Raw genomic sequence first — 57,357 nt, 5'->3', positions numbered from 1 at the left:
CAGCATGGCAAGTGACAGTTTCAAAGTTCGCATGGTGTCCTCCCTTTTGCGAATTCTAAGGTTTATTCCTTCACTCCACCCAGCAGGATGCCCTTGCTGAAGTACTTCTGGAGGAAGGGGTAGATGAGCAGGATCGGAATGATCGAGCATACGATGATCGCTGCGGTGACAGTCTCTACGGAGTAGGCTGCGGTCAGCAGGGACGTGGCGAATTCCTCGTCATCGGAAAGCTCCGAGATGACCTTGCGCAGGTAAACCTGAAGCGGAATCTTGTCTTCGTCCTGCAAGAGCACCATGGCCCAGAAGAACCCGTTCCAGCGCGACACGATACAGAACAGCGCAACCGTGGCGATCGCCGGCTTCGACAGCGGTATGTAGACCTTCCACAGCACCTGGAATTCATTGGCACCATCCATCCGCGCCGCTTCCTCGAACGACTGAGGGATGCCCTCGAAGAAGTTGCGCAGAAGGATGATGTTGAAGCCGTTGACCGCAAAGCCGATGATGATGCCAAAGTAGCTGTCCAGCAGGCCAAGATCGCGCATGTTCAGGAAGAACGGGATCAGACCGGCGTTGAACCACATGGTAAAGGCCACCACCAGGTTCCAGAACCGCCGCCCATACAGTTGGGGCTTGGACAGGGCATAGGCGCCGGGGATGATGAACAGCAGGCTCATGATCGTGCCGCCGATCGTGTAGATGAACGTGTTCATGTACGACGTCCAGAACAGCGGCTCGCTCAGGACCTGCTTGTAGGCTTCCAGCGTGAACCCGACCGGGGTCAGGATCACATTGCCAGCGCGGGCCTCGAAGCCGGTGCTCATCGACAGCGATGCGATGTAGATGAACGGGTACAGCGTCGAGATCGTGAAGAGCGCGATCAGCACCATATTGACGATGACGAAGAGCTTGTCGCCGCGTGAATAGAGATTCATGTTGGTCATTCTGTGTTCCCCCTCACCACAGCGACGTGCGCGAGTAGCGCTTGGAGATCGTGTTCGCGGTCATCACCAGGACAAAGGCAACCACGGCGTTGAACAGACCGGCGGCGGCGGCAAAGTCGTACTGTCCGCCCTGCAGACCCTGACGATAGATGAACGTGTTCACGACATCGGCAGTCTGATAGGTCGCCGGCTGGTACAGCAGGATGATCATCTCAAAGCTGACTTCGAGGATGTTCCCGATTCGGATGATCAGCATGATGATGATCGTCGGCAGGATCGACGGGATGGTGATCTTCCACATCATCTGCCAGCGGCTTGCGCCATCCACGACCGCCGATTCATAGAGCGTCGGAGAGACACCCGCGATGGCCGCAAGGTAGACGATCGACTGAAAGCCCGCTTCTTGCCAGATCCCCGTCCCGATGAAGATCGGTCGGAACCACTCCGGTTTGGTCAGGAAGTAGATCGGTTCGATCCCCATCCATCCCAGCACCGTGTTCACGATCCCCGCGCTTGGCGAAAAGGACGTGATGACGATACCCGCGATAATCACCGAAGAGATGAAGTGCGGCAGGTAAACGATGGTCTGCGCGGATTTCTTGAACGTCTGGTTCAGGATCTCGTTGAACATCAGCGCCAGCAGGATCGGCATCGGAAAGCCGAAAAGCAGCGAGTAGAAACTAATGATGAGCGTATTCTTGAGCGCCCGCAGGAACTGATCGTTGCCGAACAGGGTCTCGAAGTGTTCGAAACCGATCCAGGGGCTGCCCGCGACGCCGCGGAAAATCGAGTAATCCTTGAACGCGATTTGCAGCCCGTACATGGGTTTGTAAAGGAATACGATCAGCCAGATGATCGTCGGGATCAGCATCGCGTACAGCTGCCATTCCCGCTTCAGGTGGTCGCCCACCCTCTGGATGCGGCTGGGTTGGCGGCGGCGCTGCGCCTCGGAGGCGTCAAAGATCAGTTCTTCGGTCTTTGGGCCGGCGGAAGAGGTGAAATCGGGATCGCTGCTCATTGTTCCAGCACCTGTCCCGGCAGTGCCTGACCGGTTTCGCCATCGAACACCTTCACAAGGTGCGGCTCGATCTTGAAGCCCGAAATCCCATCAAGGATATCCATCTGACCGACAGTATCGGTGCGGATGACAAAGGGCGCGTCTTGCAGCGTTGCGTGGATCAGCGCCTCGGATCCCAGCGTCTCGACCAGATCGACATCCAGCGAAACGCGGGTCGGATCATCCTCGGTCGCCACGGTGACGAACTCGGGGCGAATGCCCAGCGTGACCTCGCGGCCAACCGCGTTCTGAAGCGACGGCAGTTGCTGCAACTGAACGCGCTGGCCGTCAAACTCGGCCACTGGCCCCTGATCGCCCGCAACGATGGTCGCCTTGACCATGTTCATCGGCGGAGAGCCAAGGAACCCCGCGACAAAGGTGTTGGCCGGGTTCAGGAACAGCTCCATCGGAGAGCCGATCTGTTCGATCCGGCCATCGTGCATGACGACGATGCGATCGGCCAACGTCATCGCCTCGACCTGATCGTGGGTCACATAGATGCTGGTGGCGCCAAGGCGTTTGTGCAGACGTTTGATCTCCGCGCGCATCTGGGTGCGCAGCTTGGCGTCTAGGTTCGACAGCGGCTCGTCAAAGAGGAACACCTTGGGGCGACGCACGATAGCGCGGCCCATGGCGACCCGCTGACGCTGACCGCCGGACAAATCCGCCGGACGGCGCTCAAGGTAAGGTGTCAGGCCCAGGATCTGACCGACCTCTTCGACCGAGGATGCGATATTTTCCTTGCTTTCCTTACGGATACGCAGACCAAACGCGATGTTGTCAGCCACGTTCAGGTGGGGATACAGCGCGTAGTTCTGGAACACCATCGCCACGTCGCGATCCTTGGGCGCGACGCGGTTCACGTGCCGCCCATCAATCGTCAGGTCCCCGTCAGAGATTTCCTCCAACCCGGCGATCATGCGCAGGGTTGTGGACTTGCCGCAGCCGGACGGACCGACAAGGACGACAAATTCTTTTTCCTGAACCTCAAGGTCGATACCGTGCACGACCTGCACCGCACCATAAGCCTTGACGATTCCTTCCAAACGCACCCCTGACATGGGCCCTCCCTTTCGATTTTCGCCAGATAATCCGGCGCCTGATGCCTGATCCGACGCCCGGCCCTCCAGCCGGTAGATGCGCCATTTGATTCGCAGCTAATTTCAAACTGGTATACTAGTAAAAAATCTGGAATACTAGTATGAAGATTGAGACTCGGCGACAATCCGGGAGAAACGGGAGGTCAGGATCAGACAGCGACGATGCGTCGGGACGGGGGCCGCCACGCGCCACAAAACGGGCCGCGACAGGGTCAGGAATTGGCCGTCATCGCGCCGGTGTTGGCTGCGAAACCCACCCGAAGTTTCCGAAATGTGCACCCGGCCACGTGTACAGACTGCCGCACAGGGCATGAAACGGAGCCCTGACACACCCCGGAGATTGGCCATTCGGTAAACCGCGTTTATATATTCGCCACGCAGAAGGAACTTCGAGCTATGCCATCAACCCTGGCACAAGACCGCCGCACAACCGTCGATGAGATCTTTGAACACCTCTATGCAGAGATCACGTCCCTGCGCCTGCGGCCGGGCGACAGGATCTCCGAGGCGGAAATTGCCGCGCAGTTTGGCGTATCCCGCCAGCCCGTGCGTGACGCCTTCACCCGGCTCGCCAACCTCGATCTGCTGCTGATCCGTCCGCAGCGCGCGACCGAGGTGAAACGCTTTTCCTCGCGTGAGATCGAAAAGTCGCGTTTTGTCCGCGCCGCAGTCGAGGCGGAGGTTCTGCGCCGGGCATCGCGCAACATCGACAAGGCCGGAATTGCCCGCCTGCACGCCTGTCTTGATCGGCAACGCGCCGCAATCGCCGACAAGAGCTTCAAGAAATTCGGTGCTCTCGACTACGAGTTTCATCAGACCCTGTGCGACATCGCCGGTGTCGACTTTGCGTTCGAGGTGATCTCTGCCGAAAAGGCAAAGGTCGACCGGCTGTGCACCCTTGGACTGGCCAAGGAAGACCGGATGCCGCAACTGCTGGAAGACCACGAAGCGATGGCCGCCGCGATCATCGACGGTGACGAGGACCGCGCCGTTGCCGCCGGAATGCTGCACCTGTCCCGGCTTGACGCCACGATCGAGGCGATTTCGGAGACAAACGCCAACTACTTCGAACCCGAAAACACCTAATACCCGACCGCAACCCGCGGTCGGCCCCCAATCTTTTACCCGGCGACGTGACCCGCCCCGCAATTTCGGGCCGGTGCCGCCTTGCCTCTTGCGGACGGAATTTGCCGCCCGCCGAAAGCACTGTCGATCATGACCCACTCTGCCCTGTCCGGGGACGCTCCCTCCGTTCGCGCCGTTTTCAGTCTGGCCTGGCCCCTGACGCTCAAGGCGATCATGCTGCACGGCATCGTCGTCATAGACGCCTACCTCGTCTCTTCGCTGGGAGAGTCGGCCGTGGCTGTGCTCGGCCTCTCGGCCTCTATCGCAGGCCTGTTGCTGGGCCTGATCGTGGCCTTTTCGAACGCCACCCAGATCCGCATCGCGCAGGCCTATGGCTCCGGGGACAAGGTCTTTCTGAAATCGGCCCTTCTGTCGGGACTGACCATCAACTTCGGCGTGGTGCTGATCGGTCTGGCGCTGCTTGCCCTGTTTTCCGGCATGATCATCGACGGACTGGCCCATGACGACTGGATCGCCGGACAGGCCAAACGCTACCTGTCCATCTTCGCGATCGTCATCATGGCCGAGGCCGTGGGGCATTGCCTGAGCAGCTTTTTCAACGGTTGCGGCGACACAAGGATGCCCGCGCTCAGCTATCTGATGGCGGTCCCGGTCAACATCTTCGCCAGCTACGTGCTGATCCACGGCCTGTTCGGCGCGCCGGAAATGGGGGTGGTAGGTGCCGCCATCGGCAGCGCCATCGCCTCGACGATACAGGTCGGCTTTCTGGTTTTGCGACTGCTTAGCCGTCACAAAGACCTTTTGCGCCTGTTCGGTTGGCGCAACGGCACCTTCGCCGCCTCGGTCCGCCGTCATCTGGTCTTTGCGCTGCCCATCGCGGCGACATTCGGCAGCGCGGTCATCGCGATGAATGTCTGCGGCCTGATCTACGCGACCCTGCCGGTAAATCAGTTTGCGGCCATGACGATCATCACACCCTGGGTACAGGTCGCAGGAACCTTTGGCATGTCATGGGCGCAGTCCATGGGTATCATGGTGGCGCAACTGCTGGGGCGCGAAACGCCCACAGATGTATTGGACGCCTTTCTGGCGGACGCATGGCGCGCCGCCATGATTGCCGCCGCCATTGTCGCCGCCGTTTATACCGCTGTCTGCCTGTCGACCCCCTGGATCTACAGCGAGTTGGACCGCGAAACGCAGATGATCCTGCTCAGTTTTCTGCCGATCCTCGTCCTGTTGCCCTTCCCCAAGGGGTCAAACGCGATCTGCGGCAATACCCTGCGCGCGGGCGGCGACACGGTCTATGTCATGCATATCTTTGTCTGGGCTCAGTGGCTGTTCCGCGTTCCCGCCACGGCGGTGATGGTGCTCTATCTGGACCTGCCGGTGTTCTGGATCTTCTCGCTGCATCTGGTCGAGGAACTGGTGAAATTCCCGCCGTTTCATCTGCGGCTGCGCAAGGGTGAGTGGAAAAAAGGCGCGCTTGCGGACTGATCCCATAGATCCGACAGGCACGCGGCGGTGCGTCATCCGTCCTGTCCCAGCCTTGTATGGGGCCAGACAGAGCGGATGTCCCAGGCAAGGTTTTGCACCGTCTCCACCCGCGCGCCGCCGCCCCGGGTGGCCACGACATATCCCACAAGGCCGAACGGCAGGTCCCCGGTCAGCACCTCGGCCACGATGGCATCGGGCAGGATCGTCTCCCGACCCGACACCGGACTGCGCGGAAAATCGGCCTCGACATACATCCGCGCGATCAACTCGGAACAGAACAATGCGGATGGGTCGGTGGAATCGAAATGCATGTCAAAGGGCGTCCCGATCGTGGCCAGACCCCGCCGCAGCGCCCAGCCCCGGTTCGGCCCGCGCGGGCGCAGCGCCACAACGGCATCGGTGTCCAACACCACGTCCGCCCCGATCAGCCGCACGCCGCCATCGACCGCCTCCAGATAGATATTCCCTTGCCGTATGTGGTCCCGCCACGGGTCCAGCGCCGGCAAATGCCACAGCCCCGCCTGCCGCAACTGCGCCTCGGTGCCGATGTAGATCGCCCCATGCGTGAACTGGCCCGGGATCAACAGGCCTGAAACCCGGTTTTGGGAGTGAAAGAACACCACATCCATCGGGCGCAGCGCGTCCTTTAGCAGGGCTACCGCCTCGGGCTGCCGCGTCAGGCGGCCCGGTCGCAACTGGATCAGGCCGACCCGGCGCAGAGGCTCGACATTGGCGTCCGCCAGCCGGATCAGCCAGTCGGGATAGGTCTCTTCCGTATCGCAACATCCAGCCAGTATTTCCCCGGCCGGGCGCGCCGCCAACGCCCTATCCACCGGCACCTGTGCGGCACAGCCCGCCAGCCCGGCCACAAGGATCAGCGCCGCGCAAAGGCGCCGCGCCTGTCGCATGTCGTGCCGCCCCCGTGTCACGCCACCTTCCCCCTGAACCATTCAGGATGCTTCACCATGCGTGCGTCGTTTGGCAAGGTGGGCGCAGGCGCTCGGCGCATCCTTGCCGGATCGCGGCCCGGATCAGCGCTTGACGATCCGACCCGCAGGGCCGAAGCATCGCAGACCCCAGACAAACGGTGCCCGACCATGACCACGCCAGACCATATCTCGACCCATGATGCCGCCGAAGATCCGCGTAACGCGGACATCCTGATCCACGTCGACGGCGAATTGAAGCACCGCGATCAGGCGCTGGTGTCGGTCTACGATTCCGGCTTTCTGCTGGGGGACGGCATCTGGGAGGGGCTGCGCCTATATGACGGCCACATCCCCTTTCTCGACGACCACCTCGACCGCCTGTATGAGGCCGCGCTCTATATCGACATGGAGATCGGCAAGACGCGGGCCGAGATGACGCAGGCGATCTGGGACCTCTTGGCCGCCAACGGGATGACAACGGACGTGCATATCCGCCTGATGGTCACGCGCGGGCGCAAGAAAAAGCCGTTCCAGCACCCGCATCTCAGCATCTATGGCCCCACCATCGTCATCATTGCCGAACACTCGCGCCCGGATGAGCGCATCCTCGAGCGCGGGGTAAAACTGGTGACGGTACCGCATCATCGCGGTTTGCCGCTGACACAGGATGCCAAGCTGAACTCCCATTCCAAGCTGAACTGCATCATCGCGCTGAACCACGCGGTGCGCGCGGGCGGGGATGAGGCGCTGATGCTGGATCCCTTCGGGTTCGTGAACACGACCAATGCCTGCAACTTCTTCATCGTGAAAAAGGGCGCGGTCTGGACCTCGACCGGGGACTACTGCATGAACGGCATCACCCGGCAGAAGGTCATCGACCTGTGCCGCGCCAACGACATCCCCGTCTTTGAACGCAACTATTCCCTGGTCGATACCTACAGCGCCGACGAGGCCTTCCTGACCGGCACCTTCGGCGCGCAAACCCCGGTGTTCGACATAGACGGGCGCGTAATCGGCGGGGGGCGCCCCGGCCCGGTCTTCCTGCGCCTGCGCCAACTCTACAAGGACATGATCCGCGCAGAGGCCTAACTTTCCACCACGACCCCCGCCTGCTGCCACCAGCTGTGGTTGTCGCGCTGCCGCTGCATGGACTGCGCCGGAAAGGCCCCGATCAGCTGGTCCACCTCTGCGGCCAGCACACGCGCCACCGGCGCGGCCACCTGCGGCAGCAACCCGCGTTCGCCCGCCACGCTGGTGAGATAGGACATGTTGCTGCGCAGCCCGTCATCCTTGGCCTGACCGATGGTCTCCAGGACGTCGGCGACGCGGGCGTAGCGCGGACCGCTGAGCTGCTCCACCGCTTGCCGTTCCACCGCGCGCACTTCTGGCGCGGCTTCGGTGATCGTGTCCTGTCCCGTCTGCTGCACAGCCGTGGCCAGCAACGCCGGGCGGACAGGCCCCAACTCGCCGGCCAGCGCGCGCATCAACCCCGGCCTGTCCAGCAGGACAGAGGTCCCTGCCCGATCAAGCAGAACATTTGCCCGCTCCACCAGGTCCTCCGCCTCGGGTCCGGCCACATTGCGGGATTTGCGCCGCAGGCGCAGCAGCGTTGCGATGGCCCGCAGCGTGATTTCCAGATCCTCCAGATCTTCGCCAATGCCATAGGCGCTGGTCGCATCGCGCGAAGCGCGTGCAAAGTGTCGGCTGCGCTCTTCGATCAGCGCCCGCACCAGCCACAGTTCCGCCGCCTGCCTGCGCGTCCCGGCCCCGGCCGCGCTATCCAGCCCACGAGTGATCACCTCGCGGGCCTCGGCAACCTGCTGCTGCTGCGACAGGGCATCCGCCTCCAGCGCATAAAGCGCGCTGCCGGGCAGGCGCGCGTTGCGCTGCCGCAGAACGTCCAGTGCCCCTTCGGGATCGCCCCGGTTCAGCGCGGTCCGGGCACTGCGCAGGGCAAAGGTCTCCCACTCCGCCTGATCCGCCTCATCCATGGCGTCCTGCGGCAGGTCAAACCCCAGCCGGTTCGCCAACCACGGTCGCCGCGCCAGCGGGATCTCATCGACCGTATCCTGAAGGTGGACGGCGCAATCGGGCGTCCAGCGCGCCTCGACCGCCACCATCGCCTCATCCGCCCAAAGACGGTGATAGATTTCCTCTGCCCGCGCCATCGCGCCCTTCTGCCGCGCGAAATAGTCAATCGCGCCACGGTCGATGGCGCCCACGACCTCCGGCTCCCCCTCACGCAGATCGCCCAGCATGATGGCCCGCACGTCCCCGCGATGGGTCAGCATCGGCTCCCCCCAATCGGCATAGCCCGGTTCGCACAGGTCCACCTCGCGCCCGTAGAGATCGAACAATTCATCGGCGCTGATCCCCGACGGCAACAGCCCCGCGACAGGCGCCAGCACCTCCGCGATCAAGCCCGGTGTGACATGCCGCAGCAACAACCCCCAACGCGCCAGCCGCCGCACCCGCAAATCGCCGATCTGACCCAAAATGCGATTGTAAAGCACCGCCTCCGCCTGTTCCGAGCGGACTTCCAACAGCGCCTCGGTGCGGTGTTGCGGGTCATCCAGATTGGACAGGCCAATCCGCTTGAACAGCAATCCCGCCAGCCGCACGCCAAGGGGCCGCCCCTCGGTCGCCTCGACGACGGCATCCACCAATGCGTCATCCACTGCCGCGCCGCAGGTTTCTTCCAGCACCGCCCCGACCGCCTCTGCATCCAACCCGCCCAGCGCGACCGCGTTCTGAAACAGCTCGAACTGATCCACCCGGCCCGCAGCAATGATCCGCAGCCGTGGCGCCTGCTTGCCCAGATGGTTGAACATGCGCCAGAATTCGCGCACCACGGTTTCGCCATAGCGCTGCGCCTGTTCGAAGGTGTCGACCAACACAAGGAACGGCCCATCTCCCGGGATCGCGCGGATCGCCTCCGCCACGCCGCCGATCATCCCCTCCCAGTTGCCACCGCCGTCGAAAGAGGATTCCAGCACGCTGCGGTCCCCGGCGAACCGGCGGATGTAATCGTCGATCTCGGCCCGCAGACCCTCGACCTCCTTGTGCTGCGCCTGCGCCGCGATCTGCACCACCATCTCGCGCAGCACGGTCAGCGGTTCACGCACGTCCAGCGTGGCGCGGTCAAAGTTCAGATAGGCGATCAGGTCGATGGTTCCGCGTTCCCGCAGGTCCATGGCGAATTTCGCCAGCGTCGTGGATTTCCCGGTCCCGCCGACGCCGTGGAGGTACAGGATATTGTCCACGTCCAGCGGTTCGCGGAAATACGCGTACATCCGACCCAGCAACGCCTCGCGTCCCGCAAAAGGACCGCCGACCAGTTCGCGCAGCGGCTCGACCAGCCGCGCCGCCGCCAGTTCCTGCAGGATCGCATCGCGGTCCGGCAAGTCGGGCAGGATGCCCTCGACCCATAACAGCGCTTCGGCCAACCCGGCCAACCGCTCTGCATCACGGTCGGCGCGCACCCGCGCCACCGCCTCCGGCCCCTCCAGCAACAACGCCAGACCGTGCTGCACCGGCACGTCCGGTCCCGGCGCATTCGGGGCCAGAACTCGCCGCAGGCTCTCTGCGTCGCCCAGGTCACCCAACATACGTCTGCGATCGGCCAGCCGCAGCGTCCGCGCGCCCCCGGCGTTCATCGCCGGTTCGCTGGCATCTATCAGCGCCTCGAACGTGTCGAAATCCGGCGGCACGCGCCCCTGCGCATCGCGCAGGGCAGAGGGATCGAACCGCGCCAGAACCGCCGCAGCCTCCAGCCAGGCGGAGGCCGGAGCAGCCTCAACCGGGGTGGGTGCCTGCGCGCGGATTTCTTCCAGCTGTTCCTTCAGGGTCTCCGCATCGGTCCCGGTTCCGGCGCGGAAATGGCGCAGGTTGGCCGCATGCGCCCACAGGCCGGATGCGCGTTTGCCCACCATCACAGGCTCCTTACCAGCAGGGTCAACTGCTGCGTCACACTGTTCAGGGTCGACATCTCGGGATTGGCAAAATCGCAGTTCTGGGTAATCGCCTCCACCGCCGTTGGCACGTCCGCGTAGCCGCCCATGGACCCGCCCGCGGATTTCACCTTGTTCAGAAAATCCTCGATGTCCGGTCGACCCAGCGGCGGCACATCCACCTCCTGAACGTGAAAGCCGTCCTGCGCCATCTGATCGCCGCTGCCCAGAAGGAACATCGCCAACCGAGGCGTCGTCCCCGATCCGATCAGGCGGACCAGCCTGCGGATCATATCTGCCGTCGCGGGCGGCACGGATTCCCGGTGGCTGTTGTCCAGCACCAGCCAGAAGGCCCGGTCGTTTTCCTCGATATAGGCGGTCGCCTGCCCGATGAACCATGTGGACAGGGCCAGCGCCAGTTGCGCCGATTGCACGTCTGGCCGCCCGTCCTGCCGCAGCAGGTCATTGCGCGTCGGCGGATCGTCGAACCGCGCCAGCAGGGCAATGGATTTCATCACCGTCTCGGGCGACAGGTCACCGCCCAACAGGTCCAAATCCAGATGCAGCGCCTTGATCCCTTCGTGTTCGCGCGCGACATGGGTGATCATCTGGCGGCAATAGCTGGTCCCGACCAGTCGGGCACCGCGCAAGACCACAACCGATGGCCCCTGCTCGTCCGCCATCTGCGCAACGGTTTCGCGCAGTCGGTTTCGGTTCACAAAGGCGAGGTTGGTCATCAACAGGTGGTTGTGCGGATCGCCCTGCTGTCCGATGGGCCAGATCCGGTTCGTCAGATCCGCAAGCCGGTCCAGCGCGACCTGATGGCCGCCGGTCTCCTGCTGGTCAAAGATCGCCTCCAGCAAATCTTCGAGCCAGCCCTGGCTGTAGGCGTTCACGATGACCTCCAGGAATATCTCGGGTCGCGTGCCTGCAGTGCTGACATCCTCGATATTGCGCCCGGCAATCGACACGGCCAGCCGCAGGTTATTGACGCTCTGGTACAGGTCCAGAAGCAGCCTGTGCAGGTCCTTGCGCTCGTCCCGTCCCAGCGGCATCGCTCAGATCACCTCCACCTGGTTCGCCGTCATGTCGGCAAGGATCAGGGAAATCGGAACCGCCTGATTGTACTGCGCCATGCGGTCGAAATTCGGGTCTCCCGCGTGGTGCAGCGCGATCAACTGACCGGTGTGGTCCAGCACCGGACTGCCAGAGGATCCCGGCTTGGTGTTCGCATCATAGCGCAGCCGCCGCCCCTCTCCGGTCAGGGCCGTGATCCGGCCAAAGGAGATCTTCTTGGGCGCGCCTGCGGGGTGCTGGATGAGAACGATATCATTGCCCTGAACGCCGGGTGATGCGGGCATGGGTGTCACTGGTTGCACGCCATCCGGGGCAGCCGTAAGCCGCACAACCGCATAATCGAGATGCGCCGCCGCGGGTGGCCCCGCCGGTCCGCCCACGTCATCCGCCGGATCCGGCGGGCGCGCGTGGATCAGCCAGCTGTCGGCAAACGCGGTCCGCTTGCCGTCCCGGATAATGGCCCCCTCGCCGCGTTCGAACCCGAAGCGCGCCGTCAGGTCGCTGACGGGTTGGCCCTGCATCGGCTCGATGACGTGGAAATTGGTGATCAGCGTCCGTGGCCCGATCAGCAGGCCCGTCCCCTGATGCTCTCGCGACCACTCGACCGAGCAGACGGCGTGCGAAATATCCGTCAACCGGTCGGCAAAGACGCGAACCTCGGCATCCGGCTGCCCCTCCCTCACCGTGCGCTGCAGGGCCGAGGCGAGCTTGTCATCCGCTTCGTCACTATAGGCATGATCGAACAGGCTGACCTTGCGGACTGGCGCGTTCCGCTCCGCCTCGATCTGCTGCGTCAGCGCGCTCAGCCGCGCCCGGATGTCCTCATTCCCTTCCTGATGATCGAACACACCGCCCATCAGGTCATCGACCCAGCCACCCGCATCGGCAGCGACAACCACCTCCATGTATTTCTCGGGCCGGTTGCTGCCCGGGGTCGAGTGATCCTCGATGTTGCGCCCGACCAGCCGCAGGACCAGCGTCAGCGCGGAAATCCCCGGATAGGCGTCCAGCAGGATGCGCCACAACTCATTTCGGGACGGGCGGCTCAGGGCCATCTGTCGGCCCTCCGGTCAGACAGGGCCACCGGTTGGAAAACGGCGGGTCTGGGCATGAATGATAATCCAAAATGCACGCGTCAATTGCATTTCAGTGTCGCCCACACGCGCGTTTCGATCAAGCCCTGCGAAACGCCAACTCAACCTATAGACACAAATACGCGCATCGAATCGCGTTATCAGGTACACTTTTCCGCATATTCATTTTCAGGAGTCATTCGTCATGCCGCCGTCAACATATGACCAGTTCACCTCGCTGCTCGAAGACAGTGACCTACTCGAAGAAATTCAGAACAAGGCCGCGCGCGGCGGCCTGCGCCACCTCGCAACGCGTGGAATCGGCGGGCTGGAGGCGGCGGAACGCCTTGCCGACGCCGCCGGGACACCCCGCCCCGCAGGGCTTGAACGGATGCCGCGCCCGGGCGACATGCCCCGCCCCTCCAGCGCGATGGAAGCCATCGTTCTGCTGGAAGGACGCCCGTCCCTGCTGGTCCAGAATGGCACCTTTGCCACGCCGGACAGCGCGATCTGGGACAGCACCCTGTCGCTGTCGCGCAGCGCCATCGAGGCGGCCATCGCCCGCACGGGCCGCGTCGACCTCTTCAACAACCTCGACTTCGACTGGGTCGGAACTGGATGGATCGTGGCGCCCGGCATCCTGTGCACCAACCGCCATGTCGCGGTGGAATTCGCGCAGGCCTCGGGCGGCGGCTTCACCTTCCGCACCAACCTGTTGAATGAGGTCATGGCGGCGGAGATCGATTTCCGGGTCGAACATGACAGCACCGACGCCTTCAAGGTGAAGGTCGAGGAGATCCTCTACATCGCGCCCGACGGCACCCCCGACATCGCCCTGCTGAAGATCGCCACCGATGCCCCCCTGCCCGAACCGCTGGAACTGGACACCACAGCCCCCCAACGACGGGCAGAGATCGGCACAGTGGGTTTTCCGGCCAACGATCCCCGCAACGGCGCCGACGCGCTGGCCGATATCTTCAAGGGCATCTTCGGCGTGAAACGCTTTGCGCCCGGCAAGGTCAGCCACACGGGCGATGGCGAACACTGGTTCGTGCATGACTGTTCGACGCTGGGCGGCGCGTCCGGCTCTGCCGTCTTCTCGCTCGACACCGGCAAGGTCGTGGGCCTGCACTTCTCTGGACGCTTCCTGTCCGGTAATTTCGCGGTCAAGACCGCGCATGTGGCCGATGCGCTGGCCGGTCTGTCCACCACGGTGCCCGTCGGCGGCCCGGTCGAGGAAGAGGCGATTGCCGATGGCCGCCACCCGCCCGCGCATTTCGACGGACGCGAGGGGTACAGGGAGGATTTCCTTGAACATGAGGTCGCCCTGCCCGGTTTCGGCACATGGGACGGCGACATCACCGACCCGGGAAATGCGCGCAAAACGCTGGATTACCATCACTTTTCGGTCGTGATGAGCAGCTCGCGCAAACTGCCACTGTTCACCGCCGTCAACATCGACGGCCAACAGGCGCGGCGAGCCTTCCGCTCCAACGACAAATGGTTCATCGACGACCGCATCGACGAGGACTTGCAACTGGGGAACGAAATTTATTTCCGCAACGATCTGGATCGCGGCCACATGGTGCGGCGGCTGGATCCGGTCTGGGGCACGGTCGACGACGCGAACATGGCGAACGAAGACACGTTCCATTATGTCAACGCCGCCCCCCAACACAAGAACCTGAACCAGCGGATCTGGCTGCAACTGGAAAACTTCCTGCTCGACAGCGCCAAGGCCAAAGACCTGCGCATGTCGGTCTTTACCGGCCCGGTCTTTCGCGCCGATGACAGGCTGTACCGGGACCTCGTGCGCCTGCCCCGCGAGTACTGGAAGGTGGCGGTGCTGGCAGATGTGGACGGCGGTCAGTTGCTCAGCGCGGGTTATGTGCTCAGCCAAGGCGAGATGATCAAGAACATCACTGAGGTGCCCTTCGTCTTTGGCGAGCACCGCACCTATCAGGTCAGGATCGAGGCCATTGCAGAGGCGACGGGACTGAACCTGTCGGCACTGGCCGCCCATGACGTCATGACCCCCGGTGCAGAGGAAATCACCCCGGCCCGCGTGCGCCGCATCGAAGAGGCCCGCGACATACGCCTCTAAGCCCTCAGACCGGCAGCGGCACCAGATGGTTGTCCCAATGCAGCCCATGCGCCGCTGCCGGTTTGCGCGCCCCTTCGCGCCAGACCTCGCCGGTGCCAGAGGTCAGGACAAAGCCGTCTCCGGCCCATGCCACGCCGCAAACATCGCGATGCGCCCGTTCGCGCTTTAGCGCGCCGGTCATGGCGTCGTAGATTTGCACTTGCCCGCCGACGGGCGAGGTAATGGCCACTTCGCCCGCAGGCGACATGGCCACGCTGCCCGCATAGCCGCGCATCCGTGTCTGCGCCGCATGGCCCGACTTCGCCAAGGTCAGGTCTTTGTCAGGTGATACAAGGCCCAGCAGCGGCGGCGCCTCCACCACATCACCCTGCCATTGCATGGCAAAGCCCACGCGCCCGTCCGCCGCCACCGCCAGATGGCGGATCGAATTGCGGTGCATGTCGGGGGTCAGTTCGGCCCTGTGCTGCACCTCGCCCTCCAGAGAAAGAAAGGTCAGGTTCGGACGCATCGTGGGCAGGTTCAGCTTGCTGCGTCCGCTGTCGGGATGCGTCTCGATCCCGCCATTCGCCACAACCAGCGACCGCCCGTCGGGCATCAGGCGGATCTCGTGCGGCCCCACGCCGCCAGAGGCGAACTCACCCAACCGCCGATAACCGCCTCGCGCGTCCCAGATGCCGATGACGCCCTGTGCCGCCTCGAAATCGTTTTCCGTTGTGAAAAGCAGCGCCCCATCGGCGGAAAAGGCGCCGTGACCGTAGAAATGCCGCCCGCCGGGCGCGTTCAAAAGCGCGGTTTCCTGTCCGCTCACGCAGTCGATCACCAGGGCGAACCGCCCCGGACGCCGGGCAAAGGCCACCGCCTCGGCCAGTTCGGGATGTGCCGCCGCCGCGTGGCCCCGCGCGGGCAAGGGCAGTTCGAACAGGATCTGCCCCGCCCCGTCCAGCCCGCACAGCACATAATCCCCGCCCATGGTCTGCGCGGCGGACAACAGCACCGGACTCCCTGCCTCCGCCCATGTGGGACGCGGGCAGAAACCGGCGGCCAAAAGCCCCGCCATGAAGGCACGTCGATCGGTCATCAGTCGCCGTCCAACGAGTTGAAGCCGGCAGCAATGCCCAGACGCGGCCCCAGATCCTCGGACACGAGGGTGCGAATGTCGCCAATCGCCTGCTGCAGCGCCTCGACCCGGATGCGCCCCATCGGGTCGGCGACCCCGGCAAAGACCGGATCGCCCAGCGTCTCGGCGCGGCTCAGGGCCCGCGCAAAAGCGGCATCAAGGTCTGCATCCTGCTCCGACAACCGTGCACCCAGATCGCGCAGCGCCTCCAGCGACAGGATCACATGCCGCAGGGAACGTTCCGCGCGCCGCGCCTCTGCCCGTGCGGGGCGCGGTTGGTCGAAGGTGCCCATCGGCCTGCCGATACGCGTATCGGCGGTGAATTCCAGCCCCGTGGACAGCGCCGTGAACATCTGGCGCAGAGCCTCATCCCGCGTGCGATAGGTATCGTTCTGCCCGGCCTCGCGCATCAGGTCGGCATAACCGCCCTGCCAGCCGTCGAGGATCGCCGCAGAGGTCCGCGCCATATCGGCCGCCATGACCTTTGTGAGGACACAGCGGTACGCTGCGCTTTCCGGCACCTGCAAGGCGGTCTCAAACAGCAGGAATTCCATCGCGTAGAACCCGCGCGCCGCGATCGAGACCTCGGCAAAACCATCAAGGCTTTCTACCACCGGATCCGCGTCGCGGATCAGGCTGCCCAGCGCCTTGGGCGTCGATCCACGCGGATCCGGCCAATAGGCCAGCGCAAAGGCGCGGTCGCCTTCTTCGGACGGACCGAACCGCAGGTGACTGACGCCGACCCAGGCGTCAAAGGCCGTGCCATAGGCATCGCGCAGGCTGTCGCTGTCCGCTTTGCAATCGGCCTCCGCCGCCCCGGCCAGGGTGGCGGTCTCGGCCGCCAAGGCCTGATAGCGCGGCAGCACATGTCCATCGACGATACCGCCCAGATCCACCTCTGCCACCGTCGGTGTGGCCACCACGGCCAACACCGATGTCGCCGCCGCGGCCAGCGCCGCAATCATCTTCCGCATCTCAAAGGCTCTCCAGAAACCGTATCAGTGCCGCGCGCTCTTCGGGCGGCATGTCGACCACCGCATCGCGGTGCCGCTCTGCTTCTCCACCGTGCCACAGCACCGCCTCCAAAAGCGAGCGCGCGCGCCCGTCATGCAGGAAAAAACTGTGGCCCGACACCTGCCGCGTCAGCCCGATCCCCCAGAGCGGCGGCGTCCGCCATTCGCGCCCCGTCGCCCGCGCCTCGGGACGGCCATCCGCCAGATCCGGGCCCATGTCGTGCAACAGCATGTCCGTGTAGGGCCAGATCAGCTGGAAACTCTGCTCCGGCTGGTCCTGCAGGCGATGCGTCACGAAGGCGGGGTTGTGGCAGTCGGTACAGCCGGTGTCATAGAACACCGCCTTGCCGCGCAGCACCTGCGGGTCCCCCACATCCCGCCGTCCCGGCACGCCAAGGTTGCGGCTGTAAAAGGTCACAAGGTCCAGCCCCTCGGCATCAATCTCGAACACCCGGTCGTCGCCATCGCCATGCGGCGCGGCGCGGCAATCGGCCTGCAGATCCGTGCACTCGCCCGACCCGGCGGTGAACAGCGGGTTGGAAATCCCGATATCCCCGACAAAGGCCGCAGCGCTCTGTTCGCGCACCGTGGGATTGCCCGCCTTGTGACCAAAGCGGCCCAGCATCGGCCTGTCGAACTCCTGCGACCAGACCACGTTCACCCGGCCCGACACGCCGTTGCCATCCGCATCCTCGGGATCGGCCAGTGCAAGGATATCCGCCGCCGGGATCGCCTCCAGCAGGCCCAGCCCGATCATCTGCTGCGCCACACGCGGGCTCAGCATCGCGTCGGGGTGCAAGGGCCCATAACCCAGATCCGCCGCCGTATAGGTCGGCACCCGCAGATGCGCGACCTCGCCGCCGGACAGCGGCACCGCGCGTTCCTCATAGTCGATCTGCAAACGATATTCCGCCGCCAGCCCCGGCAGTGCGAAATCCTGCAACTGCGTGCCATAGGTGGGGTCCGGCAGAGAGGCGATATAGTCCTCGATCTCATTCACACCCGGCCCGCCGGGGATCGAGACCCGCAGGAACATCGACACCGCGTTGTCGTCCCCCGCCTCGGGCGGATGCCCGCGCCCGTCCTTGATGTGACACCGCTGGCAGGACCGCGCGTTGAACAGCGGACCAAGCCCGTCCGAGGCCAGTGTCGAAGACGGCGACGACACCCAGATCTTGCGGAACAGCCCGTTGCCGACCTTGAACGTCAGTTCACCGTCAAAGGTGATATTCCCCGAGGGCAGCGAAAAGGCGTTGGCATCCGGCGCCACCCGCACCGTCGCCGCACCGGCGGACTTCTCCTCGAACCGCTGCGGCGCATCGAACGTGGTCGCCAAGGCGGTCACCGTGCTGATCCGTGCGGCCTCTGCCGCGGTGCGCGGCACGATGTTCAGATGCGGCTCTGACAGCACATCCGCAAACGCGGGCCCCGCAAGGCCCGCGATGAGTGTGCCGATCCACAAGCTGCCTTGCCCGAACGGGCTTCGGTGGCGTGTCATCGTCATGTCCTGAACAAAGGTTACTGAAAGACCGCTTCGGGATCGTCGAGGCTGTCGGACCCTTCAAAGGCTATGGCATCCACGCCCAGAACCGCAACCACCCGCTCGATGGTCTTGGTCTGGTCGATCAGCCCGTTGACGCCCCCCATGACCAGCGCCTCACCGGCGGCATTGCCGCGCTCCAGCATCATGTCATAGGCAAACCCGGCCTCAGCGGCGGTCTTGATGCGGCCCAGCGACATCATCGTATGCGCCAGCTTGCCGGTCATCTCGGCGTCCAGCGCCGCATCGCTCGCAGCGACAAGGTCCGACAGCGACGGACCGCTGACCAACGAGCCGTCGACCCGCACGTATTCGCCCAGATAGACGTTCTGCACGCCCAGACCGTCGTAGTAGTGGCTGTTGTGCGTGTTGTCGGAAAAACAGTCGTGCTCTTCTTCGGGGTCGTTCAGCATCAGGCCAAGGCGCATTCGCTCGCCAGCCTGCTCGCCATAGGACAGCGACCCCATGCCGGTCAGCATGGCCGCGAGGCCCACGTCCTCCTCGGCGGTCAGATCGGCCCGTGCCGCGCCGCCATCCGCCCATTGCGCGGCCATCCACTCCAGATCGGAAACCAGCAGCTCTGTCGCCGCCTGCAGGTATGCGCCGCGACGGTCACAGTTGCCGCCGGTACAGGCGTCGCCCTTGGCGTAATCGGTCCACGGACGCGCGCCCGCCCCCGGCGCATGGCCGTTCAGATCCTGCCCCCACAGCAGGAATTCGATGGCGTGATAGCCGGTGGCGACATTGGCCTCGACCCCGTCCGCCTCTTGCAGCGTTTCCGCCAGCAGGGCGGGCGTGATCGCGCTTGCATCCACGGTTTCCCCGGACAGGGAAAAGGTCGGGTTGGCGATCACGTTCAGCGCGGCAAAGGCGTTTTCGTCCGTCGCACCGCCATAGGCCATGTCTACGTAATCGATCAGCCCTTCGTCCAGCGGCCAGGCGTTCACCTTGCCTTCCCAATCGTCGACGATGGCATTGCCAAACCGGAACACCTCGGTCTGCTGATAGGGCACCCGCGCCGCCAGCCACGCGGCCTTCGCCGCCTGCAGCGCCTCTGCCGAAGGCTCCGCGACAAGGGCGTTCACCGCCTCCTGCAAGGCGCGGGCGGTGGTCAGGCTGTCGCCGTATCCCGCCTCTGCGATATCGGCGTAGGTGTCCAGAATGGCGGCCTTCGACGGGACGTCCTGCGCCATGGCCGACGTGCCAAGCGCCAGGCACAGGGCACTGGTCATCAGGTGGCTGTTGATCTTCACGTTCACTGTCCTCTTGGTCGTGTTCTTAGTGGAGTGTCATTGCAGGCGCGGCATGGCTGTCGCGCCCGGTTTTCAGGGTCATCCGGCGCAGGGCCAGTGCCACCTCTTCGGCCAGCCCCGCCAGAACGCCCGCCATGTCCGGGCGCACCAGGGTCATGGCCATCAGCATGGCATCCTCGCGCGCGCCTTCGCTGGCGTAGCCGATCAGCGTGGCGAAACAGGATTCGTCCGCGCCAAGGCACTTGCAGGTCACCTGATGCCGCATCAGCGGACGGCGGCCGTGCCGGGCGCAGAGTTCGCAGAGCGATTCAAAGGATTCGAGCGCCCGGCGCCCATCCCCTGTGCCCAACGTTCGCGCGAAGTCGTTCCAGACCTGCTGCTTGGTCTCGACGCTGTCGCACCACAGCCGCAGGTACAGAACGGCCTCGGCCTCGACCGGGGGCAGATCGGTGATCTGGCCAACGGGCGCACCGCCGCGATGTCTGAACGGGGCGGTCATTTGGTCAGGATCAGCTTGCCGGCGCGGGTGATGCGCAGAATGTACATCTGGTCATCCAGCCGAATCCGGGCGAGCTGTCCGCCCTGCGTCAGATCCTGCGCCTGATATTGCGGCACCTGATAGCTGCCCGCGCAGCCTGCGTCGGTTTCCACGGTCAGACTCATCCTCGCTCTCCTTCGCGCGGATCGGTCCGGTTTATCCAGTCGATCAACCGTTCGAGGTCGGGGAACCCCGGCATGTCGAGGTCCAGTGCCGTCAGCAGGCTTTCGGTCCGCGATCCGCGCGACGGCCGCACCGCTTCGGATCGTGCAGGGATGATCTGCATGTGCCTTCTCCGTATTGCTTGGGTTGTCGGCTGGCCCGGGGGATGGGTTGGCTTCTGCGCCAGAAGATGACCAAACGACTCAGGTATGTCAATCTGATAATTTTAGTCAGGAAATAGATGCAGAGTTTCCGGGGGCGGCATAAACGAACGGATTTTGGGCTGGGATACGGGGCGGCTGTACGGCACCAACACGCCCCTCACACCCCCTGACCGCAAGCGGCAAGGGTTAAGAGAAGATTGATTCGCCTCTGGAAGCCCTTGATTTTATTAGGGCGCCACCGTGTCCACGCGTGGACACCCCTTTTCACCCCTGCGGCGCAAAGGCCGACCAGCCGGTGAAATCCGCGATTCTCTCGGCCAGCCAGGTGCCGACCTTGGAATTCCCATACTCGTCCAGCCCCGGCGACCAGACCGCGATCGAGGCCTTGCCCGGCACCACCATCAGGATGCCGCCACCCACGCCGCTCTTGCCCGGCAAGCCCACCCGGAAGGCAAAATTGCCCGACCCGTCGTATTGCCCGCAGGTCATCATCAGCGCATTGATCCGCCGCGCCCTGAGCGGCGAGATCATCACCGGCGCCCCCGGCATCATCGCCAGCATCCGCCCTGCCCGCGCCAACTGCCGACAGGTCATTTCAATGGCGCATTGATGGACATAGGTCCCCAACACCATTTCCGGCGGATTGACCAGGTTGCCATGCGATTTCATGTAATAGAGCAACGCCGTGTTCCGGTCCGCCGTCGCCTTTTCCGAGTCGGCCACATCCTTGTCGATGTGGATGTCCTCATCCTCTGCCGCCGCCCTGAGCAGGCCCACGATCTCGGACAGGGCCAGACGCGGTTCCCGCCCGCCCAGAAGCACATCGGTGGTCACCAAGGCGCCCGCGTTGATAAATGGATTGCGCGGCCTGCCTTTCTCAAGCTCCAGCAAAAAGACGCTGTCAAAGGCATCGCCGGACGGCTCGCGCCCCACCCGCCGCCACAGGTCGTCGCCGACCCGGCCCAGAACGGCGGCAAGGGCAAAGACCTTGGAAATGCTCTGGATCGAAAACGGCTGATCCGCCGCCCCGGCCACGATTTCCCGCCCGTCGGCCAGCACGATGCAAACCCCCGCCTGCGCGGGGTCGACCTTGGCCAGTTCCGGGATGTAATCGGCGGGCTTGCCCCAGTCTTCCGCCTCATGCGCCAGCGCGACAAGGCGGCGCAACTCTTCGGCCAGACCATCCATCTTTATGCCGTCAGGGCCGGCATCTCAGCGCGCCAGATCGCGGGCGATGCTTTCAGACAGTTCGGTCAGGGCCTTGGCCTGTGCCGCTGCGATGGCCCCGGGGCTGCGATCCGCCAGCGGGATCACGATGTCGAACAGCCGCGCCTTGTCCGGCAACGGTGCGGGCAGCTTTTTCGGCGGCTTGTCGAAATCGGGATCTTCGATCGGTTCCGGCGTTTCGGAGCCCATGAAATACTGCCCCGACATGCGGAAGGCCGTGCCATCGGTGGCAATGAAGGTTTCGAACCGCACGTCCAGAACGCCCTTTGCCGGTTCCGGCAGGGGCCAGGGTTCCGGAGCCACCTTGGCGGAGGTCATTTTGTTCAGATGGCGGCTGATCAGAAGGGTCGTGGCCCGCTCCGGCTCATCCGCCCAAAGGCCGAAATTCGCCGCGCGCACCACCCCCGCTTCGTCGCGGATCGCGATTTTTTCGTCCGCTGCATAGGTCGGCAGTGACACCGTGCGCACCAGCAGGGTCGGCACCCGTGCCCGAACCTTCAGATCCGATTGCGTGCTCTCGACGATGTATTGCGGACTGCCGTCACCGCAGGCTGTCAGCGCCAGCAAGGCCAATGTGGCCGCCAGTGTCTTGAAACTCATATCACCGTCCCATCAAGAGCGAATTCGGGTTGCGTTGCAGCGTGCGGGCCAATGTGCGCATGGCGTCCGCCGCCTCACTGATATCACGCAAGGTCGACAAAGCACCAGTGATCAGGCGCGAACTGTCATCATAGGCGCTCAGGACCGCCTCCGTCCGCCCCGCCAGCGTGTTCAGCCGTCCGGTCAGTTTCGGCAGCTCCCCCGCCGCCTTTTCAACCGCATCCGCCGCGGCGGCGGCCGAATCGAACACCTTGTTCACATTGGTGGTGGCGCCGCTTTCGCGCAGGCTGACCGCGATCAGGCGCACCTCTTCCAGCGTTGCCTCGGTCTTGGCCAGAGTTGTCTTCAGGTCCGGCGCAAGCGTGCGCAGGTCCGCCAGTGTCGTGTTGATACCCGGCACAAGGGCGCGGGTATCGTCCGCGGCGACGATGGTATTGGCGGAGTCGATCAACCCCTGCAGAGAGGCCAGAAGCTCCTCCACCGGCAGGTTGTTGATGCGCTCAAACACGCCCTCGGCGGTGGCGTTGAGGTTGACCATTTCGGCCTCGACCGTGGGCAATTGCGGCAGCTTGCCCTCGGCGGAAATCACTTCGGCCTTTGCGGCATCGGGCAGTTCCACCAGTTCGACCACCAACTCCCCCGAGAGCAGGCTGGCAGTGGCCAGACGTACGCGCAGCCCCTGGTTGACGTAGCCGCGCAGGAAATCAAGCGCCTCGTCGGAACTGGCGTCTTCGCCCAATCCGAGCCGCGCCGGGTTGATCGCCAGCGTCGCATGCATTTGCACGACTTTCCGCGCACCGATGTCGGATGCAATCATCGCCACCCCTTCGACAACCCCGACCGGCACGCCACGGAACCGGACGCTTGCCCCGTCCGAAAGGCCCCCGACGCTGCCGTCAAACACCGCCAGAACTTTCAGGCTGTCCAGCGACGGATCGTCCAGCAGGCTGGCCCGCGCGGCGGATTGGTCTGCATAAAGCGGATAGCTGTGGCCCTGTTCGATGGCCTCGCCACCGGCCACCAAGGTATCGAAACTGATCCCACCCTGCACCAGAGAGGCGACAGAGGAGAAATCCAGCGACACGCCGCCCGGTCCAAGCGAAACGGAGACCCCGGAAATATCCCAGAACCGCGTGTTGGTGGTGAGGATCCGGTCATAGGGCGCCTCGACAAAGCCGCGGATCACGACGCCGTCGCCCTTTTCGGTCAGTGCCGGGGCCTCGACCGCGCCCACCGCAATCCCCTTGTACAGAATGGGCGCGCCGGCGACGATGGAATTGCCGTCCCGGGCGCTGAGTTGAATGACCGTGCCCGGGCGTGTCGGATCGGACAATGGCGCATGGTCCAGACCGATGAATTCGGTCTGCGGAACGCCCTCGGTCGAATCCCAGCTTGCCTCGATATAGACGCCCGACAGCACGGTGTTCAGCCCGCTGATGCCCTGCGCCGAAACCTCGGGCCGCACGACCCAGAACTGCGCATCCCCGTCCAGGAACGATGCAAGCTTGCGGTCGACCCGCACACCGACAAGCACATGGGACAGATCGTCAGAAAAGCTGACCGCTTCAACCACACCGACCGTGACATCGCGGTATTTCAGTTCGGTCTTGTCCGCCGCGACGCCCGAAGCGCTTTCAAAAGCGATCTCGATCAGAATGCCGCGTTCGGCATAGCTTTGCCACGCGATGCCCAGAGACACGGCCAATGCCAGCACCGGCACTAGCCAGACAAAGGAAAACCGGGCCATGATGCCGCGCCGCGCCGGGCGGACGATCGGCTCTGCCGGGGTGGGGTTTGTCATTGCGACTCCTCGTCAGCGTCCCAGATCAACCTCGGGTCGAGACTCTGCGCTGACAACATGGTAAAGGCAACCGAGAGCGCGAAACTGACAGCTGCGATCCCGGGATTGATGATAGCGACGCTGCCAAGCTGGACAAGGGCCGACAGGATCGCGACGACAAAGACGTCGATCATGGACCACCGCCCGATGAATTCGACGACCTCGTACAGCATGTGACGCTGGTGCGCCGTCATGCCGGACCGTTTCCCAAGTCCCAGCGCCAGAAAGCCGATGGCAAGGAATTTGCCCACCGGGATCAGGATGCTGGCAACAAAGACGATGATCGCCACGCCGTAGGACCCGTGATGGAACAGGTCGATCGCGCCGCCAACGATGGTGCTTTCGGACCTGTCCAGCAGCGTCGCCGTGCGCAGCATCGGATAGAGGTTGGCCGGGATATAGACAATGATCCCCGCAATCAGCCAGGCCCAGACGACCTGCAGCGAACGGCGGCCGTCCTGATCCAGCGCCGCGCCGCAGCGCAGGCACCTGTCGGTCCCGGCGTCATGCACCCGACCACAGTGATCGCAGGCCAGAAGGCCCGCCCGCCGGGCGGTTATCAGGCTTGGGTCTTTTCCAGAGATTTCCAAATTGTGTACCGGCACATGGTGTTGTCCTGAAGGACGGTGATAACGACAAGAGCCGCAAAGGCCCAGAAGGCAGGGCCAAGACTGACAGTGGCAAGACCCGCGACCTTGACCAGCGCCACGGCGACGCCCAGCACAAAGATTTCCGCCATGGACCACGGACGCAGCTGCTCGGAAAGACGGAAGGCGCGCGGCGCAAAGCGATACGGCGGGCGATCCTGAACCAGCGGCAGCAGAGTGTAGATGATCGCGGCCAGACGCGCCGTGGGGATCAGCACGATCAACAGCGCGACCGCGATGGCCAAGGGCGCCATAAGGCCCTGCGAAAAGGCCAGTGCCGCGTCCAGTACCGAGGCGCGGTTGTGCAGTCCCGCCGCCTGCAATTCGATGAACGGAAAGAACACCGCGCCGACCATGAGAATGGTCGAGGTAACGGCCAGGGCCAGCACGTTGGCATAGGCGTTGTCACGCGGCGCGGCCAGCACCCGACCGCACCGGCGACAGCGCGCCGTGTGGTTGTCGGGCACCTCCGGCTCGACGTGCAGGGTGTCGCAGGTCGGACAGGCGATCAGCGCCTGTCCTGCGAAACCCTCTGGCAGATCCGGCATGCTGGCTGGTCCTCTTGCCTTGGTGGCGGTGGGCGGACGCGTTGCGCGCCGCTTCCCCGTTGCAAGAACATGGTGCAGCGGTCTTGCCAAGTCCAGATTGCCGTTTCCGGGTTTCCGGCCCCGCCGTCATCCTTGCTCTGCAAAGGATCCCTTCAGACGGTCCAGCAGAAAATCCATGAAGACCCGCGTCTTGGGTGTCAGGACGTTGGAGCGCGGATAGATCAGCCACAGCACGGACCGGTCATTCAGCCGCCAGTCCGGCAGAACGCGCACCAAACGACCCGCCGCGAATTCATGCGCCACGTTCCAGAAGGAGTTGATCGACAGGCCCGCGCCAGCCAGTGTCGCCTCACGTTGTGAGGCACCGTCGTCAAAGATCGTACGTGCCCCAAGAGCGGCTGGATCCAGTATCCAGGTCTCTCCCTGGCGGTTCAACAGTTCCCTCGGCGACAGATCGGACCATGACAGGAACCGGTGCCTCAGCAAATCCTCCGGCGTCTCAGGATGCCCATACGCCTGCAAATAGTCCGGAGAGGCGCAAAGCACCCGGACATCTTCGGACAGTTTTCGCCCTTTCAGGCTGCTGTCGGTCAGCGGCGCACTGCGCAGGGCAAGGTCGAAACTGCCCTCGATCAGATCGAACCGCGTATCCGACAGGCGCAGGTCCAGCGTGATCCCGGGGTGTAGGCTCTGGAACTCTGGCAGCAGCGGCATGATATGCAGTTGCGCAAAACTGCTGGGCGCGGCAAAGCGCAGCGTGCCGACCGGTTCCGCCCTCCCGTGTCCAAGCACTGCCCTACCGGCTTCGGCCTGCGCAAGGATCTCACGTGCATAGGGCAAAAACGCCTCGCCCTCCTGTGACAGCGCCACCTTGCGCGTGGTGCGGTGCAGCAGTTCGACACCCAGCCCATGTTCTAGCTTCGCCAGCCGCGCGCTGGCGACCGCGGGGGCAAAGCCCAGACTGCGCCCTGCCGCACTGATGTTCAGCCGTTCTGCCGCCAGAACAAACAGCCGGAGGCTCTCAGTGTCCATGATTATCTCCGAAATCGGAATACTGAACTCTGGTATCCAGCGTTTATCGCGAAACCTCAAGGCGTATGTTGGGGGCAACAACGCAAAGGAGCGAACCAGACATGAAAGCCATCGGATACACCCAGACAGGGCCGGTAGATGCCGCAGGAGCACTGACCATGTTCGAGGCAGACCGCCCCAAGGTCGGCCCGCGCGACCTGTTGGTCGAGGTGCGTGGCGTGTCGCTGAACCCGGTGGACGTCAAATTGCGCGCCAACCGGCCGCCGCTGAACGGCACGGATATCCTCGGCTTTGACGCCGCGGGTGTGGTTGTGGACACCGGCGCCGAGGTGACCGGCTACAAGGTTGGCGACGAAGTGTTCTATGCAGGCGACGTGACCCGCGCCGGATCCAACGCGGAACTGCAAGCCGTGGATGAGCGGATCGTGGGACGCAAGCCGCAGAGCCTCGACTTTGCAGAGGCCGCGGGCATGCCGCTGACGGCCATCACGGCCTGGGAAATGCTCTTTGACAGCTTTCGCCTAGCCGAAAACGGCGGCGCGGGCCAAAGCCTGCTGGTGATCGGCGGCGCCGGTGGTGTCGGTTCCATCCTGATCCAGTTGGCCAAGAAACTGACCGGACTGACGGTGATCGCAACTGCATCACGTCCGGAGACGCATGAGTGGGTGCGCAGGATGGGTGCCGACCACGTGATCGACCATCGCGGCGACATGGCGGCGCAATTGCGCGATCTCTACCTGTCCCCCACCTACGTCGCGGCGCTGACCGCCACCGATCAGCACTGGCCCACCATTGTCGAACTGATCGCACCGCGCGGGCAGATCGCCATGATCGACGACCCTCAGGCGCTCGACATCGCGTCGGCCAAGCCCAAGGCGCTGTCGATCCACTGGGAATTCATGTTCACCCGCTCGATGTTCGAAACCGCGGATATGGCGGCCCAGAAAGACCTGCTGAACCGCGTATCGGCGATGCTGGACGACGGCACGCTGCAGTCCACCGTCACCGAAAATGTGGGCAAGATGAACGTTGAGAACCTGACCGCCGCGCACCTGCGGCAGGAAAGCGGCCGTGTGATCGGCAAGCAGGTTCTTTCTGCCCTCACTTCCTGATCGACGGCAAGGACTGACATGACGGGCCGCCCGGCAACGGGCGCCCTTCCCCAATGGAGGCCACGATGCGCGACATGACGGAACAGGGTTTTGCCCCGATCAACCGGGGCTTCGACCGGACCTTTCAGAACGGGCGTCTGACGCTTGGTCTGGTGGTGCCGATCACGGCCTACCCGAACAGCCCGGTGCCGGACATGGACGGGCACCTGCAGACGGTGCAACTGGCCGAGCGGCTGGGGTTCAGGGCGATCTGGCTGCGCGATGTGCCGTTTGACGTGCCTTCCTTTGGTGACGCCGGGCAATTATTCGATCCATTCACCTATCTTGGCTACCTTGCGGGACAGACCAGCGAGATCGCGCTTGGCGTCGCCAGCATTGTGCTGCCCCTGCGCCACCCGGCGCATGTGGCCAAATCCGCCGCCAGCGCGGATGTGCTGTCCGGCGGACGGGTGATCCTTGGCATCGCTTCGGGCGACCGGCCAGAGGAATACCCGGCAATGAACCTGTCGCATGACCGCCGGGCAGAGGCCTTTCGGGACAGCTTTGACTATATCCGGCAGATGGCGGAGAGACGTCCGCGCTTTGCCAATTCCTTTGGCGCGCTGACAGGGTCCATGGACATGCAGCCAAAACCGACGGGCACTCGTCTGCCCCTGCTGGTCACCGGATCCAGCCGCCAGTCCCCCGACTGGATTGCCAAAAATGCCGACGGTTGGATGACCTATCCGCGTCCCGGTGCCGGGCAACATCAGGTCATCGTGGATTGGCAGGACCGCGTGGCGACCACAGGCCAAAAGCCGAAGCCGGTGCTGCAACCTCTGTACATTGACCTTGCCGAAGACCCGGACGAGTCCCCGCGCCCGATCCATCTGGGCTTCCGCGCCGGGGCCAGGGCACTGACCGGCTATCTGCATCAGTTGCAGACTGCCGGCGTCAACCACGTGGCGCTGAACCTGCGCTTCAACCGTGCGCCCATCGACGAGACGCTGGAACGCTTGGCGCAGGACATTCTGCCGGATTTCACCTAAGGATACCGCAATGACCAAGACCATCCTCATCACCGGCGCTACCGACGGGATCGGCCGCGCCACCGCCCAGCGCCTTGCCTCCGAAGGCCACACGCTGCTGATCCACGGGCGCAACGCCGACAAGCTGGCCACCACTGCCGAAGCGCTGCGCAAGGTTGGCGGCACGGTCGAAAGCTATCGCGCCGACCTGTCCGATCTGGCCGAGGTGGCCGCAATGGCCCGCGAGATCCGCGCCAGCCAGACAAGGATTGACGCGCTGATCAACAACGCCGGCGTGCTCAAGGCGGCCGCCCCGCGCACGGCGGACGGTCTGGACCTCCGCTTTGTGGTGAACAGTTTTGCCCCCGCTTTGCTGACCCGCGCGCTGTTGCCGCTGCTGGCCAGAGATGCCCGGATCGTGCACCTTTCGTCGGCGGCGCAGGCCCCCGTTGACCTGAAGGCGCTGGCCGGCGCCCGTCCGCTGCAGGACATGGAGGCCTACGCCCAAAGCAAGCTCGCGCTCACCATGTGGAGCCAGGCCTTTGCCGCAGAACATCCCCAAGGCCCCGTCTCTGTCGCGGTCAATCCCGGATCGCTGCTGGCCACCAACATGGTGCGCGACGGCTTTGGCGTGGCGGGCAATGACATCGACATCGGGGCTGATGTCCTGACGCGCGCCGCGTTGTCAGAGGAATTTGCGCAGGCCTCTGGCCGCTATTTCGACAACGATTCCGGCCGTTTTGCCGCGCCCCACGCAGATGCTGGCAAGCCGGATCGCGTGGCCGCGGTCGTCGCGGCGATCGAGGCGCAGATTGCCCCGTTCCTGAACACCTGACAGGGGCTCGCCGATCCCACCTTGCACCGGGCCCCCTGCTTGGCCTAGCAAACCGGGGCCCCCTGCGAGGAAAGGCGCGACGTGCACTTCGTCTTTGTGATCGAACCCAGCTTTACCATGCAGGCCTTTTCGTCCGCGATCGAAGTCCTGCGGCTGGCGCGCAAGTTCGGCGAAGGCGCACGATTCAGCTATTCCGTAGCCTCGCTGCACGATGGCCCCGTCCCGGCCTCCAACGGGATCGAGGTTCTGCCCAATCGCGCCCCGGACGACCTGCCGCGCGGGGCGACGGTGGTTGTGGTGGCCGGTGCGGGGGTGGAAACCCGTCCCAATCCCGAGTTGTTGGCGCGTTTGCGGCGCTGGTCGCGCGAAGGGCATCCCGTCTGGGCGATTGCCTCTGGTGTCGTGCGCCTGGCGCAGGCGGGACTGGCCGACGGCGGCACCGTTGCCCCCCATTGGGAAGACATCCCCTACCTGCGTGAACACCATCCCCGGGTCGAGGTGGCAACCTCGCTTTTTGTGCTGAACGCCAAACACCCCACCTGTGCGGGCGGCGGAGCCTCGGCGGATTTGATGCTGAACTACATCGCGAACGCGGGTCTTGGCGATTTGGTGGACGAGATCACATCGCGCCTGATGATCGACGGGGTACGGGACGGCCGCATGAAGCAGGCCCTGCCCGCAGAGATGCGCTATGCCACCTCCAACCGGGCGTGTTTTGCAGCGATCCGACTGATGGAGGCCAACCTTTTCGATCCTCTGCCGCTGACCGAACTGGCGCGCCGGGCGGGTGTCTCTCAGCGTCAGTTGGAACGGGTGTTCAAGACGGATTTCGGCAAGACGCCCAAGGCCGTCTATTCCGAGCTGCGTCTGGCAGAGGCCCGGCAAGAGATCCTCGCGGGCCACCGATCCATTCTGGACATCGCGCTGGACTATGGATTTGAACCAGCCAAATTTTCCAAGACGTACCGCCGCATCTTCGGCGTCTTGCCGTCCAAGGACCGGCGCTGACACCGTCAGAGTGTCGGGAAATCCCGTTGGGACTGTCGAGAAAGGCTTATCCGGGTCTGCCTGACTGTCATAGCCTGCCTTTAAATGTAGGATAACTGGATCGCGACGGCCAAACGGCACAGGCCGAAGTCACAGCCGATCCGGTCCATGCTTCAACCAACGAAAGACTGCTGGGGTAATTCACATGTCCGCACTTCCTTCGCACGCCTCGGTCGTCGTCATCGGCGGCGGCATCATGGGCTGTTCGACGCTGTATCATCTGGCCAACATGGGAGTCACTGACGCAATCCTGCTGGAGCGCAACAAGCTGACATCCGGCACAACCTGGCATTCGGCGGCACAGGTGCGCGCGCTGCGCCATTCGCGGAACCTGACGCGCATGATCCAGTATTCCGTGGATCTCTATTCCCGGCTGGAAGAGGAAACCGGTCAATCCGTGGGCTGGATCCAGAAGGGATCCCTGTCCATCGCCACCTCGCCGGACCGGCTGACCCATGTAAAGCGGCAAGAGGCGCTGGCCCATGCCTACGGGATCGAAGCGCATTCGATCAGCGCGGCAGAAGCCAAGGAACGCTGGCCGCTGATGAACAACGAGGACGTTCTTGGCGCCGTCTGGTCCCCCGCTGACGGGCGTGTCTCGCCCTCGGACGTCTGCGCGGCGCTGGTCAAGGCGTCAAAACCCTTGGGGGCACAGATTTTCGAGCACACCGGCGTGACCGGCATCCTGACGGAGAATGGCCGCGTCACGGGCGTGGAGACCACCCAAGGCACGGTGATGTGCGACGCGATTGCGCTCTGCGCCGGTCTGTGGTCGCGTGAGGTGGGTGCTATGGCCGGGGCCGAAGTGCCACTCCTGGCCTGTGAACACTTCTACCTGCTGACCAAACCCATCGAAGGCATAACCGGCAACATGCCGACCCTCAGCGACCATGACAGCCACCTCTACATCCGCGACGATTCCGGCGGCCTGCTGGTGGGCTGTTTCGAACCGATGGGCAAACCCATCGCACCGGGTGTGCTGAACGAGACCTTTGAATTCGGTCTGCTGCCAGAGGATTGGGACCATTTCGAACCGATGATGGATCTGGCACTGCACCGCCTGCCGTCGCTGGAAACGGCCGAGGTCAAGATGCTGCTGAACGGGCCGGAAAGCTTTACCCCCGATGGCACCTTCATGCTGGGCGAGACGGCAGAGACGCGCGGGCTTTTCCTTGGCTGTGGCATGAACTCGGTCGGGATGGCCTCCGGGGGCGGCGCGGGGATGAACCTTGCCCATGCGATCGTACACGGCCACACCGCCTATGATCTGGGTGAGGCAGACGCGAAACGCTTTGCACCGGTGTTCAACTCTGTCGATCACCTGATGGCCCGCGCACCCGAAATCCTTGGCACGCATTACGACATCGCCTACCCGGGCAAGCAGTTGAAGACGGCGCGCGGCCTGCGCAAACTGCCCCTGCATGACGCATACGTCGCCGCAGGCGCGCATTTCGGCCAGTTCTACGGCTGGGAGCGACCACTCTATTTTGGCAAGACCGCCGAACCGGCTTTGCGCTTCGACAAGCCTGACTGGTTCGAGAACGTCCGCGCCGAGGTCATGGCGGCGCATGAAGGTGCGGCGATCTTTGATGCCTCAACCTTTGGCAAGATCGAGGTGACAGGACCGGATGCCGAAGCCTTCCTGCTGAAGACCTGTGCAGGCGACATGGCGCGCAAGCCCGGTTCGGTGATCTACACTGCCATGCTGAACGAACGCGGCACCTATGAAAGTGATCTGACCGCGCAGCGCATTGCCGAGGATCAATATCGCCTGTTCGTGGGAACCAACGCGATCAAGCGTGATCTTGCATGGCTGCAGAGGGCCGCGCAGGGCTTCGACGTGACGCTGGAGGACAGCACAGAGAAATACGCCGTGCTGGCCCTGATGGGACCGGAGGCGGCGCGCATCGTGGCGGACTGCGGCGCGCCGGAATTGAACGACCTAGAATATTTCAAGGTCGGACCGGCCCATATCGCGGGCAAACACGTCCGCGCTGCACGCCAGTCCTACGTCGGCGAAGCTGGGTGGGAGATCACCTGCCTGTCGGAAAATGCCCCCGTAATCTATGCCGCGCTGACCGATGCAGGCGCGCGCCCCGCCGGGTTGTTCGCACAGACCTCGATGCGGATCGAAAAGGGCTTCCGCGCCATGGGGCACGAATTGGACGGAGACATCACGCCCATCGCCGCCGGACTGGATTTTGCCACCCGCAAATCCGGCGGTTTCACCGGGGCAGAGGCACTGGCCGAGGCGCGCAGGTCCGGCGCGGTTCCTAAAGTCGTCTCCCTGAAGCTCGACGATGAAACGGCTGTCCCGCTGGGGCACGAACCGATCTATCTGGATGGCCAGATCATCGGCCAGACATCATCCTGCGCCTTCGGTTATCGGGTTGGCGGTCCCGTGGCGCTTGGCCATGTCGACCGGACGCTGGAGGATGGGGCCCGCGTGCAGGTGGACATCGCGCGCAGGCTGTTCGATGCCACTATCGTCCTTGGCCCCCTGTTCGATCCAAACGGCACACGAATGAAACCGTCCTGACATGCCCGGCGACACATCACGCGATCAGCGTTTTGGCACGCCCCGCGACTGCGTCAGACGCTTTTGCGCCGCGATACGGAACGGGGCGTTGGGCGCGCCATATCCGTCATAGTCCCCCTCCCGCTGGACCACCTCGAAGAACAACCCGCCCCCAAATGGCCGCGCGTAGAACTGATAGAACCGGCCCTGCGCATCCTCGTCGTACAGGATGTGATGCGCCTTGAGCGCCTCCAGCGTGGCGGGCTCCAAATCAAAGCGCGCGTCCAGGTCGCGGTAGTAGTTCTCTGTCATCGGCAGCGGCGCGAACCCTTGTGCCTGCATCGCCCGCGCCGTTTCAAGGATGTCGTCGCTGGCGAAGGCCACGTGCTGAACCGCCCCGCCAAAGCTTTCGGCAAGGAAAGCGCCCGCAAGCGTGCGGTGCGTCTCTGCCCCGTTCAGCGTAATCCGAACCGCACCATCGGAGGTGCGCAGGGCCTGACTGCGCACAAGGCCGTCAGGGTCGATCACGTCGGTCATCGCCATCGGCGCCATGTCGAAAAGCGAGGTGTAGAACAACGACCAGGACAGCATTTCGTCGTAGCTCATCGTCTCGGCAAGGTGATCCACCCGCGTCAACCCGGCACCAGCCGATGGCTGTTCCGTGGGTTTGAATTCAACCGACCACACGTCCGCCAGCCCGCTGGCCTCGTCGATGAAATGCAGCACGCTGCCGCCGACACTGCGGATCGCCGGAATATCGAACTCACCCGGGCCGACCGGTTGTTGAAACAGGTCCGTCCCCAGGGCCTGCGCCCGTGCAACCGTATCTGCGGCGCTGGTCACCTCCAGCCCCACGTCACAAACGCCGGTGCCGCGTGCGGTCCAGACGTGGTCTGCGAAACCGGTGGTTTCCTCGTTCAGCACGATGCGAATTTCGCCCTGCTGCCACAGCGTGACCTTCTTGGAGACATGCCGCCCCGCCTCGTGGAAGCCCATCGAACGCAACAACGCGCGCAGCGCTTCGGCCTCCTTGCCACGGGTGGCGAATTCGACAAAGGCCACGGCCCGGGCAGTAACGCGCGGCGGGATCTCCGGCACGTCGATGGACAGGTCCGGTTCCTGCCGCCTTACGTCATCCATGACCGCCACCAGTGAACGATGCCCGTCGCGGGCCAGCCCCTCGGGGCGTCCGCCCCGGAACTGATCGTTGAATATCTCCAGGCTGATCCAGTCGTCGTATCCGGTCGCCGCGACCGCGCGCATGAAATCCGTCACCGCCAGATCGCCTTCGCCCGGCATGTTGCGGAAGTGGCGCGACCAGTACAGCAGATCCATGTCGATTTGCGGGGCATCCGCCAGCTGGACAAAGGTGATCTTGTCCCCGGGAATGCGCCGGATGGTGTTCGGGTCGATCTTGCGGCCCAGCGTGTGGAAACTGTCGAGGATGATGCCAACGTTGGGATGATCCGCCCGGCGCACGATCTCCCATGCGTCACGGTGGTCGTTGACGTGGCGTCCCCAAGCAAGCGCCTCATAGCCCACCTGAATGCCGTAGTCCTTTGCAATCGCGCCCAGTTCTGCGAAATCCTCCGCCGCCCGGTCGATCCCGCCCAGCGCCTGCGGGTGGCAGGACGAACAGACCAGGATGCGATCTGTCCCCAGCTCCGCCATGGTGTCGAACTTGTAGCGCGCGCGATCAAAGGCGCGGCGGCGCAGGGCACCGGTCAGCCCCTCGAAATCCCGGAACGGCTGGAACAGCGAGATGTCCAGCCCATGATCGCGGATCATCTGCCCGATTTCGCGCGCGCTGCCCTCATCCGCGATGAAATCCTGCTCGAATATCTCGATCCCGTCGAAACCAGCCTTGGCGATGGCGGTCAGTTTTTCGCGCAGGGTGCCAGAGATGGAGACTGTCGCGATGGAGGTTTTCATGAGGCCACCGCCGCTATTTCGGCTTCTTCCGCGTCCAGCAGACCGGCCCGCAGGGCGCCCTGATCCAGCGGCTTGCCCGAGAAATGGCCCCAGGCATGGACCCCTTGCCAGAAGAACAATTCGTAGCCCGAAATGATGGACAAACCTGCCGCCGTCGCATCAATCAGGAACTGCGTGTCGACAGGGGTATAGACCGCGTCAAAGGCCCATTCCGCGCCGACCATCGCCTCGACCGGCAGCGGCGTCCCGCCGTATCCCACCATGCCCACCGGGGTGCCATTGAGCAGCCCCTGCGCCCCCCTTGCCGCCTCTGCTGAATCGGCATAGGTCACGATCCGCGCAGGTTTGCCCGTGGCGCGCAGATCGTCTGCCAGCGCCTCGGCCTTGGCCTTGTCGCGGTCCACCAGTCGGATTTCGCTTGCCTCCAGCGCCAGCAGGCCAAAGGCCAACGCCCGGCCTACACCGCCAGTGCCGATCAGGCAGCAGATGCCGGGAGCCGCGGCCCGCAGTCCTTGGTAGGCTGCGATGAAACCGGAGTAATCCGTGTTCTGTCCGCGCGGGCCGCCGTCCTCGAACAGCACTGTGTTCACCGCGCCAATGGCCGCGACAAGCGGATCGTCGATCATCACCTTCTTCGCGGCGCGTTCCTTGTAGGGATAGGTGACGTTGATCCCGCGATAGCCGCGGTCTGCGCAATGGTCGAAAACCATGTCGAAATCCGCGCCGATCTCACGCGGGATCAGCCGGTCGTATTGAACGGTCATCCCGTTCTGCACCCCTGCCAGATGGTGCAGAACCGGGGCACGCGAGCGGGCGATGTTGTCGCCGATCAGGCCCAGTCTCAGGTCCGGTTTCGTCATCGTCATGCTTCCTTGAACAGCTTGGATTTGCCCCAGCGCCAGACCGGCGTCTGGGACACGAATACGAGGAGGACGGCGACAAACAGCACCAGCGACAGCGGGCTGGTCAGAATGCCTTCGAAGAACCGTCCAAGATCCTCACGCTCCGAGATGATCGCCCGCCGCCAGTTGTCATCCAGCAGGCGCGACAGGATCACACCCAGGATCACCGGCCCCAACGGATAGCCGTAGTGCCGCATGAAATAGCCGAACACGCCGAACCCGAGCATCCAGTAGACATCGGTGATCGAATTGTTCACCGCAAAGGCCCCCACGATCGACAGCAGCATGATCAGCGGGATCAGGACGCTGCGCGGCATCTCGACGATCTTCGTGAACAGCTTGATACCGGTCAGGCCGAAGAGCAGCATGAAACAGTTCGCCGTCACAAGGCAGCCGACGATAAACCAGAACATGTCGGGCTGGTCGATCATCAGCATCGGCCCCGGGTTCAGCCCGTGGATGAACAGCGCGCCGATCATGATGGCCGTCACCGCGTCACCGGGAATGCCCAGTGTCATCATCGGGATGAAGGCCCCGCCCACGGCGGCGTTGTTGGCGGTTTCGGGCGCGACCAGCCCCTCCATCGCACCGTCGCCAAAGGGACGTTCAGGGTGTTTGGTGACGCGTTTGGCGTGATCATAAGCCATCAGCGCCGCGATATCGCCCCCGGTGCCCGGCAAGGCGCCGATGACCACACCGATGGTTGAGGTCTGCAGCGACAGCGGCAGGTGTTTCTTCACGGTCGCCAGCGACGGCACGATGCGGCTGATCTTTTGCCGGACTGCGTCCTTGTTCACATGATGCAGTTGCAGCAAAGCTTCGGAGACGCCGAACATCCCGATCATCACCGCGATGAAGGAAATCCCGCCCTCCATCAGCTTGAGATCAAAGGTAAAGCGTTCGGTAAAAGTCAGCGGATCGCGGCCCACCGCGCCAATGGCGATGCCCAGCGCACCCGCAAAGATCCCCTTGACCAGAGAGCCCTGCGAGAGGGAGCCCACCAGAAGGATGCCAAGAATGGCAAGCAACATGTAGTCGCGCGGCTGAAACTTCAGTGCGAAATCCGACACGAAAGGCGCGGCCAGTGCCAGAACGCCGATGCCCACGAAACCGCCGATGAAGGACATGACCGTTGTCACACCGATGGCGGTCCCCGCCTCCCCGCGCTGCGCCATGGGATAACCGTCAAGCGCTGTGGCGATGGCCGATGGCGCACCAGGGATATTCAGCAGGATCGCCGTGCGCGACCCGCCATAGACACCGCCCATGTAGATGCCGATCATCAGGGAGATGGCGGGGTAGACATCCCAGGAAAAGGTGAACGAAATCAGGATCGAGACGGCCATGGTGACCGACAGGCCCGGGATCGCGCCGACATAGACGCCGGCAAAGGTGCCCAGACCGACAAGCAAGAGCAGTTGCGGCTGGGTGAAGACCAGCAGGAAATCCATCAGCGCGCTCATTGCGACCCTCCGGAAAAAATCGAGCGGAAGAACTGAACCACCTCAGCCTCTGGCACGATGCCTGCCGGCATCAGCACCGAGAAGACGATGCGGAAGATCAGCCAGATCACCACCAGGGAAGTCAGCGACACCATCGCGGTCCAGCCCCAGCCGCGCCGCGACAAAAGCTTGATCGCCACGATCAGGAAAGCAGCCGAAACCGGCAGAAACCCCACGGGTTTCAAGGCAATGCCGTAAAGGACCAGAAGACCGGCGAAGACAATGACCGTTACTGGAACGATGTCGCGCATCAGGCTTTCGGCGCGATCAAGAGGCAGGCGGACGGTCTTCAGCACAACGATGGCCGCGCTGATCAGCATGGCAAAGGTCGTCGCCAGAGGGATCGACCGGGGGGAAGACAGGCCGTTGGGGCCAAAGCTGTTCTCGATACCCCAGGCGTTCCACATGAGAACGCCACTGGCCACCAGCATCACCAGCGCAAAGCCAAGCTCACCCGGTCGGCGTTTGTGCGCTTCGCCCCCTGGCGTGGCGTCGGACGTGCCGTCGTGATGTTCCGGATCGATTCTCTGCATGGCGCTCCCCTTCCCGAAGAACATTGAATGCAAAGGACGCCGCACTTCGCCTTGGAAATGCGGCGTCCACCGTGCCGCGGGTCAGATGACCCGACAGGGAAAGTTATTCTCCCGGACGCGCGATGCCGAACTCTTCGGGCGAAGTCTTGGTCAGGCCCGCGTCCTGCAGCAGCCATGCGGTGCCCTGCTGCCACTTCGACAGGAAGTCCTCAGCCTCGGCGCCGGAAATGCCCATCAGGGTAAAGCCGCGGCCTTCCATCAGCTCGATGAACTCGGGGTTCTTGGCGGCCTCGGCATAGGCTGTCGACAGTTTGGCAACCACGTCATCCGGCGTACCCTTCTTGACGAAGACACCAAAGAACGGCCCCCAGGGCAGATAGGTGTTGTAGCCGTCGTTCACCGCGGCCACGGCCTGCACGCCGGGCAGCTTGTCGTTCTCGGCCACGTCCACAACGGCCAGCGCCTTCATGTTGCCGGCCCGGATGCCTTCGATGGCAGCGCCCAGAACGGCGGGCATGACGTCGATGGCACCACCCTGCAGACCGGTCAGCGCCGGGCCGTCACCGTCATAGGGCACCTTGATCACGTCCAGTTCGCCCTCGACGGCGTTGACCATGGCGGTCACGACCGACGGCAGGCCGCCCGGGCCGGTCGATCCGAAACGGACCTCTCCGGGGTGCGTTTTTACGTATTCGATCATCTCTGCGTAGGTGTCGAAAGGCGCATCATTGTTGGCGACCAGCAGCGGCGTGCCACGCGCCAGTAGCGCGACAGGGATGAATTCGCCGTAGTCTTTGTCGCCCAGGCCCATGATCTTGTAGAGCATCGGGTTTTCGGCGCCCATCAGCAGGGTGTAGCCGTCAGCATCCGCGTCGGCGACATAGTTCAGCGCGATGGCGCCCACTGCGCCGGTCATGTTCTGCATGACGACAGAGCCGCCCAGAACCTCTTCGGCATGGGGTGTGATCGACCGCATCACCGTATCGGTCGAGCCACCGGCCCCCCACTGGATGATGCCCTGGATTTCTTTTTCCGGGTATTCGGCCACGGCCATGCCAGTGGTCAGAGCAAGTGCCGCAACGGCACCGAACAGAATGCGCTTCATGGTATCCTCCCTATACGTCGTATCCTTGGCCACCCTTGCCGGGGTCCTCCCGGCCAGGTGGACGACGCTTGTGACATTCGCCGATGAAGCAGCGTAACGTCAAATACAATAATCTTGCGATCATTAACCTGATGTTATTTTCGTCCTGCCCCGGAACCGGCCCCGCTGCGCAGCCACGGGCCGTCATCAACGGCCTTTTCCAACTCGCGCCGGAATTGCTGAATGGCATATTCGGCGAAACCTGACAGGACCCGCCCCTTCTTGCGCACCACATAGATCGCGATCTTCGTTTCCTCCTGCAGCGGACGGCGGGTGACACCGGGCATGTAGACCTCAGCAACCGAGAATTCGTCGATCAACGCCACACCCAGCCCGTGCCGCACAAGGCTGACCAGTGTTTGCGCAAAACGCCCGCGCATGGCGTGGCGGACAGGCAGCCCCACGCGTTCCATCGGTTGCGCAAGCAGTCGGCCGTAGGGGTCTGCCGGGTCAATTCCAATCAGATCTTCCTGCGCGAGATCGCGCACCGACACAACGGATTGCTCCGCCAGCCGATGACCGTCCGGCATGATCGCCACCAGTCGGCCCTCGGCGATCTTTTCATTCTCGACGGCGGCGTTCTGGACCGGCGAACTCATGATCACGAACTCGCCACGTTCCAGCAGGAGATAGTCCACCGTCTCTTCGATCTTGAGGATGTTCAGGTCAATGAACAGGTCGGAATAGCGCGTCCTGACCCGCCGCATCACGCGCGCGGCGATGAATTGGGCCACCGACGGGGCCGAGGCATAGGCAAGGCGCACGTCCTCCCCCTGTTGCAGGGCTCCGACAGCCCGTTGCAGGTTTTCCACACCCTTGTAGACCTCACGCACCTGATCAAAGACCTTCGACGCCTCAATTGAAGGAACGAACAGCCCCGCTTTGCGTTCGAACAGGCGGATGCCCAGCGATTCCTCGGTGTGTTTGACCAATCGGCTGATGCCCGGGGCCGAGACATTCAGCATCTGCGCCGCACCATTGATGGTGCCGGTCATCATCACGGCCCGGATCACCTCGATCTGCCGCAGGGTCATTTCCGCCATGTGTGCCTCCCCTTTCGAATGAACATGACGTTAAGCTGAGCGACAAACAAGCATTTGACGTTACGCGAGTGGCTGAGGACTCTGCGCCGGTCAGAGGAGGTTTCGGGGTGCGGACAGAGGAATGCGATCTGCTGGTCATCGGCTCCGGCGCGGCGGGTCTGGCCGCTGCCGTCACCGCCGCGCATCACGGGTTGCGTGTGGTCCTTGCGGAAAAATCGGGGACGCTTGGGGGGACCACAGCATGGTCCGGCGGATGGATCTGGGCCCCCTGCAATCCGGTGGCGCATCGTAACGGCATAGAAGAAGACATGTCAGAACCACGCCGCTATCTTGCCGCCGTGCTGGGCAACAGTTTCAACGCGGAACTGGTCGATGCCTTCCTGCAGGCGGCACCAGAAATGGTCGGCTTCTTCGAGCAGAACACCGCGCTGCAATTCGATTGCGGCGCAAGGATCCCCGACACCTATACCCATCTGCCGGGCGCGGGCATGGGCGGACGGTCCGTCATCGCGCAACCCTATGATGCGCGCGGCCTTGGGGCCGATGTGGCGTTGCTGCGCAAACCGATGACGGAGACGACCTTCTGGGGCATGACCATACAGGCCGGGCCGGATTTGCGCGCCTTCATGACGGCAACGCGGTCGGTCGCTTCGGCCATTCATGTGACGCGGCGCCTGTTGCGCCATCTGTGGGATCTGGCCCGCCATGGACGCGGCATGCAGCTGCGCAACGGCAACGCACTGGTGGCGCGGCTCTTGAGGTCAGCCTTGGATCAAAGCGTTTCGATCCGGACACGCCATGCCGCGATACGTCTGTTGGAGTCAAAAGGCACCGTCACCGGCGCGATCCTGTCCGGCCCCAATGGTGACGTGCATGTTTCCGCAACCCGGGGCGTGGTGCTGGCCGCAGGTGGCTTTCCGCATGATGCCCAGCGCCGCGCGGCGCAGTTTCCAAGGGCAGAAAACCACCTTTCGCTGGCCCTGCCCGCAGCAACGGGCGACGGGCTGCGCATGGCAGAGGCGGTTGGCGGCCAACAGGCGCAAACCCTTGCCTCGCCTGCAGCATGGTGCCCCGTGTCCCGGGTGCCCTATGCGGATGGCCAAACCGGCACCTTCCCGCACATCATCGACCGGGGAAAACCCGGGGTGATCGGCGTTCTTGGGAACGGGAAGAGGTTTTGCAACGAGGGTCTTGGCTATCACGACTATGTCCGCGACATGCTGGCGGCACTGCCAGACCAGCAGGAGGCGCAAAGCTGGCTGATCTGCGATCACCGGTTCATACGCCGCTACGGGCTGGGGATCGTGCGCCCAGCCCCCGTGCCGCTGCGGCCCTGGCTCCGAAACGGTTACCTGATCCGCGCAAAGACGCCCGAAGGATTGGCCCAGGCCTGCGGCATCGACCCAGAGGGCCTGACCCTGACCATCTCGGAATTCAACGACCATGCCAAACGGGGCGAAGACCCTGCCTTTCACCGGGGCACCACGCCCTACATGCGCCTGCAGGGCGATCCCGACGTAACGCCCAATCCCTGCCTCGCCCCGATCGAGGCCGCTCCCTACTACGCGGTCAAGGTCGTGCCCGGCAGTTTCGGCACCTTTGCGGGGCTGCGGACCGACGGTCAGGCCCGCGTCCTTGACGCGGCGGATCACCCAATCCCCGGCCTCTACGCCGCCGGCACCGACATGGCCAGCGTCATGGGCGGGCATTATCCGGCGGGGGGGATCAACCTTGGCCCCGCCCTGACCTTCGGCTTTGTCGCGGGTCGCAATGCCGCAAGGAGGACATGAATGCGCCTGCTGTCGCTTGCCCACTTGACTGCCATCGACCTGGATCCGCCGGCGCTGATCCGGGCCGCCGCAGAGGCGGGTTTCGATGCGGTCGGCTTGCGCCTGTTGCAGGTGACGCCGACCTCTCCGGGCTATCCTCTGATGACCGCCCCTGTCTTGATGCGCGAAACGCAGGCCGCGCTGCGCGAGACCGGCCTTTGGGTGCATGACATCGAATTTGTCCGCATCACGCCCGAAACCTCCGTCGCCTCGCTGCTGCCATTTCTTGATGCAGGGGCCGCGCTTGGGGCGCGTGAGGTCATCACGGCCCCCTATGACCCGGATCATTCCCGGCTTGCCGACACGCTGGGACAACTGGCCGAGGAAGCGGCATTACGCGGCCTTGGCGTTTCGTTGGAGTTCTTTCCATGGACCGACATCCGCACCGTTGACGACGCTGTGAGGATTGTCGAACAAGCCGGGCCCACCGTGGGCATCCTGCCTGACAGCCTGCATTTCGACCGCTCGGACAGCAGCCATCAGACATTGTCGAACCTTCCGCCCGACAGGTTGCGCTTTGCCCACCTGTGTGATGCGCCGGTTTGCCCGCCTTATGATGCGCAAACGCTGCTCTTTGCCGCGCGTGAAGAGCGGCTGCCTCCCGGTCTGGGTCAGATCGACCTGGGGGCCTTTTTGGCAGCCTTGCCCGCAGATCTGCCAATCGGGATAGAGGTGCCACAGACAGCGCGCATGCGATCAGCCCCTGCCGCGCGTGTCATTCAGGAAACCTGCCGCGCAGCCCGCCGGTTTTTGGCGCAGCACTCAGAGCAACCTTGATCGCTGCCCCTTGCCCCTGTTCAGCACTGATGGGCAGATCGACATCGGTCGGATCGTCAGCGCCTCAGATCTCGATCCAGACGCGGTCTCCTTCGACCTTGGTGGGATAGGTCTTGAGGTTCACACAAGCCGGGGCACGCAGGGCTTCGCCGGTACGGTAGTCGAAGGTGGCGTTGTGCTTGGGGCATTCGATCTCGAAGTCCTGCACCAGCCCGTCCTCAAGATGCACATGCTCATGCGTGCAGAGGCCATCGGTACAGAAATACTCATCGTTCGGGCTGCGGTAGAGCGCAAACGTGCGGCCGTCGTGATCGAAGCGGATCAGGTCCTCTTCGTCGATGTCGCCGGTGGCACAGGCGTCGATCCAGGGCATACCCAGGTCCTTATTCTGCGGGCACGCCAAGGGCGGCGGCGTGGAAATCTTCGCGGTAGGGTTTGGCGTTTGGCGGCAGGTCGCGCTTGAGGAAGAAGTCCTCATAGGACAGCTGACGGCGCAGGACGGGCAGGATCTCTACATAGGCCTGCCAAATCGATGTGTTCGGCGCGGGCAGATCGTATTTGATCGCCTCATGCAGGTCCGGCAGCCTGTGATAGGGCACCATCGGGAACATGTGGTGATCCACGTGATAGTTCATGTTCCAATAGATGAAGCGGCTGATCGGGTTGATGTAGACCGTGCGAGAGTTCAACCGGTGGTCGGTCACGTTTTCGGCCAGCCCCGCGTGCTGCATGACGCCGGTCATCACATGGTGCCACGCGCCGTAGAGGCGCGGCAGGCCGATCACCATCAGCGGCAGGATCGACCCCATCCAGAGCGCCAACAGGATCGTCGCCGCGTAGATCGCGGTCCAGATGCGGGCGACGCGGATCACCTTGGGGCGCTCCGTTTCGGGGATATAGTTGGCCTCTTCAGGATCCAGCCGCCCGGTGGCGTTCAGCAACATCCTCGCCCATCCGTTCCAGGCGTCGAGAATACCAAAGACATTCAGAAAGATGCGGAACAGGGCGGGCGGGCGCATGGCGACGATCTCGGGGTCGCGACCGACGATGATCGTATCGGTGTGATGGCGCGCAAGGCTCCAGCGCCAGCTGACGGGATTGCGGACCATGCAAAAGCAAGCCACCTGATACAGCCAGTCGTTCATCCAGCGTGTCTTGAACGCGGTGCCATGCCCGCATTCGTGCCAGCGCGCATCCATCTCCGATCCGTAGAGCACGCCATAGGCCAGCCAGAATGGCGCGGACCACCAGCTGGGCCAGAGCGCGATGCCGAGGCCCGCGAAGGCAAACATGCAGGCGAACAGGACAATCGTATCGCGGATCGCGGGCTGATCTGCTCGCGGCATCAATGCCTTCATCTGCTTGCGCGGGATGTCCGTGTGAGACCATTCGGCGGCGGCCAGACCGCTGTCGACCGCGTGCCGGGCGTCTTTTCCCAGCAATGAATAGTCGCGTTTCGCCATGACAGCTCCTCCTACCGTCGTGCGCTGACCATAGATCGGATCGCGGAAACCTGCCAATATTGGCGACGCATTCTCTATCCCCGGGCACCATTCACTACATGCCCGAAGATGTTTTTTCATCATTTCGGAAATAGCTCAAAGATTGGCCATGCACCGGACCGAGCATATCCGGGATCGATTTACGGGTGCCGCCGCTTCCAAGTGGTCTGTGTATCGCGACAGGACGCGACACGACATTGGACACTCATCAGATGACGACTTGTCCATCTGGATGTCAGGGCCTTTCGCCGGAGGCTAGGCGAGCAAGACAGGCACCGCATAATTCGGGCCCAATCCGTCAATGCCCGCCTGCATCAAAGTCCCGGGACACCGACCAGCCAATCGACCACGTCGGTCAATTGCTGCGTCATCGCCACGTCAAACGCGGCAATAACCTGTTCCGATGATGTATCGGCAGCACCCACCGTATTGCTGAAACTGCGCGACGAAACGACAGTCCCATCTGAATCGCTCAACAGCGTCATGCTCGACCGGATCTCAACGGTCACTTTCTCGTCGGTGATTTCCGCCTGAAAGGCCTGCAAATCCGTCATCAGAACATAATCCGGCGACGGCCCCGATCCGGCACCGGCGACCAGAGCGAACTTGCCCGAGTTTGCCAGGGAGCGAACCAGCAACAGCTGCACATGATCGGCCGCTTCGTCGATCCAGCGTGCATCCTGCAGCGTCTGGACCTGTAGCGGGGTCGGTTTGATCACGATACGGTCACTCGTCAGCGCCCCGGTCGCGGTCGGCATGGCCACTTCAAGAAGGCGCCGCCCCTTTCTGATGTGGTTCGAGCCGGCGGGTAGCGGACTAAGCTCGTAGGTTTCCAGTGGTTTGGCGGCGGAGTCGAGGCTCGAAATCGCAGAGCACCCGGCCAAGATAACCAGCCCCATCCCGATCGCTGACAAACGCAGTGCGGCAAGGAATTTCATGTCCGATTATCTCCTGAACTCAGGCAGGTTGTTACCAAAGAAGAACCGCGCCGGGTCGCGCTCCATCTTTTTGGCCAATTGCTCCAGACGGGCCACCAATTGCTGGGACTCACGCGCGAACTTGGTGAATTCCGGCAGCCCGGTCCGGGCGAATGACTGGATCGGCGGTGCGCTGGCCGCGACGGTTTTGTCGATATCCTGAACCACTTCCAGCGCGCGGGCCATGACATTGCGCAAGTCCGCCGTGATCGCGGGCAGGTCCTTGGACAGATTGGCCATTGTCACCCGGATCTGATCCGCGGCTGTCCGAATATCCGTGATCGCGGGCCCGAAATCCGTCGCGATAATCGTTTCCGCCTTGGCGAATGTGCTCTGTGCAACTTCCAGCGCCTTCTCTGACTTGGCAAAGGCCCGATCCAGATTGGCGAGGGTCCGGTTGGCATTGCGCAGCGTTTCCGTCGCGGTCTTGAGGGTCGTTTCGCCGGTTTCCACCAGCGGGTCCAGCCGCGTCGTGAAAGCTGTCACATCGGTGGACACCCGATCGACGACTTCGGTGGCGGATGTGACCGCCTTCCGCACTTCCGCCAGCAGCGCCGGGATGTCCGTTTGCAGGATTTCGTCCATGCCGGTGATCGTGGTCTGAACCGATTTCAAGGTCGCCCGCGCATCTTTCACCAATGCCGTCCCCTCTCCATCCACCAATTTCTGGAAGTTGACAGAGGCACTCTCGACCGCGGCGAGTGACGTCCGCGCGTCCTTCAGTGTGAGGTCCAGCGAAGCGATTGTCTTTTCGAATTCGGTGAACCGTTTCGTGGCCACGTCGGCAGAGCCGCCGAATTGCACCAGCACCTCATCCAGCCGTGTGCGCAGGTCTTTCGTGGCCGTGTCGATGGAGTTGATCGCCGCCGAGACTTCGTCAGCGATCTTCGGAACCCTGTTTTCAACCAGCGTGTCCACGTTCCCGATCGTTTTCTCCGCGGCGGTGAATGCCCCGGTTGCCGAGCGCATGGTTGGTTCGACCTCAGCGATGGCCACCTTGGCCACGTCCAGCGTTTCGTTGATCTTTACAAGCGACGTCTGGACTGTCTTTGCAATCTCATCCAGCCGCCCGGTGAATTTCGAAATTTCGGCGGTGCCTTGGGAAACACTCTGAGAAATTTCTGAAAAATCCTTGAGCGCCGTGTCCAGCTGGCTCGACGCACTTTCGAGGTTCTTCAGAAGATTTGCGACCGAATCCCGGTTCTCCGTCCCCAGAAAGCTCCTGATTTCCTTGATTGCCTCGACGGCTTCGGCCACCAGGTCCGGCGCATCCTCGGTCAGGGCCTGCACGACAGACCTTTCCGCCGGTATCAGCGGCACGGCGGCAGGGTCAGCCGCATCACGCAACAACGGGGCGCCGGGACTTCCACCAGTCAGTGCGACGAAGGCAACGCCTGTCACGCCTTGCGAATTCAACTGCGCGGAGGTGTCGGTCTTGACCGGAGTATCCGCCGCCACCTCTATCCGGACCCGCACCTTGCTGGGATCCTCCGCGTCGAGGCCAAGGCCGATGACCTTGCCGACGGACAGGCCGTTGTAGCGCACATCCGCCGCCATCCCGAGGCCGGACACGCTATCGAACAGCACCTCGTAAAGCGCATACTGGCGGTCAATCTCGACTTTGGCGAACCAGATCAAAAGACCCAGAAGACCAAAGATGCCAAGGACAGACACCGCGCCGATCAGCACGAAATTGGCTTTGGTTTCCATCCGCTATCAGCCCTCAGTCCCGATTCCCGCCGCGCGCGCCCGGGGACCATGAAAGTACTCGTGTACCCAGGGCTGGTCCACGGTCAACATGTCCTGCATGGTGCCCGTGACGAAAACCTTCTTTTCGGCAAGAACGGCAATCCGGTCACAGATTGCATGCAGGCTGTCCAAATCATGCGTCACCATGAAAACGGTCAAGCCCAGTGTCGTCTGCAACTTCTTGATCAGGGCATCGAATGCAGAGGCGCCAATCGGATCCAGTCCGGCCGTGGGTTCGTCAAGGAACACAATCTCGGGGTCCAGTGCCAGCGCCCGGGCCAAACCGGCGCGCTTGCGCATCCCGCCCGAAAGTTCTGATGGGTATTTGTCGCAAGCCAGTTCCGGCAATCCGACCATCGAGATCTTGAGTTCGGCCAGCGCGCGGCGTGTCTCTGCCGACAGATTCGTATGTTCGCGCATCGGGACCTCGACGTTCTCGCGCACCGTCAGCGATGAAAACAGCGCCCCATCCTGAAACATCACGCCCCAGCGCTGCTCGACCGCCTGCCGCGCCTCATCCGAGGCTGTGAGCATATCGGTGCCGAACACGTTCACGCCGCCCGCCTTGGGCCGCAGCAGTCCGACGATGGCCCGCAACAGAACTGATTTCCCAGTGCCCGAACCGCCTACAACGCCAAGAACCTCGCCGCGGTAAACGTCCAGATCGAGATTGTCGTGTACGACATGATTGCCGAACTGCGTGCGCAACCCACGGACTTGAATGATCGCTTCACGAGGTTCTGACATCAAACCCCCACGACGGCAAAGAAGACCGAGAACATCGCATCCGCGACGATGACAAGAAAGATGGACTGCACGACCGACGTGGATGTCAGGCGGCCAAGGGATTCCGCGTCTCCGCCAACCTTCATCCCCTGGTAACATCCGACGATAGCTATGATCACGGCAAAGAAGGGCGCCTTGATCAGACCCACGACATAGTGCCAGACGTCCACCGAGTCGTAGAGACGCGTCTGAAACATGCCGGGCGAGACGTCCAATTCGATCCAGGACATCATGGCCCCGCCGAACAGGCCCATGACATCCGCCACAAAGCCCAGCAAAGGCAGCATGAAAACCAGCGCCAGCACCCGGGGCAGAACCAGAACCTCGACCGGATCGAGGCCAAAGGTCTGCATGGCGTCGATTTCCTCACGCATCTTCATCGAACCGATGGCCGCCGTGAATGCCGCGCCCGACCGGCCTGCGACGATGATCGCCGTCAGCAGGATGCCCAGTTCGCGCAGGATCGAGATTGCGATCAGATCAACGACAAAGACTTCGGCCCCGAACTGCCGTAACTGAACGGCCCCCTGAAACGCCATTACCACGCCGATCAGAAACGCCATCAGTGAGACGATCGGTATGGCGTTGAAACCAATCTCCTGCATGTGATGAACCAGCGCGGTAACGCGCAATCGCCGCGGATGGAGGATGACACCGCCAAGGCGCACGACAACTTCGCCAAGGAAACTCAGCATTTCGAACAGGCTGAAAACGCCGCTCCAGATTTTCAATCCGACCGCCTCCAGCCAGTCGAAGAAACCGTGACGGGGCTTTGGGGCGATCCCATGCGTCGGAATGCTCTTGCGGACAACCTCCAGCAGTTCGCTGTGGACTTGTGATGCACCGACGATCTGACACTGCCCGCCACGGTCTTGAATCCGGGTTTGAGCGTCGATCAAAAGCCAAGCCCCGGCGGTATCCATTGCCTCTACCGCCGATAGATCCAGCGTGACCTCTGGCGACAGTTCTGCCGCCACGACTTGCGCGCGTATGTCTTCGAGTCTGGCGACGACCAAGCGTCCTGACAATTGCAGGTTCATGCGGCTATCGATACTGGCCAGCCCCTCGGTTGGCATCACGCATTTTGTCTCAGTCACGCTTCCCGAAACCGATCAAATGGCGCGCGCACCTTCTACGCCCGGGTCAACGCGCAATTGCGCGGCCAGCAAATCACACCAAACCTCGTGATCAAATGACAAGGTCAGCAAAGAAGGTTAATCTGCCGGTTAATCGCAAAAAAACTCATGGATGGACCTGTTGGATATCGCGCTGATCCGGACCTTTCTCGAAGTTGCCTCGACAGGTTCATTCGTAAATGCCAGCGAACGCCTGTTCGTGACCCAATCCGCCGTAAGCCTTCGGGTGGCACGGCTGGAAAACGAGCTTGGCAAGCCGTTGTTCACCCGATCGAAGGCCGGGGCGGAACTGACACCGGCGGGCCGCGAGTTCGAGCGTTACGCCCTATCGCTGATCAGGATCTGGGAAGAAGCCCGGCAGCAGGTCGGCATACCGGAGGGCTATACCAAGTCTCTGAGTATCGGAGCGCAGTATTCCCTTTGGCCCAGCCTCGGGTTCAAGTGGATCGACCTCCTTCAGTCGCGGATGCCAAGCCTGAACGTGCGCGCCGAACTGGGCATGCCGGACCGCCTGACCAGATTTCTGGTGGAAGGGACCGTCCAGATCGGGCTGATGTATTCCCCGCAATTGCGACCCGGATTGGTCGCGTCCCGGGCGCTGGACGAAGAGCTTGTGCTGGCCGCGTCGTTGCCCACCAGTTTCGAAGACATCGCGGAGCATTACGTCTTCGTCGACTGGGGGCCTGAATTCGTGCACGCCCATGCGCTTGACCTGCCGGAACTCACGAACCCGGGCCTGACGCTGTCTCTGGGGGCGATGTCGGTGCATTATCTCCTGTCTCGCCCGGCCGCGGCCTATCTGCCCGCACGCTACATCAAGCAATACCTCGATGCCGGTCAATTGTTCCTTGTGCCGGACGCCCCGGTCTTCCCCTACCCGGTCTGGACCATCTGGCGAGAGGACCTGGACGAAGACATCCGCGAGACCGCCGAAGCCGCACTTGTGTCAATTCAGTCACAGATTCACAAGGATCAGAGCGCCGTGATTTCCGATCTGGTCGAGATCAGCGCGGGTGACACCGTGGAAGTGTTTGGAATAGATTGATTTCGTTTTGACGTGATTAATTATCACCTCAACCATGATTATATTAAATTTAACTCTTACATCACGGACCCCTAAATCGACTCCAGCAGAACCTGCTCCCACTTCCGGGAAGGTTCACCACCAAGTTGGGGAAGGATTAAACCAATGAAAACCCAAGCCAAATTCGGCGCAACCTTGATCGCGCTGATTGCTGCCCTGTCAGCCTCTTCCGTGTCCGCCCAGGACCTGACCGGCCGCGGCTCTGTCGCGAAGGATCTGAACGAAGACCTGATGGATGCCATCGAGGACGATGCCGAGCGCGACCTTGACCGCTTTGGCAACGAAGGCCGCCCGCAGGGCTTCACCGGCTCTTTCGCGCTGCGCGGCATTGCCTCCAGCGGCAACACCGACAGCCTTGACGTCGGCGTCGGCACCGACATGAGCTACGTCTGGGGCCTGAACGGAATCCAGCTGCAGCTGAACTATGCCTACGGCGAAGATGACGACGTCAAGACCGAGGAAAGCCTGTTCTACGACCTGGAATACACCCGCGACTTCAACCCGGCCTTCTTCGGCTTCGCCAAGGTTCAGGGCACTGTCGACGAATTCTCGGACTATGAAACCGACACCTTTGCCTCGCTCGGCTTCGGTTACCGGATCTTCAACGATGAAAAGCGCCAGTGGTCCGTTCAGGCCGGCCCGGGTTACCGTTTCTCGGAACTCTCCGACATCACCCGGGGCGACATCAGCGAAGAAGCGCTGGGCTTCAGCTCTGACTACGCGCACAAGCTGACGGACACCCTGTTCCTGACCAACGACACGGACGTGATCTGGTCGAAGTCGGACACCGTGGTCTACAACGACCTCGCCCTGAACGTCTCGGTGACAAACAACATGGCGCTGCGGACCAGCGTGCTGACCGAGCACCACTCCAAAGTGTCCTCGGGCGTGAACCACTTCGACAACACCTACGGCGTGTCGCTGGTCTACACGTTCAACTGATCCCTTATCGACCTCATGTGACCTTGGGGGCAGAGCAATCTGCCCCCCTTTTCTCGTGCTGGAGGGGCTGTTCGTGCGGGCAGGCCCCCTCCCCTTGTACCGGCTTATAGTCAACGTTCAGGGCGCAGCACAGGCTCTAGGTCCAAGGGCGTCAGACGTCACGGAATGGGAAAGCGGGGCCAATATGGCCCCTCTTGAGCGCCCTGTCGGTTGCGTTTGTGGGGACCGTTGCATTGAGCGATTTAAAGTAAGGTTCGCCTCTGCCGCGCGGTCGCCGAAGATTTTTCAGACGTTTCGAGTGACGACTACGCCGTCTTTTGAATCGGTGCTCACGCGCGGGCCTTCTCTCTCTTCGGGTCAAGGAATGGCAGGTCGACGACGCGCGCCGGCAGCCGCTTCATGTGGCCGTCAAGCTTGCCCACTTCCACTTCGGTTCCGGTCTCGGCGTTCTCCACCGCCAGCCGCGCCATTGCGATGGCATGGCCCAGTTGCGGCGACACGCAACCGCTGGTGATCACGCCGACCTGTTCGCGTCCGATAAAGACCGGGTCGCCATGATGCGGTGCCTCGTTGCCGCCCAGATGCAGGCCGACCAGCTTGCGGCGCGGCGCGGCGGCATTGCGTTCAAGCGCGGCGCGACCGATGAAATCGGGCTTCTTGAAGTCCACTGCGAACCCAAGGCCGGATTCCATTGCGTCCACGTCCGGGCCGAACTCGGCGCCCGCGATCATCAACCCGGCTTCGATACGCAGCATCTCCAGCGCATGCCCGCCCATCGGCACCATGCCCTGCGGCGCCCCCGCCGCCATCAATCCATCCCAGATCTCCAGCGCGTCGGTCCCGTCGCAAAAGACCTCGTAGCCCAGTTCACCGGTAAACCCGGACCGGCAGAGCATGAACATCGGCCCGTCCCGGTCGCGCAGGCGGGCGATGGTGAAGCCGAACCACTTGAGATTGTCGAGCGATGGCTTGGTCGGCTGGGTGAAAACCACCTCGCGCAGGATGTCGCGTGATTTCGGCCCTTGCAGCGCAAGGTTCACCATCCGGTGGCCCAGCGTCATGACCTGTACTTTCAGGCCCAGCGCCTCTGCCTGTTCACGCAGATGCAGCGCCGAATTGTCCGATCCGCAGCACCAGCGGAAGGCATGAGGTTCCAGTCTGAACAGCGTCCCATCGTCGAGAACCGCTCCCCGGGCGTCACAGACCAGCGCATAGAACCCGCGATGCTGGGCCAGCTTCGACACGTCGCGCGTCAGGCAATGCTGCAGCAGGGCCTCGGCATCCGGGCCGACCACATCGACCTTGCGCAGCCCCGACATGTCCTGAAGCGTGGCGGTGTTCTTGGTGGCCCAGTATTCCTCGATTGCGCCGGTGCCATCGAATTGCGCCGGCAGCCAAAGGTCCCGCGATACGCCGAAAGACGACGTCAGGGCCGAGGTGCGCGGGTGAAAAGCGGAGTGCCGGGTCAGTTTTCCAGCATCCTCCGGGTTGGCCCGCCAGACGACGGAATGGGTCAAGGCGCTGTCCTTTTCATAGACGCGGACGTGAATGTCCGTCGGATTCCAGCCATTGATGGGATCGACATCGTCGGGGCATGCGGTCGAGACGCAGACAAGGTCGGTGAGTGCCTCCATCGCCACGTAATCGCCGGGACGCGACCAGGCCTCGTCACCGGCAAGCACGTTCTGCCGCCAGTCGATCCATGAATTGAAAAAGAAGTTGATCGCGGGCCAGGCACGGCGGCGTTCGATGCCATAGGGATCGAACGCCTCGCTGATATTGTCCGAGCAGTTCAGGTGACCCGGATAGCCGCGCTCTTCATAGCCGCGCGCGGTGCAGGCCAGCGCAAAGGTGTCATGCCGCCCGACGGTATCCTGACGCACGGCCATCAGCGGACGCATGTCCTGATCGTAGAATTTGTCGAACAATCCCGGCAGCGGATAAGCGGCCCTGGCCATGGTCCGCGACACGGTGAAATCGATACACCGTTCGATGCCACCCTCCAGCGCGTCCGCCCGCAACGCCATGAAGTCCGAGCATTGCTGCCCCTCGACGTCTATGACTTGGACAAACTGGCCTTTTTTCACCTCATAGGCCTTGGCTGTTCCCCGCGCGACGCGGAATTCATCGACCACTTTTCCCAACGGATCAGGCAGCAGCAGGTCATTGGCCTGACCCTCGGGTGGTTTGACCTCGATCTGGATCGCGGCGCCGCCTCCGGCACAGATGTAATCCGGTGCAACCGGCGCGATGACAAAGACCTCGGCGCTCTGGCGCAGGCGGAAGATAAAACTTTCGCCGGGCGCGCCGCCGCCGAACAACCGCTGCCCACAGGCGTTTTCCAGACTGCCGCCGCGGGCGGCGATCAGTTCCCGCATCATCCGGTCGTCGAAGCGCCCCAATTCGAGGGGCTCTGCGGCAGAAGACGGCAAGTCGAGCGCCGACAGGTCGAATGCTCGGCGGTCCTCGGCCAGCGCGGTCAGCCAGATCGACGATCCGCCGTCCACATGGGTGATCGAAACCACGGAACCAGAAGGAGCACGTATGCGCCCTACCTCGCCATAGCCAACGTCCTGCCGGAGGCTATTCGCCTGCTTCAATCCACGGTACAGCCTGCGGGTCACTTCGCCTGACATGGCAGTATGCAGCATTTTTCCTCTTGCCCCGGCACAGGACCGCAGGTGACGGCCCCAGTATCCTGTTGCATCGCCAATCCGGCTCACAGCACACGAAATTGACATGTAACCGGTTTCATTCGATCATCATCCCAAGAGATTCGTCAAGAAAATTACCGTTGGGGTGAGGCAGCCGTGAAAAAACCGGGAGGAAAGATCAGAGATGTCGCAAATGCGACCGGACTCTCCATCGCCACTATCTCGCGCGTGATGAACGGCAGCGCCAAAGTCAGCAAGAAGACCCGTAAACTTGTTCTTGAGGCCTGCGCCCAGTTGGACTATCTCCCCAATCCCGCGGCGCGCGCCCTGTCAACCAGCCGGTCGAAGACCGTTGCGGCCATCATTCCGACCATCGAACACTCGGTTTTTGCGAAATTTATCGCCGCCATCGAAGCCACGCTTGGAGAGCACGGCTATACGCTGGTCCTTGCAATCTCGAACAGCGACGCCGACGAGGAGTTGAAAGGCGCCCAAAAGCTGTTGGGCATGGGGGCCGAGGCCTTTATCCTGAGCGGCGCGGCGCACAGCCCGACGTTGCTGGACATGTTCACACGGAGGCAAGTGCCGCATGTCTTCACCTCTGTTTGGGATCCCGCCAGCGCCAGCCCGACCGTAGGCTATGACAACGCCCGACTTGCCGGAGAGGCGATCCGTTATCTCGCCGAACGCGGCCACGACAGCATCGGCGTCATCCACGGGCCCCTCGCCGACAGTGACCGGACGGTTGCCCGGCGGCTGGGGGCCGCTGCAGTCGGGGCAGAGATTGCCCGGCTCGAGTTTTTTGAAACCGAGTTAAGCGTTCGTGGCGGAAAAGCCGCGATCTCCGAGGTGCTGACCGGCGCACCCGGACTGAGCGCCTTGCTCTGTTTCTCGGATGTCATCGCCCTGGGGGCCTATTTCGGACTGGCCGAAGCAGGAAAACGCGTTCCGGACGACATGTCGGTTATGGGGTTCGACAACCTCGACTGGGCCAGCCAAACGCTGCCACCGCTCACGACCATCGACCTTCCCGCTGCCGACATGGGGCGCGCCGCCGCTTTGCAGATAATCAACAATCTTGAAAGCGGACAGGCCCTGCAACCGCAGTTGCTTCCAGCCCGGATCATCGAACGGGGATCAGTCTCGACCGGGTAGCGGATGATCCAACCCGGTGGCTTCCTTGCGCCGGAGGGCCGGAATGGGGTTTTCGGCCTTCCGGGAAAGCCCCCCCTTGGATGACGCCGCTGATTTTTACAGCGGCCCAACAAATTTCCCCTGCGCCGTCTTTTACGCACAGTCCGGACGCATGATGACGTTGACGGACGCAACCCGGACGGCAGGATGGCAGATATGAGCCATGTCAATGAAACCCGCCTGTATCACGTTATGGTTCCGATCTGCATTGCGATGAAGGGAGTGCGCGTCGTGAAAATGAAGGCGGTCCAAAGACGGCTGGCTGAAGTCGGCCCGCCCTTGCCGCTGGCCACCGGTACGGCAGTTTTTCTGGCATGAAGCGATTTTACCTTCCGGCCGCTATTTCCGCACTCCTTCTGGCCTTCTGGTTCAGCCCGGACGCGCAGGAAATAGCTGCGGGCGTCGCGATTTTCCTCTTCGGCATGTTGATGCTTGAGGAAGGGTTCAAATTGTTCGGCGGGGGCGCGCTGGAACGCGTCTTGGAGAGGGCAACTGCATCGACCCCCCGGGCGATTTCATTCGGGGTCCTTTCGACCACGCTTTTGCAGTCCAGCTCGCTTGTCTCGATCGTCACCATCTCTTTTCTGAGCGCCGGTCTGATATCCTTGATCGGAGGCGTGGGGATCATCTTTGGCGCGAACATCGGGACGACGACCGGCGCATGGCTGGTCGCGGGGCTTGGGCTAAAGGTCAATATTGCGGCCTACGCGATGCCAATGATCGCGATCAGTGTCGTCCTTGTGTTCCAGAAGGCCAAGCCGTTGCGGGGCATCGGCTATGCGCTGGCGGGGCTGGGGTTCCTGTTTCTTGGCATCCACTACATGAAAGAAGGGTTCGACGCCTTCAAGGATCAGATCGACCTCACGCGCTTTGCCCTGTCCGGTCTGCTGGGCCTGTTCGTCTATTCCCTGATCGGAACCGCCGCCACCGTCGTCATGCAGTCGAGCCACGCGACGATGGTTCTGATCCTGACGGCGCTTTCCGCCAGCCAGATCAGCTATGAGAACGCGCTGGCGCTAGCCATCGGCGCGAATATCGGCACGACGATAACCGCTATCATCGGCTCGCTCGGCGCGAATTTTCAGGGCAAGCGGCTGGCGCTGGCGCATCTCATCTTCAACATGAGCACGGCGATCGTCGCGCTGTTGTTGATTGTGCCGTTGCGTGAGGCAGTGGACTGGATCAGCGACGCGGTGGGGATCGCATCGGCTGACTACGCGATGAAACTTGCGGTGTTCCACACGATCTTCAATGTGCTCGGCGTTGCGCTCATGTTACCTTTGCTGAGCCGGCTCATCACGTTCCTCGAAAACCGCATCCCAGAGGCGATGCCGGATGTCAGCCGTCCGCGTTACCTGAACGAAGCGGTCGACGAATTTCCGCAGACATTGGAAATCGCGCTGCGCAAGGAGGTGTCGCACCTCTATGAAAACGCGGCTGAACTGATCCTGCACGGGCTGAACCTGCATCGTGACGAGGTTTTCGCAACAGAGGATGTTGCCGAAGTGGTCCGCAAGAGCCGCAGCCCGCTCGACCTTGACCTGAACGAAGCCTACGAACGCCGGGTGAAAACGCTGTATTCAGGCATTGTGGAGTTCACCTCGCGCGCCGGGGACAAGCAGGTCGCACCAGAGATTGCCGAACGGATCTACATCTTGCGCGATGTGGCCAGCAACATCGTGCAGGCGGTGAAATCCATCAAACACCTGCGCAAGAATATCCTGCGCTACACCGTCCGGCCGCAGGGCGCGCCGACCGAGCTTTATGACGAATTGCGCACGCAAATCGCACGGATCGCGGTAGAAATCAGGAAACTCGACCAGACCGAACCGGACGACCGCAGCGCGCTCTGGCTCGATCAGGAACGTGCTCGGATCGAAGTGGATGCCCAATCGACATCCAGGCGGGTCGATGCCCTGATCCGCATGGGCGCACTGACGCCTGCCGCGGCGACGTCGTTCATGAACGATTCCGGATACGCCTTTGACGCGATGCACGACCTGATCGAAGCGGCGCGCAACTTTTTCATCGAGCGCGACAGCGCTATGGCCGAAGTGGAACGCATCCTGTCCCTCGACCAAGAAGAGATCGATGAAGCGGTGACAGACCGCGCAGGCGGCACGCGCCCTCACACGGGGCCGGAAAGCATCACGAAACCGTCATGAAACAGGTACAGGGTTAATCCCCAGGTCAGTATTGGAGCACCGCATGGGACTGAAAAATCTTGCCGCGAAAGTGCAAGACTACAACGCACGCCTCGAAAGCGGGAAGGCGAGCAAGATCAAGCCCCGCCATGTGGAGAAAGTCCTGCAGAAACTTCGTGCCAAATCGACGGAGCTGGAGGCCGAGATCGCGGAGGCACATTCCGCTGACAAGAAAGCCCGGCTGGCGGACAAGCTCCAGATCGCGCGCACCCATATCGAACGCGCCGAATGGCTGCTGAACGAGTTGGACTGACGGTTCGGCGACCCGCCGAGAGGGAGCCTCTTGCGTGACTACGAGGCCGTCGCACACAGGGACCTGTCCCGCTTGGTCTTCCCCCACTGAAGTGGTCCTCCGCTATGTTTAGGAAAACGGAGGAAATACATGGCCAACAGGCGCCCCAAGCCCGAAGAGATTGTCACGAAGTTACGGCAGGTTGAGGTTCTAACGGGGCA

General features: G+C 62.9%; 51 protein-coding genes (1 of these 51 only partly in view). 17 read left to right on the top strand and 34 right to left on the bottom strand.

Annotated elements, in window-relative coordinates; all coding sequences use genetic code 11:
• The 4 genes in view from ACTXGA_RS21805 to ACTXGA_RS21790 are tightly spaced (at most 29 nt apart) and all read right to left on the bottom strand, a layout consistent with a single transcriptional unit that may run on beyond the window.
• On the bottom strand, positions 1-33 hold the 5' end (the start) of the coding sequence (locus ACTXGA_RS21805) for an extracellular solute-binding protein (protein WP_443396830.1). 1,533 nt of this gene lie to the left of the window's left edge; 33 of the gene's 1,566 nt are visible here — the first part of the coding sequence; it begins with the start codon at positions 31-33; its stop codon lies beyond the left edge, outside the window.
• 29 nt (positions 34-62) lie between these two features.
• Positions 63-944, bottom strand: a complete 882-nt coding sequence (locus tag ACTXGA_RS21800; protein WP_443396829.1) for a carbohydrate ABC transporter permease — start codon at positions 942-944, stop codon at positions 63-65.
• A 13-nt stretch (positions 945-957) separates the two neighbouring features.
• Complete coding sequence (locus tag ACTXGA_RS21795; protein ID WP_443396828.1) at positions 958-1,962, bottom strand: ABC transporter permease; 1,005 nt, start codon at positions 1,960-1,962, stop codon at positions 958-960.
• Positions 1,959-3,062, bottom strand: coding sequence for an ABC transporter ATP-binding protein (locus tag ACTXGA_RS21790; protein WP_443396827.1), 1,104 nt, complete (start codon positions 3,060-3,062; stop codon positions 1,959-1,961). The genes ACTXGA_RS21795 and ACTXGA_RS21790 overlap by 4 nt, the downstream gene beginning before the upstream one ends.
• A gap of 435 nt (positions 3,063-3,497) precedes the next feature.
• On the opposite strand from ACTXGA_RS21790, the gene ACTXGA_RS21785 reads away from it, so the two are divergent.
• Together ACTXGA_RS21785 and ACTXGA_RS21780 are read left to right on the top strand one after the other, a co-directional pair.
• Positions 3,498-4,187, top strand: a complete 690-nt coding sequence (locus ACTXGA_RS21785; protein ID WP_443396826.1) for a GntR family transcriptional regulator — start codon at positions 3,498-3,500, stop codon at positions 4,185-4,187.
• A gap of 129 nt (positions 4,188-4,316) precedes the next feature.
• The gene (locus ACTXGA_RS21780; RefSeq protein ID WP_443396825.1) at positions 4,317-5,681 is read left to right on the top strand and encodes an MATE family efflux transporter; all 1,365 of its coding nucleotides are present in this window, start codon (positions 4,317-4,319) and stop codon (positions 5,679-5,681) included.
• Positions 5,682-5,713: 32 nt separating this feature from the next.
• Here ACTXGA_RS21780 and ACTXGA_RS21775 read toward each other — a convergent pair whose 3' ends face one another.
• Positions 5,714-6,631 carry a YiiX/YebB-like N1pC/P60 family cysteine hydrolase gene (locus ACTXGA_RS21775; RefSeq protein WP_443396824.1) on the bottom strand — a complete coding sequence of 306 codons (918 nt, stop codon included), beginning with the start codon at positions 6,629-6,631 and terminating at the stop codon, positions 5,714-5,716.
• A gap of 147 nt (positions 6,632-6,778) precedes the next feature.
• Here ACTXGA_RS21775 and ACTXGA_RS21770 point away from each other — a divergent pair, with 147 nt between their 5' ends.
• On the top strand, positions 6,779-7,699 hold the full coding sequence (locus ACTXGA_RS21770; RefSeq protein WP_443396823.1) for an aminotransferase class IV: 921 nt from the start codon (positions 6,779-6,781) through the stop codon (positions 7,697-7,699).
• Here the strand turns inward: ACTXGA_RS21770 and ACTXGA_RS21765 are convergent.
• Genes ACTXGA_RS21765 through ACTXGA_RS21755 form a run of 3 tightly spaced genes read right to left on the bottom strand, consistent with a single transcriptional unit; the run spans position 7,696 to position 12,692 of the window.
• Positions 7,696-10,542: an AAA family ATPase gene (locus ACTXGA_RS21765; protein ID WP_443396822.1), complete on the bottom strand. Its 2,847-nt coding sequence runs from the start codon at positions 10,540-10,542 to the stop codon at positions 7,696-7,698. The two genes, ACTXGA_RS21770 and ACTXGA_RS21765, sit on opposite strands and share 4 nt — an antisense overlap.
• Positions 10,542-11,615: an effector-associated domain EAD1-containing protein gene (locus ACTXGA_RS21760; RefSeq protein ID WP_443396821.1), complete on the bottom strand. Its 1,074-nt coding sequence runs from the start codon at positions 11,613-11,615 to the stop codon at positions 10,542-10,544. Before ACTXGA_RS21760 ends, ACTXGA_RS21765 begins: the two co-directional genes overlap by 1 nt.
• Positions 11,616-11,618: 3 nt before the next feature.
• A complete protein-coding gene (locus tag ACTXGA_RS21755; protein ID WP_443396820.1) occupies positions 11,619-12,692 on the bottom strand; it encodes a trypsin-like peptidase domain-containing protein in 1,074 nt (357 codons plus the stop codon).
• A gap of 223 nt (positions 12,693-12,915) precedes the next feature.
• On the opposite strand from ACTXGA_RS21755, the gene ACTXGA_RS21750 reads away from it, so the two are divergent.
• On the top strand, positions 12,916-14,814 hold the full coding sequence (locus tag ACTXGA_RS21750) for a DNA/RNA non-specific endonuclease (RefSeq protein ID WP_443396819.1): 1,899 nt from the start codon (positions 12,916-12,918) through the stop codon (positions 14,812-14,814).
• A gap of 4 nt (positions 14,815-14,818) precedes the next feature.
• On the opposite strand, the gene ACTXGA_RS21745 is transcribed toward ACTXGA_RS21750, so the two are convergent.
• From ACTXGA_RS21745 to ACTXGA_RS21685, 13 genes are all read right to left on the bottom strand, one after another.
• Positions 14,819-15,892, bottom strand: coding sequence for a DUF1513 domain-containing protein (locus ACTXGA_RS21745; RefSeq protein ID WP_443396818.1), 1,074 nt, complete (start codon positions 15,890-15,892; stop codon positions 14,819-14,821).
• Complete coding sequence (locus tag ACTXGA_RS21740) at positions 15,892-16,905, bottom strand: imelysin family protein (RefSeq protein ID WP_443396817.1); 1,014 nt, start codon at positions 16,903-16,905, stop codon at positions 15,892-15,894. The genes ACTXGA_RS21745 and ACTXGA_RS21740 overlap by 1 nt, the downstream gene beginning before the upstream one ends.
• 1 nt (position 16,906) lies before the next feature.
• Positions 16,907-18,442 carry a di-heme oxidoreductase family protein gene (locus ACTXGA_RS21735; RefSeq protein ID WP_443396816.1) on the bottom strand — a complete coding sequence of 512 codons (1,536 nt, stop codon included), beginning with the start codon at positions 18,440-18,442 and terminating at the stop codon, positions 16,907-16,909.
• Positions 18,443-18,462: 20 nt separating this feature from the next.
• Positions 18,463-19,716: an imelysin family protein gene (locus ACTXGA_RS21730; protein WP_443396839.1), complete on the bottom strand. Its 1,254-nt coding sequence runs from the start codon at positions 19,714-19,716 to the stop codon at positions 18,463-18,465.
• Positions 19,717-19,762: 46 nt separating this feature from the next.
• Positions 19,763-20,236, bottom strand: a complete 474-nt coding sequence (locus ACTXGA_RS21725; RefSeq protein ID WP_443396815.1) for a hypothetical protein — start codon at positions 20,234-20,236, stop codon at positions 19,763-19,765.
• Entirely contained in the window at positions 20,233-20,400 is a 168-nt protein-coding gene (gene hemP, locus ACTXGA_RS21720; protein ID WP_443396814.1) for a hemin uptake protein HemP, read from the bottom strand. The genes ACTXGA_RS21725 and hemP overlap by 4 nt, the downstream gene beginning before the upstream one ends.
• Positions 20,397-20,561 (bottom strand): hypothetical protein, encoded by a 165-nt coding sequence (locus ACTXGA_RS21715; protein ID WP_443396813.1) that lies wholly within the window; start codon positions 20,559-20,561, stop codon positions 20,397-20,399. The genes hemP and ACTXGA_RS21715 overlap by 4 nt, the downstream gene beginning before the upstream one ends.
• A gap of 304 nt (positions 20,562-20,865) precedes the next feature.
• On the bottom strand, positions 20,866-21,789 hold the full coding sequence (locus ACTXGA_RS21710) for a glutaminase (protein ID WP_443396812.1): 924 nt from the start codon (positions 21,787-21,789) through the stop codon (positions 20,866-20,868).
• 24 nt (positions 21,790-21,813) lie between these two features.
• On the bottom strand, positions 21,814-22,428 hold the full coding sequence (locus tag ACTXGA_RS21705) for a PqiC family protein (protein WP_443396811.1): 615 nt from the start codon (positions 22,426-22,428) through the stop codon (positions 21,814-21,816).
• A gap of 1 nt (position 22,429) precedes the next feature.
• On the bottom strand, positions 22,430-24,229 hold the full coding sequence (locus tag ACTXGA_RS21700; RefSeq protein WP_443396810.1) for a PqiB family protein: 1,800 nt from the start codon (positions 24,227-24,229) through the stop codon (positions 22,430-22,432).
• Positions 24,226-24,873, bottom strand: coding sequence for a paraquat-inducible protein A (locus tag ACTXGA_RS21695; protein ID WP_443396809.1), 648 nt, complete (start codon positions 24,871-24,873; stop codon positions 24,226-24,228). Before ACTXGA_RS21695 ends, ACTXGA_RS21700 begins: the two co-directional genes overlap by 4 nt.
• A complete protein-coding gene (locus tag ACTXGA_RS21690) occupies positions 24,828-25,463 on the bottom strand; it encodes a paraquat-inducible protein A (protein ID WP_443396808.1) in 636 nt (211 codons plus the stop codon). The genes ACTXGA_RS21695 and ACTXGA_RS21690 overlap by 46 nt, the downstream gene beginning before the upstream one ends.
• Positions 25,464-25,589: 126 nt before the next feature.
• On the bottom strand, positions 25,590-26,495 hold the full coding sequence (locus tag ACTXGA_RS21685; protein WP_443396807.1) for a LysR family transcriptional regulator: 906 nt from the start codon (positions 26,493-26,495) through the stop codon (positions 25,590-25,592).
• Positions 26,496-26,596: 101 nt separating this feature from the next.
• Here ACTXGA_RS21685 and ACTXGA_RS21680 point away from each other — a divergent pair, with 101 nt between their 5' ends.
• From ACTXGA_RS21680 to ACTXGA_RS21660, 5 genes are all read left to right on the top strand, one after another.
• Complete coding sequence (locus ACTXGA_RS21680; protein ID WP_443396806.1) at positions 26,597-27,607, top strand: zinc-binding alcohol dehydrogenase family protein; 1,011 nt, start codon at positions 26,597-26,599, stop codon at positions 27,605-27,607.
• Positions 27,608-27,672: 65 nt separating this feature from the next.
• A complete protein-coding gene (locus tag ACTXGA_RS21675) occupies positions 27,673-28,635 on the top strand; it encodes an LLM class oxidoreductase (RefSeq protein WP_443396805.1) in 963 nt (320 codons plus the stop codon).
• 10 nt (positions 28,636-28,645) lie between these two features.
• A complete protein-coding gene (locus tag ACTXGA_RS21670) occupies positions 28,646-29,449 on the top strand; it encodes an SDR family NAD(P)-dependent oxidoreductase (protein WP_443396804.1) in 804 nt (267 codons plus the stop codon).
• An 81-nt stretch (positions 29,450-29,530) separates the two neighbouring features.
• Positions 29,531-30,457 (top strand): GlxA family transcriptional regulator, encoded by a 927-nt coding sequence (locus tag ACTXGA_RS21665; RefSeq protein ID WP_443396803.1) that lies wholly within the window; start codon positions 29,531-29,533, stop codon positions 30,455-30,457.
• 184 nt (positions 30,458-30,641) lie between these two features.
• The gene (locus tag ACTXGA_RS21660) at positions 30,642-33,035 is read left to right on the top strand and encodes a GcvT family protein (RefSeq protein WP_443396802.1); all 2,394 of its coding nucleotides are present in this window, start codon (positions 30,642-30,644) and stop codon (positions 33,033-33,035) included.
• 24 nt (positions 33,036-33,059) lie between these two features.
• On the opposite strand, the gene ACTXGA_RS21655 is transcribed toward ACTXGA_RS21660, so the two are convergent.
• The 6 genes from ACTXGA_RS21655 to ACTXGA_RS21630 all read right to left on the bottom strand — a co-directional run bounded on the left by ACTXGA_RS21655 (position 33,060) and on the right by ACTXGA_RS21630 (position 40,070).
• Entirely contained in the window at positions 33,060-34,946 is a 1,887-nt protein-coding gene (locus tag ACTXGA_RS21655) for a bifunctional sugar phosphate isomerase/epimerase/4-hydroxyphenylpyruvate dioxygenase family protein (protein WP_443396801.1), read from the bottom strand.
• Complete coding sequence (locus tag ACTXGA_RS21650) at positions 34,943-35,806, bottom strand: shikimate dehydrogenase family protein (protein ID WP_443396800.1); 864 nt, start codon at positions 35,804-35,806, stop codon at positions 34,943-34,945. The genes ACTXGA_RS21655 and ACTXGA_RS21650 overlap by 4 nt, the downstream gene beginning before the upstream one ends.
• Positions 35,807-35,808: 2 nt before the next feature.
• A complete protein-coding gene (locus tag ACTXGA_RS21645) occupies positions 35,809-37,311 on the bottom strand; it encodes a tripartite tricarboxylate transporter permease (protein ID WP_443396799.1) in 1,503 nt (500 codons plus the stop codon).
• On the bottom strand, positions 37,308-37,883 hold the full coding sequence (locus ACTXGA_RS21640) for a tripartite tricarboxylate transporter TctB family protein (protein ID WP_443396798.1): 576 nt from the start codon (positions 37,881-37,883) through the stop codon (positions 37,308-37,310). The genes ACTXGA_RS21645 and ACTXGA_RS21640 overlap by 4 nt, the downstream gene beginning before the upstream one ends.
• A gap of 103 nt (positions 37,884-37,986) precedes the next feature.
• Positions 37,987-38,988 (bottom strand): Bug family tripartite tricarboxylate transporter substrate binding protein, encoded by a 1,002-nt coding sequence (locus ACTXGA_RS21635; protein WP_443396797.1) that lies wholly within the window; start codon positions 38,986-38,988, stop codon positions 37,987-37,989.
• A 134-nt stretch (positions 38,989-39,122) separates the two neighbouring features.
• Positions 39,123-40,070: a LysR family transcriptional regulator gene (locus ACTXGA_RS21630; protein WP_443396796.1), complete on the bottom strand. Its 948-nt coding sequence runs from the start codon at positions 40,068-40,070 to the stop codon at positions 39,123-39,125.
• Positions 40,071-40,177: 107 nt separating this feature from the next.
• Here ACTXGA_RS21630 and ACTXGA_RS21625 point away from each other — a divergent pair, with 107 nt between their 5' ends.
• Positions 40,178-41,860 carry an FAD-dependent oxidoreductase gene (locus ACTXGA_RS21625; RefSeq protein WP_443396795.1) on the top strand — a complete coding sequence of 561 codons (1,683 nt, stop codon included), beginning with the start codon at positions 40,178-40,180 and terminating at the stop codon, positions 41,858-41,860.
• A complete protein-coding gene (locus ACTXGA_RS21620; RefSeq protein WP_443396794.1) occupies positions 41,861-42,676 on the top strand; it encodes a sugar phosphate isomerase/epimerase family protein in 816 nt (271 codons plus the stop codon).
• A gap of 64 nt (positions 42,677-42,740) precedes the next feature.
• Here ACTXGA_RS21620 and ACTXGA_RS21615 read toward each other — a convergent pair whose 3' ends face one another.
• The 6 genes from ACTXGA_RS21615 to ACTXGA_RS21590 all read right to left on the bottom strand — a co-directional run bounded on the left by ACTXGA_RS21615 (position 42,741) and on the right by ACTXGA_RS21590 (position 48,730).
• The gene (locus ACTXGA_RS21615) at positions 42,741-43,049 is read right to left on the bottom strand and encodes a MocE family 2Fe-2S type ferredoxin (RefSeq protein ID WP_443396793.1); all 309 of its coding nucleotides are present in this window, start codon (positions 43,047-43,049) and stop codon (positions 42,741-42,743) included.
• Positions 43,050-43,059: 10 nt separating this feature from the next.
• A complete protein-coding gene (locus ACTXGA_RS21610) occupies positions 43,060-44,139 on the bottom strand; it encodes a fatty acid desaturase family protein (RefSeq protein ID WP_443396792.1) in 1,080 nt (359 codons plus the stop codon).
• Positions 44,140-44,492: 353 nt separating this feature from the next.
• A complete protein-coding gene (locus ACTXGA_RS21605) occupies positions 44,493-45,116 on the bottom strand; it encodes an ABC-type transport auxiliary lipoprotein family protein (RefSeq protein ID WP_443396791.1) in 624 nt (207 codons plus the stop codon).
• A gap of 6 nt (positions 45,117-45,122) precedes the next feature.
• Positions 45,123-46,865: an MlaD family protein gene (locus ACTXGA_RS21600; RefSeq protein ID WP_443396790.1), complete on the bottom strand. Its 1,743-nt coding sequence runs from the start codon at positions 46,863-46,865 to the stop codon at positions 45,123-45,125.
• A gap of 6 nt (positions 46,866-46,871) precedes the next feature.
• Positions 46,872-47,651 (bottom strand): ABC transporter ATP-binding protein, encoded by a 780-nt coding sequence (locus ACTXGA_RS21595; RefSeq protein ID WP_443396789.1) that lies wholly within the window; start codon positions 47,649-47,651, stop codon positions 46,872-46,874.
• Positions 47,651-48,730 carry an MlaE family lipid ABC transporter permease subunit gene (locus ACTXGA_RS21590; RefSeq protein ID WP_443396838.1) on the bottom strand — a complete coding sequence of 360 codons (1,080 nt, stop codon included), beginning with the start codon at positions 48,728-48,730 and terminating at the stop codon, positions 47,651-47,653. The genes ACTXGA_RS21595 and ACTXGA_RS21590 overlap by 1 nt, the downstream gene beginning before the upstream one ends.
• A 208-nt stretch (positions 48,731-48,938) precedes the next feature.
• Here ACTXGA_RS21590 and ACTXGA_RS21585 point away from each other — a divergent pair, with 208 nt between their 5' ends.
• Both ACTXGA_RS21585 and ACTXGA_RS21580 read left to right on the top strand, forming a co-directional pair.
• Entirely contained in the window at positions 48,939-49,871 is a 933-nt protein-coding gene (locus ACTXGA_RS21585) for a LysR family transcriptional regulator (protein WP_443396788.1), read from the top strand.
• A gap of 144 nt (positions 49,872-50,015) precedes the next feature.
• Entirely contained in the window at positions 50,016-50,852 is an 837-nt protein-coding gene (locus tag ACTXGA_RS21580; protein WP_443396787.1) for a DUF481 domain-containing protein, read from the top strand.
• Positions 50,853-51,181: 329 nt separating this feature from the next.
• On the opposite strand, the gene ACTXGA_RS21575 is transcribed toward ACTXGA_RS21580, so the two are convergent.
• A complete protein-coding gene (locus ACTXGA_RS21575; protein WP_443396786.1) occupies positions 51,182-53,503 on the bottom strand; it encodes a DUF1989 domain-containing protein in 2,322 nt (773 codons plus the stop codon).
• 159 nt (positions 53,504-53,662) lie between these two features.
• Between ACTXGA_RS21575 and ACTXGA_RS21570 the strand changes: the two genes are divergently transcribed.
• The 4 genes from ACTXGA_RS21570 to ACTXGA_RS21555 all read left to right on the top strand — a co-directional run bounded on the left by ACTXGA_RS21570 (position 53,663) and on the right by ACTXGA_RS21555 (position 57,157).
• A complete protein-coding gene (locus tag ACTXGA_RS21570) occupies positions 53,663-54,661 on the top strand; it encodes a LacI family DNA-binding transcriptional regulator (RefSeq protein ID WP_443396785.1) in 999 nt (332 codons plus the stop codon).
• Positions 54,662-54,847: 186 nt separating this feature from the next.
• Positions 54,848-55,018 (top strand): hypothetical protein, encoded by a 171-nt coding sequence (locus ACTXGA_RS21565; protein WP_443396784.1) that lies wholly within the window; start codon positions 54,848-54,850, stop codon positions 55,016-55,018.
• Complete coding sequence (locus ACTXGA_RS21560; protein WP_443396783.1) at positions 55,015-56,865, top strand: Na/Pi cotransporter family protein; 1,851 nt, start codon at positions 55,015-55,017, stop codon at positions 56,863-56,865. Before ACTXGA_RS21565 ends, ACTXGA_RS21560 begins: the two co-directional genes overlap by 4 nt.
• Before the next feature lie 43 nt (positions 56,866-56,908).
• Positions 56,909-57,157 carry a hypothetical protein gene (locus tag ACTXGA_RS21555; RefSeq protein ID WP_443396782.1) on the top strand — a complete coding sequence of 83 codons (249 nt, stop codon included), beginning with the start codon at positions 56,909-56,911 and terminating at the stop codon, positions 57,155-57,157.
• The last annotated feature ends 200 nt before the right edge of the window (positions 57,158-57,357 follow it).

The sequence above is a fragment of the Antarctobacter jejuensis genome (assembly GCF_052266595.1).
Lineage (GTDB): Bacteria > Pseudomonadota > Alphaproteobacteria > Rhodobacterales > Rhodobacteraceae > Antarctobacter > Antarctobacter jejuensis.
This window is presented reverse-complemented; position numbering and strand designations above follow the sequence as displayed.

Coding starts and splice junctions, on each gene's coding strand:
- ACTXGA_RS21580 (WP_443396787.1), top strand. CDS start 50,016: ATGAAAACCCAAGCCAAATTCGGCGCAACCTTGATCGCGCTGATTGCT.
- ACTXGA_RS21775 (WP_443396824.1), bottom strand. CDS start 6,631: ATGGTTCAGGGGGAAGGTGGCGTGACACGGGGGCGGCACGACATGCGA.
- ACTXGA_RS21680 (WP_443396806.1), top strand. CDS start 26,597: ATGAAAGCCATCGGATACACCCAGACAGGGCCGGTAGATGCCGCAGGA.
- ACTXGA_RS21595 (WP_443396789.1), bottom strand. CDS start 47,651: ATGTCAGAACCTCGTGAAGCGATCATTCAAGTCCGTGGGTTGCGCACG.
- ACTXGA_RS21635 (WP_443396797.1), bottom strand. CDS start 38,988: ATGAAGCGCATTCTGTTCGGTGCCGTTGCGGCACTTGCTCTGACCACT.
- ACTXGA_RS21675 (WP_443396805.1), top strand. CDS start 27,673: ATGCGCGACATGACGGAACAGGGTTTTGCCCCGATCAACCGGGGCTTC.
- ACTXGA_RS21785 (WP_443396826.1), top strand. CDS start 3,498: ATGCCATCAACCCTGGCACAAGACCGCCGCACAACCGTCGATGAGATC.
- ACTXGA_RS21750 (WP_443396819.1), top strand. CDS start 12,916: ATGCCGCCGTCAACATATGACCAGTTCACCTCGCTGCTCGAAGACAGT.
- ACTXGA_RS21780 (WP_443396825.1), top strand. CDS start 4,317: ATGACCCACTCTGCCCTGTCCGGGGACGCTCCCTCCGTTCGCGCCGTT.
- ACTXGA_RS21705 (WP_443396811.1), bottom strand. CDS start 22,428: ATGAGTTTCAAGACACTGGCGGCCACATTGGCCTTGCTGGCGCTGACA.
- ACTXGA_RS21765 (WP_443396822.1), bottom strand. CDS start 10,542: ATGGTGGGCAAACGCGCATCCGGCCTGTGGGCGCATGCGGCCAACCTG.
- ACTXGA_RS21610 (WP_443396792.1), bottom strand. CDS start 44,139: ATGGCGAAACGCGACTATTCATTGCTGGGAAAAGACGCCCGGCACGCG.
- ACTXGA_RS21590 (WP_443396838.1), bottom strand. CDS start 48,730: ATGAACCTGCAATTGTCAGGACGCTTGGTCGTCGCCAGACTCGAAGAC.
- ACTXGA_RS21770 (WP_443396823.1), top strand. CDS start 6,779: ATGACCACGCCAGACCATATCTCGACCCATGATGCCGCCGAAGATCCG.
- ACTXGA_RS21655 (WP_443396801.1), bottom strand. CDS start 34,946: ATGAAAACCTCCATCGCGACAGTCTCCATCTCTGGCACCCTGCGCGAA.
- ACTXGA_RS21755 (WP_443396820.1), bottom strand. CDS start 12,692: ATGGCCCTGAGCCGCCCGTCCCGAAATGAGTTGTGGCGCATCCTGCTG.
- ACTXGA_RS21600 (WP_443396790.1), bottom strand. CDS start 46,865: ATGGAAACCAAAGCCAATTTCGTGCTGATCGGCGCGGTGTCTGTCCTT.
- ACTXGA_RS21800 (WP_443396829.1), bottom strand. CDS start 944: ATGACCAACATGAATCTCTATTCACGCGGCGACAAGCTCTTCGTCATC.
- ACTXGA_RS21620 (WP_443396794.1), top strand. CDS start 41,861: ATGCGCCTGCTGTCGCTTGCCCACTTGACTGCCATCGACCTGGATCCG.
- ACTXGA_RS21740 (WP_443396817.1), bottom strand. CDS start 16,905: ATGCGGAAGATGATTGCGGCGCTGGCCGCGGCGGCGACATCGGTGTTG.
- ACTXGA_RS21715 (WP_443396813.1), bottom strand. CDS start 20,561: ATGCAGATCATCCCTGCACGATCCGAAGCGGTGCGGCCGTCGCGCGGA.
- ACTXGA_RS21760 (WP_443396821.1), bottom strand. CDS start 11,615: ATGCCGCTGGGACGGGACGAGCGCAAGGACCTGCACAGGCTGCTTCTG.
- ACTXGA_RS21630 (WP_443396796.1), bottom strand. CDS start 40,070: ATGGCGGAAATGACCCTGCGGCAGATCGAGGTGATCCGGGCCGTGATG.
- ACTXGA_RS21555 (WP_443396782.1), top strand. CDS start 56,909: ATGGGACTGAAAAATCTTGCCGCGAAAGTGCAAGACTACAACGCACGC.
- ACTXGA_RS21605 (WP_443396791.1), bottom strand. CDS start 45,116: ATGAAATTCCTTGCCGCACTGCGTTTGTCAGCGATCGGGATGGGGCTG.
- ACTXGA_RS21690 (WP_443396808.1), bottom strand. CDS start 25,463: ATGCCGGATCTGCCAGAGGGTTTCGCAGGACAGGCGCTGATCGCCTGT.
- ACTXGA_RS21700 (WP_443396810.1), bottom strand. CDS start 24,229: ATGACAAACCCCACCCCGGCAGAGCCGATCGTCCGCCCGGCGCGGCGC.
- hemP (WP_443396814.1), bottom strand. CDS start 20,400: ATGAGTCTGACCGTGGAAACCGACGCAGGCTGCGCGGGCAGCTATCAG.
- ACTXGA_RS21730 (WP_443396839.1), bottom strand. CDS start 19,716: ATGACCAGTGCCCTGTGCCTGGCGCTTGGCACGTCGGCCATGGCGCAG.
- ACTXGA_RS21790 (WP_443396827.1), bottom strand. CDS start 3,062: ATGTCAGGGGTGCGTTTGGAAGGAATCGTCAAGGCTTATGGTGCGGTG.
- ACTXGA_RS21795 (WP_443396828.1), bottom strand. CDS start 1,962: ATGAGCAGCGATCCCGATTTCACCTCTTCCGCCGGCCCAAAGACCGAA.
- ACTXGA_RS21640 (WP_443396798.1), bottom strand. CDS start 37,883: ATGCAGAGAATCGATCCGGAACATCACGACGGCACGTCCGACGCCACG.
- ACTXGA_RS21560 (WP_443396783.1), top strand. CDS start 55,015: ATGAAGCGATTTTACCTTCCGGCCGCTATTTCCGCACTCCTTCTGGCC.
- ACTXGA_RS21745 (WP_443396818.1), bottom strand. CDS start 15,892: ATGACCGATCGACGTGCCTTCATGGCGGGGCTTTTGGCCGCCGGTTTC.
- ACTXGA_RS21710 (WP_443396812.1), bottom strand. CDS start 21,789: ATGGATGGTCTGGCCGAAGAGTTGCGCCGCCTTGTCGCGCTGGCGCAT.
- ACTXGA_RS21645 (WP_443396799.1), bottom strand. CDS start 37,311: ATGAGCGCGCTGATGGATTTCCTGCTGGTCTTCACCCAGCCGCAACTG.
- ACTXGA_RS21585 (WP_443396788.1), top strand. CDS start 48,939: ATGGACCTGTTGGATATCGCGCTGATCCGGACCTTTCTCGAAGTTGCC.
- ACTXGA_RS21670 (WP_443396804.1), top strand. CDS start 28,646: ATGACCAAGACCATCCTCATCACCGGCGCTACCGACGGGATCGGCCGC.
- ACTXGA_RS21615 (WP_443396793.1), bottom strand. CDS start 43,049: ATGCCCTGGATCGACGCCTGTGCCACCGGCGACATCGACGAAGAGGAC.
- ACTXGA_RS21685 (WP_443396807.1), bottom strand. CDS start 26,495: ATGGACACTGAGAGCCTCCGGCTGTTTGTTCTGGCGGCAGAACGGCTG.
- ACTXGA_RS21735 (WP_443396816.1), bottom strand. CDS start 18,442: ATGACACGCCACCGAAGCCCGTTCGGGCAAGGCAGCTTGTGGATCGGC.
- ACTXGA_RS21725 (WP_443396815.1), bottom strand. CDS start 20,236: ATGACCGCCCCGTTCAGACATCGCGGCGGTGCGCCCGTTGGCCAGATC.
- ACTXGA_RS21565 (WP_443396784.1), top strand. CDS start 54,848: ATGGCAGATATGAGCCATGTCAATGAAACCCGCCTGTATCACGTTATG.
- ACTXGA_RS21650 (WP_443396800.1), bottom strand. CDS start 35,806: ATGACGAAACCGGACCTGAGACTGGGCCTGATCGGCGACAACATCGCC.
- ACTXGA_RS21660 (WP_443396802.1), top strand. CDS start 30,642: ATGTCCGCACTTCCTTCGCACGCCTCGGTCGTCGTCATCGGCGGCGGC.
- ACTXGA_RS21575 (WP_443396786.1), bottom strand. CDS start 53,503: ATGCTGCATACTGCCATGTCAGGCGAAGTGACCCGCAGGCTGTACCGT.